The 57,671-nt window shown below is 50.0% G+C and carries 27 protein-coding genes and 1 pseudogene (1 of these 28 running past the window's edge); 16 read left to right on the top strand and 12 right to left on the bottom strand.

Translation table 11 applies throughout. The annotated features are described in order from the left end of the window. On the top strand, positions 1–233 hold the final stretch of the coding sequence (locus H6F86_RS15005; protein ID WP_190449419.1) for an N-acetylmuramoyl-L-alanine amidase. Its footprint begins 1,555 nt before the window's first position; 233 of the gene's 1,788 nt are visible here — the last part of the coding sequence; its start codon lies off the left edge, out of view; its stop codon occupies positions 231–233. A 28-nt stretch (positions 234–261) separates the two neighbouring features. On the opposite strand, the gene H6F86_RS15000 is transcribed toward H6F86_RS15005, so the two are convergent. Further along, entirely contained in the window at positions 262–2,190 is a 1,929-nt protein-coding gene (locus H6F86_RS15000) for a DUF3685 domain-containing protein (RefSeq protein ID WP_190449418.1), read from the bottom strand. A gap of 264 nt (positions 2,191–2,454) precedes the next feature. Beyond that, complete coding sequence (locus tag H6F86_RS14995) at positions 2,455–4,452, bottom strand: hypothetical protein (protein WP_190449417.1); 1,998 nt, start codon at positions 4,450–4,452, stop codon at positions 2,455–2,457. Between the two features lie 667 nt (positions 4,453–5,119). On the opposite strand from H6F86_RS14995, the gene H6F86_RS14990 reads away from it, so the two are divergent. Beyond that, positions 5,120–8,251 carry a PAS domain S-box protein gene (locus H6F86_RS14990; RefSeq protein ID WP_190449416.1) on the top strand — a complete coding sequence of 1,044 codons (3,132 nt, stop codon included), beginning with the start codon at positions 5,120–5,122 and terminating at the stop codon, positions 8,249–8,251. Between the two features lie 5 nt (positions 8,252–8,256). Continuing rightward, complete coding sequence (locus H6F86_RS14985) at positions 8,257–9,417, top strand: ATP-binding protein (protein ID WP_190449415.1); 1,161 nt, start codon at positions 8,257–8,259, stop codon at positions 9,415–9,417. Here H6F86_RS14985 and H6F86_RS14980 read toward each other — a convergent pair. Beyond that, positions 9,384–10,994, bottom strand: coding sequence for an ATP-binding protein (locus H6F86_RS14980; protein ID WP_190449414.1), 1,611 nt, complete (start codon positions 10,992–10,994; stop codon positions 9,384–9,386). The genes H6F86_RS14985 and H6F86_RS14980 overlap by 34 nt on opposite strands. A gap of 268 nt (positions 10,995–11,262) precedes the next feature. After that, positions 11,263–13,281 carry a sodium:proton antiporter gene (locus tag H6F86_RS14975; RefSeq protein ID WP_190449413.1) on the bottom strand — a complete coding sequence of 673 codons (2,019 nt, stop codon included), beginning with the start codon at positions 13,279–13,281 and terminating at the stop codon, positions 11,263–11,265. Positions 13,282–13,832: 551 nt separating this feature from the next. Here H6F86_RS14975 and fbp point away from each other — a divergent pair. The 4 genes from fbp to opcA all read left to right on the top strand — a co-directional run bounded on the left by fbp (position 13,833) and on the right by opcA (position 19,254). Further along, complete coding sequence (fbp, locus tag H6F86_RS14970) at positions 13,833–14,885, top strand: class 1 fructose-bisphosphatase (RefSeq protein WP_190449412.1); 1,053 nt, start codon at positions 13,833–13,835, stop codon at positions 14,883–14,885. Between the two features lie 87 nt (positions 14,886–14,972). Then, on the top strand, positions 14,973–16,118 hold the full coding sequence (gene tal, locus H6F86_RS14965; RefSeq protein WP_190449411.1) for a transaldolase: 1,146 nt from the start codon (positions 14,973–14,975) through the stop codon (positions 16,116–16,118). A 105-nt stretch (positions 16,119–16,223) separates the two neighbouring features. Then, on the top strand, positions 16,224–17,753 hold the full coding sequence (zwf, locus tag H6F86_RS14960) for a glucose-6-phosphate dehydrogenase (protein WP_190449410.1): 1,530 nt from the start codon (positions 16,224–16,226) through the stop codon (positions 17,751–17,753). Between the two features lie 169 nt (positions 17,754–17,922). Next, positions 17,923–19,254, top strand: coding sequence for a glucose-6-phosphate dehydrogenase assembly protein OpcA (gene opcA, locus H6F86_RS14955; protein WP_190449409.1), 1,332 nt, complete (start codon positions 17,923–17,925; stop codon positions 19,252–19,254). Positions 19,255–19,400: 146 nt separating this feature from the next. Here the strand turns inward: opcA and H6F86_RS14950 are convergent, their stop codons facing one another. Continuing rightward, complete coding sequence (locus H6F86_RS14950; protein WP_347240412.1) at positions 19,401–22,442, bottom strand: UPF0182 family protein; 3,042 nt, start codon at positions 22,440–22,442, stop codon at positions 19,401–19,403. 96 nt (positions 22,443–22,538) lie between these two features. Further along, the gene (locus H6F86_RS14945; RefSeq protein WP_190449408.1) at positions 22,539–22,982 is read right to left on the bottom strand and encodes a hypothetical protein; all 444 of its coding nucleotides are present in this window, start codon (positions 22,980–22,982) and stop codon (positions 22,539–22,541) included. Between the two features lie 1,209 nt (positions 22,983–24,191). Between H6F86_RS14945 and H6F86_RS14940 the strand changes: the two genes are divergently transcribed. Beyond that, complete coding sequence (locus tag H6F86_RS14940; RefSeq protein ID WP_347240417.1) at positions 24,192–25,739, top strand: ammonium transporter; 1,548 nt, start codon at positions 24,192–24,194, stop codon at positions 25,737–25,739. 199 nt (positions 25,740–25,938) lie between these two features. On the opposite strand, the gene H6F86_RS14935 is transcribed toward H6F86_RS14940, so the two are convergent. After that, positions 25,939–26,085 carry a LuxR C-terminal-related transcriptional regulator gene (locus tag H6F86_RS14935; RefSeq protein WP_347240410.1) on the bottom strand — a complete coding sequence of 49 codons (147 nt, stop codon included), beginning with the start codon at positions 26,083–26,085 and terminating at the stop codon, positions 25,939–25,941. Positions 26,086–26,234: 149 nt separating this feature from the next. On the opposite strand from H6F86_RS14935, the pseudogene H6F86_RS33160 reads away from it, so the two are divergent. Both H6F86_RS33160 and H6F86_RS33155 read left to right on the top strand, forming a co-directional pair. Then, a pseudogene (locus H6F86_RS33160) lies at positions 26,235–26,717 on the top strand (hypothetical protein). Between the two features lie 193 nt (positions 26,718–26,910). Next, positions 26,911–27,129, top strand: coding sequence for a hypothetical protein (locus H6F86_RS33155; RefSeq protein WP_347240408.1), 219 nt, complete (start codon positions 26,911–26,913; stop codon positions 27,127–27,129). A 155-nt stretch (positions 27,130–27,284) separates the two neighbouring features. Here H6F86_RS33155 and H6F86_RS14925 read toward each other — a convergent pair whose 3' ends face one another. Beyond that, entirely contained in the window at positions 27,285–27,542 is a 258-nt protein-coding gene (locus H6F86_RS14925; RefSeq protein ID WP_190449406.1) for a hypothetical protein, read from the bottom strand. Positions 27,543–27,659: 117 nt separating this feature from the next. Between H6F86_RS14925 and H6F86_RS14920 the strand changes: the two genes are divergently transcribed. After that, positions 27,660–30,785 (top strand): response regulator, encoded by a 3,126-nt coding sequence (locus tag H6F86_RS14920; RefSeq protein WP_190449405.1) that lies wholly within the window; start codon positions 27,660–27,662, stop codon positions 30,783–30,785. A gap of 100 nt (positions 30,786–30,885) precedes the next feature. Continuing rightward, on the top strand, positions 30,886–31,287 hold the full coding sequence (locus H6F86_RS14915) for a response regulator (RefSeq protein WP_190449404.1): 402 nt from the start codon (positions 30,886–30,888) through the stop codon (positions 31,285–31,287). 151 nt (positions 31,288–31,438) lie between these two features. Here the strand turns inward: H6F86_RS14915 and H6F86_RS14910 are convergent, their stop codons facing one another. From H6F86_RS14910 to H6F86_RS14900, 3 genes are all read right to left on the bottom strand, one after another. Next, positions 31,439–36,925 carry an ATP-binding sensor histidine kinase gene (locus H6F86_RS14910; protein WP_190449403.1) on the bottom strand — a complete coding sequence of 1,829 codons (5,487 nt, stop codon included), beginning with the start codon at positions 36,923–36,925 and terminating at the stop codon, positions 31,439–31,441. A 205-nt stretch (positions 36,926–37,130) separates the two neighbouring features. Continuing rightward, entirely contained in the window at positions 37,131–37,913 is a 783-nt protein-coding gene (locus H6F86_RS14905) for an ABC transporter permease (protein WP_347240405.1), read from the bottom strand. Further along, a complete protein-coding gene (locus H6F86_RS14900) occupies positions 37,910–38,887 on the bottom strand; it encodes an ABC transporter ATP-binding protein (RefSeq protein WP_190449401.1) in 978 nt (325 codons plus the stop codon). The genes H6F86_RS14905 and H6F86_RS14900 overlap by 4 nt, the downstream gene beginning before the upstream one ends. A 202-nt stretch (positions 38,888–39,089) precedes the next feature. Between H6F86_RS14900 and H6F86_RS14895 the strand changes: the two genes are divergently transcribed. Both H6F86_RS14895 and H6F86_RS14890 read left to right on the top strand, forming a co-directional pair. After that, positions 39,090–47,789 carry a non-ribosomal peptide synthetase gene (locus tag H6F86_RS14895; protein WP_190449400.1) on the top strand — a complete coding sequence of 2,900 codons (8,700 nt, stop codon included), beginning with the start codon at positions 39,090–39,092 and terminating at the stop codon, positions 47,787–47,789. 80 nt (positions 47,790–47,869) lie between these two features. Next, positions 47,870–52,657 carry a non-ribosomal peptide synthetase gene (locus tag H6F86_RS14890; protein ID WP_190449399.1) on the top strand — a complete coding sequence of 1,596 codons (4,788 nt, stop codon included), beginning with the start codon at positions 47,870–47,872 and terminating at the stop codon, positions 52,655–52,657. Positions 52,658–53,106: 449 nt separating this feature from the next. Here the strand turns inward: H6F86_RS14890 and H6F86_RS14885 are convergent, their stop codons facing one another. Next, positions 53,107–54,480, bottom strand: coding sequence for a cytochrome P450 (locus H6F86_RS14885; protein WP_190449398.1), 1,374 nt, complete (start codon positions 54,478–54,480; stop codon positions 53,107–53,109). Positions 54,481–54,771: 291 nt separating this feature from the next. Here H6F86_RS14885 and H6F86_RS14880 point away from each other — a divergent pair, with 291 nt between their 5' ends. Together H6F86_RS14880 and H6F86_RS14875 are read left to right on the top strand one after the other, a co-directional pair. Continuing rightward, on the top strand, positions 54,772–55,077 hold the full coding sequence (locus tag H6F86_RS14880) for a transposase family protein (RefSeq protein ID WP_190449397.1): 306 nt from the start codon (positions 54,772–54,774) through the stop codon (positions 55,075–55,077). 320 nt (positions 55,078–55,397) lie between these two features. Further along, a partial coding sequence (locus tag H6F86_RS14875) for a PAS domain S-box protein (protein ID WP_190449396.1) occupies positions 55,398–57,671 on the top strand: 2,274 nt, incomplete at its 3' end.

Raw genomic sequence — 57,671 nt, 5'->3', positions numbered from 1 at the left:
GTCTGGCAGTGTTTTTGCACAATCACCTGACTAAAACCTTGAAGCGATCGTCCTATGGCGTGTTTTGGAATAATTTGGCGCTGACTCGTCCCGCAACAACTCCAGCGGTGCTGCTAGAACTCGGTTTTATGATCAACCCAGATGAGTTTGAGTGGATCACCAATCCAAGAGAGCAACAACGACTGGCAACGGCGATCGCCGATGGTGTCACACTATGGCTACAGAAACCGTAGGCGGACAGCCATCAGCTATCAGCCCAAATTACCGCCAGCGTTCGCTGTTGCGGTTGGGCTTTGTATCCTGCAGGGCGTTGCCAATCCCTTTGATCATGCCGCGCCCAATGAGACCAATGCCGCGCCCAATGACTTCAGTCAGCACATAGACCACACCTCTACCTAAAAACGAAATCGCAATGCGTAGTCGAGGCGCGATCGCATCGCGGGCTTCAAGCGCTAAGGTCACGAGAAACGGTAGACCAGCTAGTTGCGCTAACTCGTCGCTACGCGGTGCATAAATGGCGGTTTTACTAATACCGTTGTCTGTCAAGACAAGCAAATTGAACTGGCTTTCAAAAATAGCTGTTGGTTCTGCAAATAGGCGATCGGTCCGATATTTCCAGGATAAGTCATTGCGAAAACGTTCAACATCACGACTGGAAAGCAGCCGTTTGTCATAAAACGTTTGCTTGATCGCTACAAGATCACCAAAGCGATTAAGTAACGGCTGCATCACTGCATTGGCAATTTGCAGCATTACATTTTGTAGCAGCAGTTCCATACGTGCCATTGCTTCTACAGTGCCAGCCGCGTAGTTTGCATCATCGATCGTAAGTGGCGTTTGAAACAGTAAGTGAGCTAAAAACTCTGGAAACAGCGGCATTTTGTCGAGAATTGCAGTCTGCACAATATCTAGATCTTGCAGCAAAACAGTGACGACATCGATCGGCTGTGTCCCCATCTGCACCGTATAGTATTTGCCAAAAAAATCAATTACCGTTGCTTGCCAGATATCTTGCAAAATAACGCGGTGCCTTATTTCAAGCTGTTCTGGCGGCAGGTTTGAAAGACGCAATGCTTCCAGGCTGGCTTGCAGCGATCGCAGCACGGTATAAAGCAATTCGCGCTTTTTTTCGTCTTTCAAAACATCAATTTCCAGAGCCGTAGCAGTAAGGTTTGGTAACCTGTTTTGTAGCTTGGCAACTGTTGCCTGAAACAGGGCTGCCATTGGTGATTGAATGTCGTTGACGATCGTCTCCGCGAGTGCAGTAGAACGCTCGTCTGCTAAGGGTTCGGAAGGGTTGGCTATGGCTTGGCTACGGCGGTCGGGCGGTAGCGATCGACTTGCGTCAGTTGGCGGTGGCACTTGTGAGCCGAGTTCTGGTGCTGACTCATCTGATGTCTTTAACAACCGCTTGACCAGCCAACGAGCCGTACGCAGTTCACGTCGTTGCCCTTCTAAAACCAACTGATCCAGGACTGACCGATTAGCTGTTTGCAACTGGTCATCCAGTTCGGCGATCGCCCGCTCAATTTGCCGCACGCCTGACTCCCGCAAGTTGCGCCGCCAGACCGTCAGCAGATTTTGGCTTCCTGAGATTGCCGGGAGCGTGTTTTGGGGAGCGCGATCAGTGAGTGGTCGAGCCGTTTGCGCTGTTAGTGAAGTGGTATTCGGAGCTGGTGTATTGAGAGACTGGGCGATTGCCTGGATGCCTTCTGTCCAGTAAGGTTGCCCAGACGCGACTTGACGGATGGCTGTCACCAGTTCCGTCACGCTCGTTCCTTTCAAGCAGTAGCCACCCGCACCCGACTGAAACGCAGTCGCTAACCGCGTCAGTTCTAGCGTTGCTCCTAACAAGAGCAAAGGTGTATCGGCATACTGCGTCCTAAGCTGCTGACACAGTGCCAGCCCAAGACCCTGGCTGGCTGTTGTCTGCCCCAGGTCAAGGTTAAGGATGATTAAATCGAGCGATCGTGCGGGGGCAACAGAGCGATCGGCTGTCTCCATTTCATCCGGCAACTCTCGCAGCAGTTGCAGCGCCCTTGCAGGCGAATCTGCCTCTAGTACAACCTGCAAATCGTCAAACGACTGTAGACAGGCAGCTAGCCCCAACCGAAACACTGGATCATCCTCAATCAGCATGAGCCTGCACACACGGTTCTGCTGACGATCGGCATCGCGTGAATGGCTCATACGGTCGCCCACCCTGCGGTAAAGAGCAAACAGCAAACAGCAGAAGACAAAGAATCCGCTCCAACAAGGATACTGTATAAGTTCAGTGGGCAGTCGTCAGTGATTCAAAAGGCAGCGGGACTAAAGGCAGAAGGCAGAGGACAAAAGGACTAGCTGCGCTAGACGTTACCATCCTCTTTCCGCTTGACCCTTTCCCTTCTCCACCTCTTGTCCCCCTCACCTCATTACTCTTTTACTCTTCCACTTGTTCACCCTTCTACACTCCTACGGCGGCGGTAGATCTTGCGAGTCGGGCGCTTCAACTGGAGAGTTATAGCCTGAAGAGGGGCGACTAGGTTCTGGTAATGAGGATGGCTCATCGCGGCGGGAGCGACGTTCCCTTAGGATGGTGTCGCGTTGGTCAGACCAGCGAGCGATCGCGCTTTGGGCATCGTCATACAAAGCTCGTCCGTAGCTAATTTCAGAGGCAAGGCTGATGGCTCGGGTGAGACGACCTCGGTCGGCTAGCGCTCTCGCTTCATCAAGCAGGGATTGGTCTTCGGCAATTTGAATCTGAGCAATCCAGTCGTTGGCAGCGGCTTGCGCGTCTTTGTAAAGCGCTCGATCGGCGCGAATTTTGTTGGCTGTTTGGATGGCTTCTGTCAACTTGTTCTGCTTTGCCAGTGCTCGTGCCTGGTTCAGAATGGGTTGGTCTTCAAGGGTTTGAATCTGGCGCGTCCATTTAGCGATCAAGTTTTGAGCTTCTAACCGTAGCGCTCGTCCCGGTGCAACTTGCCGTGCTTGAGCGATCGCGGCATTAAGCTTCGGCAGTGTGCCCGCCGCTGCTAACTGCTGCGCCTGAGTGACGTAAGGGCGATCTTCAAGCTGCTGAATTTCTTTGCGCCACTGAGCGATGAGCGTTTGAGCATAGAGCCGCCGAGGACGACCAGGCGTAATGGGTTGTACTAATGCGATCGCGCTCTGGAGCGTTGGAAGCTGCTTTAACCTGCCAACTGTCTGGGCCAGTTGAAGCTGGAGCAAATCTTGCGTCTGCTGCTCTAGCCGAGGTATAAGGACTTTCGTTTGGGCAGCAAGGGGGCTATCTGCCCGAATTTGCCGTACTTGAGAGAGTGGTAGCCAAAGCTGCCAGAACTGCTCCAATAGGGGCGTGGTCATCAGGTTACTGGTTGCTAACGGCTGGGCACGACCAATCCAGAGCAGATCGCGAGCAACGGGCGGCAACGGCAAACTAAAGGGCAATGACTGAGCACTGACGATCGCCCCTGCCATATCAGCCTGCCCTAACTGGGCTGTCAGGCGATTAAGTAAAAACTGTCCCCAGGTCTGAATATCCAACTGAGCAGCGCTACGGGCATAGCTGGCAGGAAGACGCTCTGCTAGGGCAATCGCCTTGCCAATCACGACTACATCTTCGGGTGCACTGGCTGCGATTTGGCGCGCTTGCTGCAATTGCTGGTAGGTCGTGCGTTCGGTGACCAACTGCTGACGCAAGCGATTAAGATTTTGTCGCGCATACTCGTCATCTAGCCGGGTCAAAGCCTGCATCTGTAGCGTCGCTGTTTGCCAGTCTTGTTGCTTCAAAGCCCTTTGAATCGCAGCATTGATCGTCTGCCCAAGATTTTGCGCTTTTTGCCAGCCCAGCAGTGCTGTTTGCGCATCGGCATGAAGGGGGCTGCTAGCCGGAATTTTTTTTGCCAGGGCGATCGCCCCTGCCAGATCGCCTTGACCCGCTTTGGTGTCTGCGATCGCTAGCAACGACTTTGACCATTCTGTAACATCACGGTTGGCGCGATGGCGGAGGGGATGATCAGGCGACCAGTTTTTGACCAGTGCCAGTCCTGCCAGCAGGGCTTCTACCTTGCCCGATCGCGAGGCTTGCTCAGCGCAGTAAAGCTGCTCACTATCAGAAGCAGGCGATGGCATTGTTTGGCAATTGGGCACAGGTGGCAGTGTCGTCAGCCACAAAAAGGCTGCCACACCCGTGCCACCACAAAACGCCAAAAGACATAGCCAAACGAGCGGTGCTGCCAAAAACCGTAAGCCTTTGGTGACCTGAGCCGGGAAGCGAGGGCGACGCAACGGCTGCACGACGTTTGTGCCACGTTGTTTCCTGGCGGTGCGATCGCGCTCCTTGCTCGCTGCCGTTGGTGCTGGTTTAGCAACCGTGTCAGCAGTCTGCTTTTCCACTTTGGACTTGCCTGCTTTTTGAAGACGAAATTTAACGGCTTGTACCCGCGATCGCTTGACTGTTTTTCCTGCCATAACACCAGCTTCCGCACTCTAAAAATCTAGCGGTTAGCTCAGCACCCCTACTAGAACCAACGCGATCCCACATCTTAAGACAGCCAGAAGCAAATGGTCACACTGAAGTCAGATAGGCGGATGGTTTGCAGCTACCAGCTTTTAGCCATTTGCCGTTGCTTTAGTGTCTCTACTGACTGTTTATCAAGTGACCGTTCATCGAGAACATAGCTATCAAACCTGTAAGCAGCTTGCCGCTCTCTTACAGGTTGAGTGAACGATGTTGATGGGAGCGATGCCACTGTAGACCGTGCCGATATTGTATTAGCTACAACTTGTTTTGCGGCGATCAGGCAAAAAACTTCTGCAAATTTGCCACAATTGAAGCGATCGCTAGCTGATGCAAAAATCTGTCACATAGCAAAAGGATGAAGGATACGGAAGCTTCAGGGTTTATATCTGTTCTAACGTTCTCTTCGACTACTAGACCATCCTCCTGACGATCGCAATCAACGTGTCAGCATCAGCATCGTCAGTCAGCAAAATTCTCTGGCTAACCACTGGCTGCCTTTGGCTAAGCGCTGACGTTGAAGTTCTGCCCCCTCTACCGTCTTAACTCCTGCTGCGCTTGTAGAGCGAACTGCCTTTTCTGCCCCTGACCGCTTACAAACGCCTGAGGATGGCTGATATGCCTAAGTCTGTTTCATCAGTTGACAGTAGCCCTATGCAGGCAACCCTGAGCCAACTAGCACTAGCGCTGGATCGTATTGAAGAAGCCGTTGTCTGGACAGACGCACATGGGCGAATTCAGTGGTGTAATGCAGCCTTTGAGCAGCTTGTTGGTGCCACCAGTGCTTTAGCCGGACAACCGCTCGTGCAGGTGTTGCCTCTGACGGTCAAGAGTGAGCGGCTCTCTTCAGCGTTGCATCCAGTAAGCCACTGTCTAGCAACCAACCAGGAGCTAAACGGGCAGTATGGCTTTTCTCGGCACGATCGCAGCTTTAGGCTGACCCTTACCGTTACCCCCTTACCAGATGTAGAGGGTGAGGAATTTGGTGAGACTGACTCTGGTGAAACTGGTAGCAGCAAAGGCGTGATGGTGGTGATCCGCGACATCATGATGCAGCTTCTCCTCCACCGATCGCTGCAAAAAACGGCTCTGGAGCTAGAGGAAGCGGTTCGTAGCCGCACTGCCGAGTTAAGCAGAATCAACCGGCGGATGATCAATATTCTCGAAAGCATAACTGATGGTTTTTACACCCTGGATGAAAACTGGTGCTTTACTTACCTCAATCATCAGGCGGAACAGATCTTGCAACGATCGCGAGTAGACTTGCTGGGCAAAAACATTTGGGCAAGCTTTCCTCAAGCTGTAAACACCATCCTCGACAGCAAATATCACCAGGCTGTAACCGAGCAGTGCAGTGTTACCTTTGAGGTCTTTTATCCGCCGCTTAATGCCTGGTTTGAAACGCGCGCTTACCCGATCGCTCAAGGACTGGCAGTGTACTTTCGAGACTTCAGCGATCGTCAACGCCTGGAGTCTGAGCGTCAACAAGCCGAAGCTGCCCTGCGTAAGAGCGAGCTATGGTTTCGTAATGTGTTTAACACCACAGCCGTTGGTATGGTGGTGATGTCACCTGAGGGTGTGATGTTGCAGGCAAATGCCGCTTACTGCCGCATGATCGGCTATACCCGCACTGAACTTTTAACCAAAACCTGTCAGCAGATTGTTTATCCCGATGATTTTGAGCAGGGGCAGGTGCAACTGCAACAACTCCTGGCGGGAGACGTGACTGCGTACCACCAAGAGCGGCGCTACTTCCATAAGCACGGGCACATTGTCTGGGGCTTACTGAGCGTCTCAGCCGTACGCGATGAGCAGCAGCAAGTCCTCTACGTGGTGTATCAGATCCAGGACATTACGGATCGCAAGCAAGCCGAAGCCGACTTACGTGAGAGCGAGCAACGCTTTCGGAGTGTGTTTAACACGACTGCGGTTGGTATGGTCGTTGCTTCCCTTGACGGTGCCTTTATGCAGGTCAACGCTGCGTACTGTCAAATGCTGGGCTATACCGAGGCAGAACTGCTGACGCGGACGTTTCACGCCGTTGCTCACCCTGATGACTTGGGTCATAACATAGCGCAAACCAAAAAAGTGCTGACAGGAGAGCTTTCGGCTTACCACATAGAAAAGCGCTACTTGCATAAAAAAGGGCACATTGTCTGGGGTTTGATGTGCCTTTCGCTGGTGTGCGAAGCACAGCAACCCTTGTATTTTGTTGTCCAGGTGCAGGATATTACCGATCGCAAACAGGCAGAACTGGCGCTCCAGACACTCAATCAAGAGCTAGAAGAACGGGTGCAAAGCCGTACTGCTCAACTTGAGGTGTCGAATCAACAGTTGCAGGCTGAGATCGCTGGGCATAAGCAAACTGAAGCTGCATTGCGTAAGAGTGAAGAGTGGTTCCGCACTATGTTTGACAATGCGCCGATCGCCATCAGCCTTGCCGATGTCTACACCTACCACGTTTTGAAGATTAATCAAGCTCATCATGCCCTGTTCGGTTACAGCGATGCGGATCTTGCAACCATGACGTATATGGAGTACACCCACCCGGATGACGTTGCCCTGTGCCTCGACCTGATTCAACAGCTGCTAGACGGCTCGATTCCCCGGTTCCAAATCGAAAAGCGGTTTTGTAAAAAGGATGGGACTTGGATCTGGGCAAATTTGACAGTCACCCTCCTACGAAATCCCGATGGTAGCCTCTACAGCATGGGCATGATTGAAGACATTACGGCGCGTAAGCAAACCGAAGCCGCACTACAATTGACGCAATTCTCGATCGATCGAGCGGCTGACCCAGTCTGGTGGGTGCAACCAGACGGTTCCATCTATTACGTCAATGATTCTGCCTGTCGGGATTTAGGCTATCCCCGTGAGGCAATCATTGGCAAGCAGGTATCTGACTTTAATCCAGATTGGTCAATTCAAGACTGGCAACAGCACTGGCGCGACGTTAAAAAACAGGGTTCCTTAACGTTTGAGACACGACTTCAAGGCAAAGATGGAATGCCTTTTCCGATCGAAGCAACAGCTAATTATGTTGCCATGAACAACAAGGAATACTACTGTTCGTTTGTGCGAAATATTACGGCTCAAAAACAAGCTGAAGAGCAGCTAAAGGCATCTTTAAAAGAAAAAGAAATTTTGTTAAAAGAGATTCATCATCGTGTCAAAAATAATTTGCAAACAGTTTATAGCCTATTGAGTTTGCAAGCCAACGCGCTCCAAGATCCTCAGCTAGTCTCACCATTTAAAGATAGCCAGTATCGAGTGAAAGCGATGGCGTTGATTCACGAAAAGCTTTATCAATCCGAGAATTTAGCTAACATTAATTTCAATGAGTATGTGCAGCGTTTGGTTGCAGATCTGGTGCGGTCTTATAGCACTAATCCTGCGATTCATGTCGCGATCGAGATTGCTCAGTGTGAGCTGGCAGTAGATATCGTCTTGCCGTGCGGCTTGATGATCAATGAATTAATTTCTAATGCACTGAAGTATGCGTTTCCATGCGATCGCGGCGGCACGATTCAAATTAGCTTTGCTGCACCAACCCCCCAGCAGTATCGGCTAGTCATTGCTGACGATGGGGTGGGTCTTCCAGAAGACATTGTGTTTTCTCACGATATATCTAGTTTAAACACACTTGGTCTTCAGCTTGTCCATGCGTTTGTGCGTCAGTTGCAAGGCACCATCACGCTCGATTGCACTGGCGGTAGCCGCTTTGAAATTTTGTTCCCCCCCGCAGGCTAACAAAGATGAGTGCCAAAATTCTTGTTGTTGAAGATGAACCCATCATCGCGCTAGACCTTCAGCAACAGCTAACCAAACTGGGGTATACAGTGGTGGCGATCGCCGACTGTGCTGAGCAAGCGCTGGCAGCCGCAGCACGCTATCAGCCGCATCTTGCACTAATGGATATTCGCATTCGAGGCGACAAAGATGGCATTGAAACAGCCGCCCTTCTAAATGAACGGCACAGCATACCGATCGTTTTTCTCACTGCCCACGCAGATGCTGCTACCATCCAGCAAGTGAAAGCGGTACAACCGTATGGTTACATTGTTAAACCGTTTGAAATTCATAATCTCTCAACTGCCATTGAAATTGCACTGACCAAGCATGAGGCAGAAAAAGTTACGCAGGCGGCGCTTGAAAAAGAGAAAGAACTCAATCGCTTGAAGTCTAATTTTATTGAGGTTGTTTCTCACGAATTTCGTAACCCTTTAAGTGCAATCCTGTTAGCGCTGGATCTGTTAGAGCGTCACGATAGACAGTTAACGATCGAAAAAAAACAGGTCTACTTACAGCGAGCCAGAGTTGCGGTTAGTCGTATGATGCAACTATTAGAAGAAGTGCTAGTGTCGAGTCAGATCGATGCAGGCAAGCTCACGTATAACCCAGAACCGCTGCTGGTAGAAGCGTTTTGCCGTCAATTAGTTGCCGATTTCCAGCTTGCTATTGATACTAAAGCTGCTCCCAAGCACACTATCACTTTCACGCAGATTAGTAATGCGGTCGATCACCCAACGCTCTACAACCTGGATGAAAAACTGCTGCACCATATTTTGACCAACCTACTTTCAAACGCGATTAAATACTCTCCTCACGGCGGCAGCGTCACTTTCAAGCTGATCCATGAAGCCGAGTCAATTACGTTTCAAATTCGTGATTGCGGTATTGGTATTCCCAAAGGCGACTGTGACCAACTGTTCAATCGCTTTTATCGCGCCAGCAATGCCAAAACTATTCCCGGTACTGGGCTAGGGCTGTCGATCGCCAAACAATGCGTCGATGCTCACTACGGCAACATTACAGTCCAAAGCGCTATCGGCATCGGGACAACGTTTACTGTCACCCTTCCCCTTTCGGTAGATGGAACCCCTCACCCTGAGGGTGGCAACGGTTGTTTGGGATGAATGGGCAGGAGTACGGTAAAGGTAGACCCTTCGCCCGGTTTGCTTTTTACCGAAATAGAGCCACCACAATGAACTAGGAGTTGCTGAACGATCGTCAAACCCAAGCCAGCCCCGCTCGTCTCTTCTAAGGATGCCTGCCGAACGCGGTAGAAGCGATCGAAGATTTTGGGCAGATCGTTAGGAGCCATGCCAATGCCTGTATCGCGCACTTCCAGGTTGACATAACTACCCTGTTTTTTAGCGCGTACCCATACATTTCCCCCAGTAGGTGTAAATTTAATGCCGTTATGCAGCAAATTGATCACAATTTGCTTGAGCCAGTTAGCCATGCAAGCGATCGATGGTAGGTCTTCTGGCACTGTGTATGCTAACCGCACACCCTTTTCTTCTGCCAGTGGTTGATAAGTGCTAACTACACCGGGAACGATGTCTGCCATGCGGATCGACTCAAGCGCAGTAGGGCTAACAGCCTGGTCAAGCTGCACTAAATCGAGCAGGCTAGTAATCAAGGAACTCTGGCGATCGCACTCTTTTTCAATAAGTTCCATGTAGCGCTGACGCTGTGGTGGCTTTAAGCTAGGCGAATTGAGCAGCGTGAGAGCCGTTTTGATTGTAGTCAGCGGTGTTCGCAGTTCTTGCCCCACCGTGTTGATAAAATCTGCTTTCGCTCGCAGTGCGTTGCTCAATTCCTCTTTTTGGATTTGGAGTATTTCTACCAGATCTGCTTGCCGTCGGTAGGCGGCATTGCGTTGCCAAACCTCTTCCTGCCGCTGCACCTGCTTCATAAACAACTGCCCCAGCGTGGCTGGATTACTTGGAGTGATAGCCATTTCACCCGTTAGCTTCTGCCATTGTGCAACCGCATCAGCCAGTGCCAGCTTAGGCTGTATCTCGCCTCCGCTAGCAGAGGCGATCGATGATGTAGGAACAGTCATAGTTTCTGCGTGCGCCAAGCCACCAATTACCTGTGCAATTAAGCCTGCGTCAAACGACGAGAGTACCAGTAGATGCTGTCGTCGCTCCTGACTATCGCCGATCGCACCAGCAGCCATTGCCTCTGCCAACCCGACACCAGCTTCTATAGCGTTAACAGGTGCTTTTGCAGGCTGGGCAGAGCGTGGACGGTGCGCGAGAATGCAGCCCTGAAAGTTTTCTGCCCATACCAGCAGAAAGTACTCTCGTCGAAGTTGGCTTTCGGGTGCCAGCAACAGTTCCTGCCATGCAGCGGGTGGAGTCTCTGCCACACCCGCTAAAAGTGAATCAGGGTCAGCAGCAGGATCGGCGATCGCGCTGACTAAAGTATCGTCTGTGCCTTCTTCTCGCGGGTTCTTAAAGACGTATAGTGCTTTAGCCACGCCTGCTAAGGCGCTGTACTGTGCCAGTTCCGTTTGCCAGACTGCGCCCCTAGGTAGCTTTGCCCACACAACGGCTGGCAGTTCGCGATCGATCAGAAGTTCTAGTACGGCGCTGAAGGCGGCTTTGAGCGTGGTCGGGCTAACTTGAAGGAGTGGGAGCGCCGGATCAGTAGCAAGCGCTAACTCGTACAGCGATTGGTCGGGGGCTGGGGATGGTGACATGGGTTGCAGATAGAAACAGAGTGGCAAACTTTAGCGCCTCAACTCTGATCAAACGATGACCAGGGCAATTTCAGAGCAAGCGGTAATCAAAGCAAGCGACAATTTATTGTAGAGAAACGCAGTGATTCTGCTCATTCTTTTGTTGTTATGCCCTCAACACTACTTAAATACGGGGAGAGCGCCGATCTGGTCATCGCTCTTGCCTACTGCTTCATCAACACACACGTTGAACGCAATTGTATCAACTCTCAACCCAAGTGCAACTGCGTTACTCTGGTTTAGCTCGCTCCAGCGCTGCTTCTACTAGGGGTGCATCAGGTGGCAGTGTATTGGATGGCAGAACGCTCACGGTTGCTAAGGCTTCCTGCTGCGGCGGTATTTCAGTAGCGATGCTGCTAGCGGTGACGGAAATACTCTCAACTTCGGGCAGTGTTTCAAGCATGAGGCGGGGCTGGCTAGAACCAGACAGTAGCTTCAGCAGCTTTGGCTTGGGGTCATGTAGTAGGTAAATGAGGCGATCGTCCGTCTGCAAAACTTCTTCAGCCGGAACAATCTGTAAGCAACCCTGCCGTTCGAGGAGCAATGGTAACAGCGTGCCACCCATGATGAGCGATCGTAAATATGCCTGTTGTACCTCCGTGTCTGTCTCCCGCAGGACGGTCTCACCCAACTTCACGGCACCATCGCTAATGTACTCATTCCAGGTTCTCAGCATAGTATGTGGTGCAAATGCCTGCTGAATCTTCGGTTCGCTAGTTACACCAGTCCCCGTACTAATCTGTGGATCGCGGGGAAAGACTGCCAGCACGCGAGGCGGACGAAATTCTTCAGCCGCTTGACACGCAATCACGAGATTCACTGCGCCATTGTTCGTCATGGCGAGAAAGGTGCCAACCTGACCCAGACCCGCTTCTTCCAGTACTTCGGCATCCAGGGCACTGCTAATAAAAATGCGTCGCTGCTCTCGTTCTGCTTGTTGTCTTGCTTCCGGTGCGGTGTCAATTAAGGTAACTGGTTCATCCCGTTCATCAAAAAGGCGAGCAATTAGCAAACTGAGTGGATTACAGCCGACGATCACGGCTCCAGTGACTTCGCTTGAGGTGATTTGCAGCAGATTGGCAGCCCACTGAGCAGTCAGCGCCTGCACAAAAACGGTCAGAATAATGGTCAGAAAGACTAGCGCTTTGATCGAGTCGCCGCCATTAATACCATTTTGGGTCAGCGAAAGGGCAAAGAGTGACGCGATCGAGGCTGAGACGATGCCTCTAGGCGCAATCCAGCTGACAAACATTTTTTGTCGCCAGTTTAAGCCGCTCTTCCAGGTGCAACACCAGACATTCAACGGACGCACGATGAACATCAGGCTCAGGACAGTGATCACCCCACCCCAGCCCAAGGCGATGACACCGGCGATCGACAGATCGGCTGCCAGGAGAATGAATAATACTGACACAGCCAAAATAGTGAGTTGACCCTTAAACCGCTTCAGCAGCCGCTCTTCTGGCACCGACGACGCTCTCAAGACAATGCCTGCCGCCACCGTTGCCATTAACCCCGCCTCACTTTGAATGCTTTGTGCTAACCCAAACAGTCCCCACAAGCCTGCCAGCACTAAAAGCGCCTTTAAATCGTCAGACAGGAACCGTGACTGTTTAAGGATGAAGCCGAGTAGCCAGCCTCCCACAATGCCGAGGCTGCTACCCGTGCCTAACCGTAGCATCAGCCCACTTGCCACACTAAGCGGATCGGCATTGCCGTTCAGCAGAATGTTTAGCACTACCACTGCTAAAATCGCGCCGACCGGATCGATGAGCACGCCCTCGCCTTCAAGCAACGCCGAAACCCGTCGATCGACCTTTACCTGCCGCAGCAAGGGGTTAATGACGGTGGGACCCGTGACCACAACCAGCGACCCATAAAGAAACGCGATCGCCCAGGGAAATTCGCTTAAATAGTGCGCCGTTATACCGGCACCTATCAGTGTTATCAGTGTTCCAATGGTGACCAGATTCCGCAAACTGCCAGAAACCCTTCCCAGATCTCGCAACTCTAGATTGAAGCCGCCTTCAAACAAAATCACTGCCACTAAAAGCGAGACAATTACATCCAGCCCCACGCCGAGGCGATCGGGATACAGTAGCCCCAAGGCACTTGGACCCAGCAAGATGCCAAACAGCAGTAAAAAAACAATGCCAGGAAGCTTGAGAAACTCCGCCAGCACCTGCGCCCCAATGCCCGCAATGACGGTCAGAATGATTTGCAGCGTGATATCTAGCGATGATTCCATAAAGGCGATGGCGACAGACGATCGAGCAAGGCTAAAACGAGCAACGCTAAAGCCTCATTGTACTGGTGTGTGTTATTGCCAAGAGTGTCACGATCGCGCCCAAAATGCTTGTCCAGCGCTAGAAAAGGGCGATCTAGATAACTGCTTCTAGATTCAAAATCATGCTCAGATAATTGGAAAGAAGCGATCGCTCATCAATTTGACAAACCTGACACTCAATCGCAATCAAATTGCTGACCCTAGCTCACTACAATCACTTACTAAATGCCAGAGCCCCGATCGTGCTGACAATACGATGGTCACGAGGCAATGGTCAGGTCAGTTGGCTTTCTCAGATCAGAGTTTAGCTGCCATTTTTAAGCTCACGCTGCAAGCTAAGTGCTGCACGCTACAAAGCATGTGCGCTGCACTACCAGAACTGCGATCGCTTTCTGTAGTTGTTCTAAAGGAAGTGCCATTCTTCTCATGCCTTCCTAAGATAGAAGGTGGAACCACGATGCATACTAAGGCAGAGTTGTTCCGACCAAGCTCGGCTATCAGGAGGTTAACCAATGGTCGAAGCCCACGAATCGCTAGATTATGAGTACGCGCTCGATCACGACTGCACAACCCTGTCACGTCACGTTTTTCAGCAACTTCAGAGTTTTTCCGCTGATGCACAGGATTTAAGTGCGCTCATGAGTCGCATTGCGCTGGCAGGCAAACTCATTGCCCGTCGTCTCAGCCGTGCAGGATTGATGGAAGGTGCCCTAGGCTTTACGGGCAGCGAGAATGTGCAGGGCGAGTCTGTGAAGAAGATGGATGTCTACGCTAACGAGGTGTTTATCTCCGTCTTTAAGCAAAGCGGCTTGGTGTGCCGTCTGGCATCCGAAGAGATGGAGAAGCCGTACTACATTCCTGAAAACTGTCCGTTAGGACGCTATACGCTGCTTTACGATCCGATCGACGGCTCCTCCAATGTCGATATCAACATTAACGTTGGCTCCATTTTTGCCGTTTGCCAGCAGGAAGGAGAAGACCTCGACGGTACCGCAAGTGATCTGCTGCAGAGTGGACGCAAGCTGCTTGCAGCAGGCTACATTCTCTATGGTCCCAGCACGATGCTAATTTACTCGATCGGTAAAGGGGTTCATGCGTTCACCCTTGATCCCAGCCTGGGCGAGTTTATACTGTCTAGCGAGAATATTCGGATGCCCGATCACGGTCCCATTTATAGCGCAAATGAGGGCAACTTCTGGCAATGGGATGAGTCAATTCGTGATTACATTCGTTACGTTCATCGTCATGAGGGTTATACCGCTCGCTATAGCGGTGCGTTGGTAGGAGACTTCCATCGCATTCTGTTCCAGGGTGGTGTCTTTCTCTATCCCGGTACAGTCAAAAAGCCAGAGGGCAAGCTGCGGCTGCTTTATGAGACAGCTCCACTGGCATTTTTGGCAGAGCAAGCAGGCGGCAGAGCCAGCACTGGCACTCAGGACATTCTGGATGCAGTGCCTGACAAACTCCATGCCCGAACACCACTCATCATTGGCAGTAAAGAGGATGTGGCGTTAGTGGAGTCGTTTATTCACGAGCGATCGCGACAAGCGATCGCCGCTCATTGACGAAAGAGTTGTTGGTTTTTGGTTGTTAGTTGTTAGACCAGAATTTGACGCTGATCACTAGGAACTTTGATATTAGGAGTAGAGACGATGACAACGAATCATCTGTTAGAGATTAAAGAGTTGGGTCAGAGCATCTGGATGGATAATCTGGCGCGGGATCTCATCAAATCTGGCGACCTGAAGAAGCTAATTGAAACCCGTGGACTGCGGGGCATTACTTCTAATCCCGCTATTTTTGAGAAGGCAATTGCGGGTAACGCCATGTATGATGCCGACATCGAAGCCGGGATCAACGCGAAGAAGCCACTGCTGGAGATCTATGAGTCTCTAGTTTTTGAAGACATTCGCAATGCCTGCGATATTCTCAAACCGATTTACGATGAATCGGGTGGGTTAGACGGCTATGTCAGTATTGAAGTACCACCCGACATCGCACACGATACCGAGAAAACGATTTCGGAAGCCCGTCGCTACTACGCCGCGATCGGCAAAGAAAACGTCATGATCAAGATCCCCGGCACCTCGAAAGGGATTCCAGCCGTGGAGCAGGTGATCAGCGAAGGGATCAACGTTAACGTTACGCTGCTATTCTCCGTCAACAGCTACGTGGAAACCTTCTGGGCATACATCCGGGGGTTAGAAAAGCGTGTAGAGAAAGGCGAGGACATCAGCAAGATTGCGTCTGTTGCTAGCTTCTTCCTGAGCCGCATTGATTCCAACATTGATGAAAAAATCGACGCAAAGCTGAAGCAAGGGGCATCTGAACCCGGTAGCCGTGAGCGCCTGTTGACAATTAAAGGAAAAGTAGCGATTGCTAACGCAAAGATTGCTTACCAGGAGTATAAGAAGATCATCCAGAGCGATCGCTGGCAAGCCCTTAGCGCCAAAGGCGCAAACGTGCAACGCCTCCTCTGGGCAAGCACAGGCACCAAAAACCCTGACTACAGTGATGTGATGTACGTCGATGAACTGATTGGTTCTGATACAGTCAACACGTTGCCACCAGCTACGATCGAAGCCTGCGCCGATCACTGTAATGTCGCTGACCGTATCGAAACTGACATTGAGGAAGCGTATAACCTGATCGAAAGCCTCAAAGATCCTGATATCAACATCAACCTTGATGAAGTCATGGACGAACTCCTTGTTGATGGCATCGATAAGTTTGTCAAACCTTTCCAGTCGTTGATGAAGTCCCTCGAAGACAAAGTGAATCGACTGGCAACTGTATAGTTGTTGGTTTTTGGTTGTTAGTTGTTAGGGTTTCTGTCTAACAACTAACAACTACCAACCCCTCCTTAAGTCAACTTCTCAACTCCAACTTACCTGCGCTCATTTATGGTTACTCTGCTCGAAAATCCCCTTCGCATTGGTCTCCAACAAGACCGCATTCCCGAACCGCAGATTCTGATCATCTTTGGTGCCTCTGGTGATCTCACCCAGCGCAAGCTCGTACCCGCCATCTACCAAATGAAGCGAGAGCGGCGGTTACCTCCAGAGCTGACGATCGTTGGGGTCGCTCGTCGCGATTGGAGCCATGACTATTTCCGTGAGCATCTGCGCGAAGGGGTTGAGGAATTTGGGGGCGGGTTGGGTTCGCAGTCAATCTGGGATGACTTTGCCAAAGGTTTGTTTTATCAGCCCGGCGATATTGACAACCAGGACGATTACCAAAAGCTCAAAACCTTTCTGGCAGAACTTGACCAACAGCGTGGCACACGCGGCAACCGTGTCTTTTACCTCTCCGTTGCGCCCAAATTCTTTGCCGAAGCCATTCAGCAGCTTGGTGCAGCCGGGATGATTGAAGACCCTAAAAAGCAGCGCCTTGTCATCGAAAAACCCTTTGGTCGCGATTTGAATTCGGCTCAGACGCTCAACCGGGTGGTTCAAAAAGTCTGTGATGAGCAGCAGGTTTACCGCATCGACCACTACCTGGGCAAGGAGACGGTACAAAACCTCATGGTGTTCCGCTTCGCAAACGCTATTTTTGAGCCGCTGTGGAACCGCCAATTTGTTGATCACATTCAAATCACAGTTGCAGAAACCGTTGGGCTAGAGGGTCGTGCAGGCTACTACGAAACGGCTGGTGCGCTGCGCGACATGGTGCAAAACCACCTGATGCAGTTGTTTTGTCTGACTGCAATGGAAGCACCCAACTCGTTAGAGGCAAACAGCATTCGCAACGAAAAGGTGAAAGTGCTGCAAGCTACCCACCTGGCTGATCTGGAGACGCTCGGTAATTCTGCCGTTCGGGGTCAGTACACAGAAGGCTGGATGAAGGGTAAACAAGTACCAGCGTATCGGCAAGAAGAAGGGGCAGCCGCCGAGTCTACTACGCCTACCTATGCGGCACTCAAGCTGACGATCGATAACTGGCGCTGGAAAGGCGTACCGTTCTACCTGCGGACGGGCAAACGTATGCCTAAAAAGATCTCCGAAATTGCCATTCAGTTTAAAGAAGTGCCGTTTTTGATGTTTCAGTCGGCAGCAAAGCAAGCAAATCCGAATGTCCTCACGATGCGAATTCAGCCGAATGAGGGGATTGCGCTTCGTTTTGAGGTGAAAACGCCTGGAACCTCGCTGCGAACGCGATCGGTTGATATGGATTTTCGCTACGACACTGCGTTTGGACAGGCAAATACTGATGCCTACAGCCGTTTGCTTGTGGACTGTATGCTCGGCGACCAAACCCTCTTCACTCGTGGCGATGAGGTTGAAGCCTCCTGGCGCATTCTGACTCCCCTTCTCAATGTCTGGGATGCTCCCGCTCCGCCCGAAAGTATTCCTCTCTACGAAGCTGGTACCTGGGGACCCGTTGAATCAGAACTGTTGCTTAATGCCGATGGGCGAAACTGGAGACGACTTTAAAGAAGGGATGAGGGATGAAGGCTAAAGGATGAAGGCTGAAAGCTTTAAATTTCGAGTTTTGAGTTGAGAGAACAGACATGAGGAACCGTTCTAAGTTCAACCCTCTGCCTCCTGCCCTCTGCCTTCTGCCTTTCTCTAACCACTAATAATTAATCACCAACCACTGACTATGACGACTACTCCACTTGTTGCCCTACAAAGACCCAAAGACATTTCTCTCGACGAAATCGAGGCAGAGCTAAGTGCGATCTGGCATAGCCAGAGTGCTGATTCGCTGAATCAGGGTCCTACCAGAGCCTCGACTTTCAGTATGGTGATCTATGAGCCAGAGGAGTTTCAGCAACTGTTGGCAGCGTTGGGGTTTTATGAAGGTCCGATTGATGGCATTCATGGACCAATGACCAAAGCGGCAGTGCAGGATGCTCAAAAATCCTACGGACGCTCCATTACAGGACGGGTTGATCCTGGCACACTTGCCAAACTGCGAGAGGAGTTTGCTAAAAACCCGATCGATCGCATCAAATTTGACAACCCCAATACACGGGGCTTTAGCATTAGCGATGCGATCGCTGTGCAAAATCCCGGTCGCATTATTACCCTGTGTCCTATTTTGGGCGAAGATCAGGGCGTAACGGCTCAAGTATCTGCTTACTGCCCGGTGCAGCAAGGCAGTAGTAATCACCTCATTTGCTGTGAGTACATCACCTTACGAGGCACCAAAGCTGCTTTAGAACGAGTCGGGGGGTTAGTCGCGTCGCTAATGATGCCAGACCTGCCCAAATTTGTCTGGTGGAAGGCAACCCCCAACCCCGATCAAGTCCTTTTCAAAACGCTTGCCGACTCGTGCAACTGCTTGATTTTGGATTCCTGTTACTTTAGTGATCCAGAATCGGAGTTTCTCAAGATTCACGAGTTGATTGATGAAGGCACCTACATTGCTGATCTAAACTGGCATCGCCTGCAACCCTGGCAGGAACTCATGGCAGCCGCGTTTGATCCGCCTGAGCGCCGCGCTTCTTTGATCGAAGCAGACCAGCTTGCGATCGACTACGAAAAAGGCAACGCAGCCCAGGCGCTCCTGTATCTGGGATGGATCGCTAGTCGGCTTGATTGGCAACCGATCGCCTTTGAAGAGACGGGCGGTGACTATGACCTCAAACACGTCACCTTCAAAGGAGCCAATCAGCGCGAGATCACCGCAGAGCTAGCCGCGATTCCCACAGCCGATTGGGGCGAAATTCTGGGTGATCTGGTGGGTATTCGTATTACGTCTACCAATCTGCAAGCAGACTGCTGCACAATCCTCTGTTCCGAAACTACAGGCTGTATGCGGATGGAAGCGGGCGGTAGTGCCCAAGCGTGCCAAACAGAAGTTGTTTCATCACTGTCTGATCAAAAGGCTGAGTTTCTGTTGAGTCAGCAATTGCAGCGCTGGGGACATGATGTACTGTACGAAGAAAGTTTGGCAGTCGTTGCCAAAATTCTTAAGCTGCGTGGGTAAGCAGCTAGGTGTAGTTATTGGTAAGACGCATTTCGACTTCGCTCAATGCTCTCAGTCCTGTGTATGAGCAGGTTGAGCGCAGTCGAAACCCGCTTTCTAATCGCTTCAGGGTCAGTTTGAAAGGTCTGTTGGGACGCTGCTTAAGACTACTGAACCGCAGGTTCTTCTACAGGACGAACGATCGTTGAGTCTGGAGTAACCTGGGGTCTAAAGATGGCTTGCAGCGATTCTTCTAGGGTGGGAGCCATTACAATCCGGTTTTCGTAGGCAACAATGACTCGTACCAGGGTTGGCAGACTATTTTGAGCGGCTTCCAGATACAAGGGTTCTACATACAGCAGCGATTGTTCGATCGGCACAATGAGTAAATTGCCCTGAATTGCCTGTGAACCCTGGCGATTCCAGAGGGAAATTTGTTGCGAAATCACTGGGTCCTGGTTAATACGCGCCTCGATTTGCTCAGTCCCATAAACCAGGCGTTCTTTTGGAAAGGTATATAACAATAATTTGCCGTAGTTCTCCCCGTCCGATCGCGCAGCTAACCAAGCAATCAAGTTGGTACGTTGGCGCGGCGTGTAAGGCAGCAGCAGAATGAACTCTTCAAACGGCACACCCGGCAAACTGGTAATGAGGTAATAAGGTTCAACGGGACGAGCTTTGTTACCATAAACTTCATTGGGAATCTGCCACTGGTCTTCCCGGTTGTAAAACACCTGTGGATCAGTCATGTGATAAACCAGTAGCCGCTCTGATTGCAGCTTAAAAAAGTCCACCGGGTAGCGAAGATGGCTCTGCAAACTTGCGGGCATCGCCGTGAGTGGTTTGAAGAGACTGGGAAAGATGCTTGACCAAGTGGTAATGATTGGGTCAGTGGGATCAGCAACATAAAAAGTTACAGAGCCGTGATAGGCATCGATGACGGCTTTGACAGAGTTGCGGATGTAGTTAATGCCTTCGCTCCCTAAGTCAGAGTAGGGATAGCGATCGCTCGTCGTATAAGCATCCACAATCCAGTAAAGATAATTTTGATCCGTCGCCCCAGCTTCAGAAGCGTCGGCTGTTACCAGATAGGGATCGCTGTCATAGCGTAGAAAGGGAGCGATCGCCTGAACCCGATGTTTGATGTTACGCCGGAACAATACCTTCGTTTCGGACAAAAAGTTGCGGGTAAACAAGATTCGCCAGTCGCGCAGATAACCAGCAAATAAGCCCTGCCGCCACCAGGAACCAATGTTGATGCCACCCCGACCACTGTAGACAGTGTAGGCATTGTCGCTGCCGCTGGGATAATCTAACTCCCGCGTTAGCGTTTGAGTCATAACGTAGGTGTTGGCAATTTCACCGTAATAAATGCGGGGTTGACCAATGGGAATACTGGCACGAACCGCAGGGCTAGAGGTTGTTAGTGCTTCCGCTTTGCCCCCCGTAATATCCTTCACAAAATACTCCGGCAGACCGCCAGCCCCAACAGTATTCACTGGGCTAAGGGTAAAGCCATAACCGTGTGTGTAAATGAGATGACGGTTGACCCAGGTCTGTGCTTCTTGAGGAACGGCGCTGTAGTCAAGTTCCCGTGCAGCGATGAGCACCTGCCGTTGTTCTGTTGGAGCCTTACCAGCATCGGGGATTGGGCGATCGCGGGGCGTTGTAGGCGGACGAGCAGGCACATCAGTTTGCAGGGTGTAGCGATCGATATCTGCGGCAGGAAAACGGTAGTAGGGACGAATCTGTTGCAATTGACGATTCGTTTCCAGCAGCGGTCGTTGATCCCACAAGCGAATGTTGCGAATGGTCAGCTCATTGGCAGCTAGGTCTGCCTCGGTCAGGTTTCCCTGGGGGTCAAAGTTCTCAGCGTCGATTACTTCCAAGCCAAACGCCTGACGGGTGAGCGCGATCGTGCGTTCAATAAAGGGACGCTCACGCGCCAGTTCATTCGGCTGCACAATCAAATACTGCACGGCTTCAGGCACAACGACCCCGGCAACAACCAGCAAGCCCAGCAAACCTAAGCCTACGTTCAGCCCGAACCAATGGGGTAACCTGCGAGACGACTTAGGTTGCCAGAGAACGGTACGCCACAATAGATAGAGCGCGATCGCCAGAGCGCTCAGACTCAGCCCCGTATAGATGGGAAGTTGCGCCACCACATCGGTATAACTTGCACCAAATGCCACGCCACGGGGCGAATACAACAATTCATACCGACTCAACCAATAGCTCAACGCAATGGCACCCAGCAAACCGCTGCCAACCCCACATAGGTGCCGCTGCTGCATGGACGAAAACCCAGCAAAGTAACCTTGACTCAAGCTGCCGCCTGACAACAAGTAAGTCAGTGTGACCGCAAGAAAGGTATACAGAAACAGCCCAAACAGCCACAGTTCAATTAATTCCCATAGCGGTAGGGCAAAGATGTAAAAACTAATATCCCGCCCAAACAGCGGTTCTGATGTGTTGAATGCAGTAGGATGCCAGGCTTGCAAAACGATCGCCCACTGTTTTGACAACAACCACCCAAGCAACAGAGTGAAGATGACCGCGAGCGCCCCCAAACAAAAGCGAGGATAAAGGAGCAGCACGATCGCCAATCCCAATACTCCACCTAGCAGCCAGCTTTGACCAAGCAACGGGGCGATCGTCTGCCAGAGATGGCTGGGGTTAAGGCGAGACGCAAAGGTGCTAGAAAGCGTGGCACCATCCTGCCAGTAGTGGATGGCAAGCTGACCGTAATACAGCAGCAACAACCCCACCAACACGCTAAGCCCCAAGACAAGGGGCAGGAGCGATCGCAGCCCTAAAGCAGCACTTGACGGAAAAGATGATGGGGAGACGCGCGATCGCAGGACATAAGGAGCAAAAAGCGACGGTTTGTGTGCCTCACTTCTAAGCCCATCACCGTCACGAGCTGTCGGCGCAGGAGCAGTCCGTAATCGCTGGGCTAAGACCAGATTACCCAGCAAGTAAACGGCTGTGAACCCCGTCACCACGACTAAAAGAACCAGTTGCACCTGAGATTTGAGTAGGAAGACAGAAAGGTAAGCGACCTCCTGAAACCAGAGGAACTCGGCTCCTAAACGGCAAACTAAATCAAGTAGTAGCCCTATTCCCAGGAGAACAGTAACCAGTTGAAAGAGGCGTTTCCAGTTCACAGGCATAACCAGCCACAACAGCGGCAGCAATCGCTCCAAGAGCAAGTTCTCAGAATCATTCTCATCCTTACAGCTTTGCAAGCTAATCAGCGATGATGCTGATCTAAAGATCGGTTCTGAAGACAAACGTTGGGCTTAAATGATGCTACTAACCGACCATCCTAGAGTTAACCCTAGCAAGGCAGTGATCATCAAGAGCCAAAATGATTTAACCACACTGAAGCCGCCGGAGCTTAACTCTAATCTGGTTAACGTTTCGGCTGCAAGAATAGTAACCAGCTTCAGAAAAATGTGGATCCATAACAGCATGACAGACAGTAACGCCGCTGCAACAACTAGCAATATAAAAGCGCTGGTATCTGACCGTAACCAATGCGAAAACCACTGTTTAGACTGAAACTGGGGAAAGGTAAAAACCATTGTTACTAAAAAGACTCCAGCGATCGCTAGTGTCCAGTTAACCCAGATAAAGGGAAATTCTGCCAGGAACATCCCTACCGTACTGTAGGCAGAAAACAGCAGGATTAGCGCAGCCCATGGAAAGGTTTTTGTTAATGATCTTGAAGAAGAAAGTAGCATAGTATGATTTCCTTAAAGAATGGGAATTAAATAAGTTCGATATTTGGTACGGGCGGGTTTTGTTGTCAAAGCCATTGCAGGATGCCGTTTGGTCTGCTAAGCCGCCCGTATAGTTTGCGGCTTGATTAAATTCACGATCCTAAGCAAGTTTTTCAGCGTCTTCAAGTGAAGGATGCCCCAGAAGGAGCGGTGAAACCTCCCACTTAAGAAAAGTCTTTAACGATGCTTTAGCTAATTTCAAACATTTAATAACAGTCTTTCTAGCGAACGTTGAGAATGGGGAGTTGCAATAAACTCTTTCCCTTCTTTCCTTTTTGCCTATTTATTAGTTGGAGCAAGTCAATTTCGATCGAGGCAAAATTTTTGTTTGTTAGCAGCATATTGATGGTTTCTCTCGCCACACCAGTTTCGGTTCCCATTGCTATGTCAATATGCACTTGTTCTAAGCAGGGGTATCATGCACTCCTCCTGTCATGGTGCCAATTGCGTCTCTTGACTGCAATCCTTCCATCGGGCATCGCTTTTGTGCAAACGCGGCTCTGGCAAAGTCGGGCAAAGGTTGAATCCAACAAACACTTGCAACGATTTAGAGTTACTCATCTCAGCTCATTGCTGCTCAATAACCAATGAGTTAACTGCCTCGCAATATGACCCGTGCGATCGTGCCTCTTTTGACAACGGTTGAGAATAGCTCCCAGAGGACTTTGGAGGTAAATGATTTTGCTGTCACTGCTCTGATGCAGTATTGCCAGTATTGAACTGCGACCCAAACGGAGTGCTATCTCAAAGAGGCAACCATTTGTTGATCTGAGTTTGCTCTGGTGCCGCTTTACACCCCATAAATTTCTCTCTTGAGAGATAGTTGCTGCAAACGCTTAATGTGATTTGCGATACAGAATTACGGTTAGCAGAATTGATGAAATGTACCCATCAGTTGTTCCTCAAGAATCTGCACTTCGGTTAAGGGGAGTATTCAAGGGGGTTCAGCGTCGGTAGATTTTCTCCTCGCTAGTGAAGCTCATGAGTCCAGGGTAAACCAGGCATCTATGGGTACTTATCCGATTGGGGTTTGCTTGAGCTATCTTCACCACCAATTCCTGTTTTCATTCAGTTCAACCAAGGAAGCTTAGAAGCATGTATAAACTTTTGCCTAAGTCGCGATCGAGGCAAAGAAGGCGTAGGTTGCCTTTCAATTTAAAAACCCTCCGGATCCATCGCGAATGGCTGTCGCCTGAGTGGTATAGCAAACGGCTTTCTCCAAGCTGGCAAGCCTGTATTCCTTTGGCATTGCTTATTGTCGTCGGCTGGAGTGTTGCTGCCTCTGCTCAAGCGCCGACGCCGCCGACAGTGGAAAGTGTCGCTGAAAGTGTTGGCGGCTTGAAAGTTGGACTTGACACCATGTGGGTTATGGTGGCTGCCATGCTGGTATTTTTCATGAACGCTGGTTTCTGTATGTTGGAAACTGGTTTTTGCCGTCAGAAAAATGCAGTGAACGTGCTGGCAAAGAACCTCATTGTGTTTGCCTTCTCCAGCATTGCCTTCTGGGTTGTAGGCTGGGGTCTCATGTTTGGCAACGGCAACCCCTTCTTTGGCACAGAGGGTTTACTTTTTCTGTCTGGTGCTGACAACAGCCCTCTGACGGGTGATGCTTACCAGGGTGCCTATAAGTCCATTGCTTGGGCGGGAGTACCACTGCTAGCTAAGTTTTTCTTTCAGCTTGTCTTCGCTGGCACGGCTGCCACAATCGTCTCTGGGGCAGTAGCAGAGCGGATCAAGTTTATTGACTTTCTAATTTTCAGCGTGCTGCTGGTTGGTATTGCTTACCCCATCACAGGGCACATGGTCTGGGGCGGTGGTTTACTAGCTACCTCTGGATTCTGGGATTTTGCAGGCTCTACAGTCGTTCACTCAGTAGGCGGTTGGGCTGCTTTGATGGGCGCGGCGCTGCTTGGTCCCCGGATTGGCAAGTACAACAGCGATGGTTCGTCAAATGCGTTTCCTGGACACAATTTGTCGATCGCCACGTTGGGCTGCTTGATTCTTTGGCTCGGTTGGTTTGGGTTCAACCCTGGCTCGACAATGAGTGTTAATCCTTTGATTGCACACATTGCCATGACCACAAACCTTGGGGCAGCGTTTGGTGGCGCAGCAGCAACCATTACGGCATGGATTGTCTTGGGTAAGCCCGATCTATCCATGGTGATCAACGGTATTCTGGCAGGTTTGGTTGCCGTTACTGCTAGTTGTGCTTTCATTCCAGTTTGGGCTGCGGCTGTCATCGGAGCGATCGGCGGTGTTATCGTTGTCTACGCTGTCTTATTGCTTGACAAGCTCAAGATTGATGATCCAGTTGGAGCTATTCCTGTGCACCTGGTTAATGGTCTTTGGGGTACGCTAGCCGTTGGTCTTTTTGCCACTGGTCCTGGTGTCACGAAATTTGGCACCGAGCTATACGCAGAAGGGTTCGGTCCTAAAGCGGGTCTATTCTTAGGCGGTGGCATTGCACAGCTTTGGACTCAATTCATTGGTGCAGCTTTAGTTGGTCTCATCACAGTTGTGTTGTCAACCCTCTTCTGGGTCGCGCTAAAGTCAACTTTGGGCATCCGAGTTTCGCCAGAGGAAGAAGTGCTAGGTTTGGACATTGGCGAACATGGCATGGAAGCCTATGCTGGCTTCATCAAAGATCCAACTGACGTTCATGCTGGTGAACCTGCTGCTGTACAGTCTACAAGGGGTGTTGCTGGTTCTCCTTACTAGCGTCACAGCTAGTACGTCACAGCCAACGTGTTTTGTCCGTGTTGTAAACGGTAGAAGGCTAAGGTTGGATGGGTGAGTAACTAATCTTCTGGGCACAGTATCAAAGCTTGTCAAATACCGATGCCACTGCACTCTTGGAAGCAATTTCAAGGATGCGGTGGTATCAGTGTTTGGGTTTCTTCAAGGCATTCATGGGAACCTAAAATGCTCGAAGTCCTGGGTAAGATAGTAACTGCTGGTTAATGAAATGCTTTTGAATAGCGATAACCGTGGCTTGGGTGCGATCGCGCACATCTAGCTTTTGCAAAATGGCATGAACATAAACTCGTACTGTTGCAGGTGGCAATATGCGCGGCAGACCATTGGGTAACTGTTAGGTTGATTATGTTCGTACCAGAGAAGTTCTAATGAGTTTGGTACGCGAGGCAGGTAGAGCGATTTGGTCTACCCTGATAAACGCCGGAGGAGGGCAATCGGTGGCAAGAAGGCATTGATGTGGTGATTGGTTTACTCGAAACCCATAATCGGCAGGAGACGGCACAACGGGCAGACGGGTTGGAAGTGCTGCCCCGGTAACAAATTAACTGCTCTGGAACGCTTTTGTCTGAGATGGATACGGAGGCAATTGTTGCTCGTCACCCACAACTGGTTCTAATTGATGAACTGGCGCATACCAATGTCCCTGGCTCTCAGCGAGAAAAACGCTATCAGGATGTGGAAGTTGTTTTGGCAGCAGGAATTGATGTTTATTCAACGGTCAACATTTAACATCTAGAGAGCCTGAATGATCTCGTTGCTCGGATTACAGGTGTTGTGGTACGAGAGCGAATTCCCAATCGTCTGTTGGAAGCTGCCGATCAGGTAGTACTCATTGATGTCACACCAGAGACGTTAGAAGAACGGTTGAAGGACGGTAAAATTTATGCCCTTGAAAAGTTGATCAGTCCTTGCAAAGCTTTTTCCAACAGCGTAATTTGATTGCCTTGAGAAAATTGGCACTGCGAGAAGTTGCTGACAACATTGAAAAAGAGGCACTTGAACGCGCCTCAAATGGAACAAAGCTTGATGCTTCTTATTGCAACATTTATGAACGAGTTTTAGTCTGCGTTTCAACCTATTCAAATGCGATTCAACTGATTTGACGGGGTGCTCGGACTGCCAAGTATATGATATGCCCGCCCCTTTTTATTGCCTGTTTGTCGCTAGCTTCGATCGCTTCCTCACTAAAGTAGAGAGGTTGCATATTGAAACGTATAAAAGACTCTGTAAAGAGTTTGGTGGCAAGTTTATTCGAGTGAGAAACGATGACAAAGCAATGGCAATCGCAGCGGTTGCTAGAAACTATCACATTAGTCAAATTGTGATTGGTGAAAGCCAACGCTCACGATAGAAGTTAGTGCTGCATGGCTCACTCACCCATAAGCTGCTGCGATTGCTCAAAAACATTGACGTTCACATCATTGCAACGGATAAAACAGATTGAATGCCGCTGTATACTCGATCGCTGCGATACTTTAAGTAGCGCGTGCACGCGCTACGGTACAGTTAAGTAATAGTCATGCACGGATGCCGTAGCCAGCTTTCCCTTAACTGCAAGCTGCGGGCAATCCTTACCAGTGGCATCTTTTGCCGCCGCCAATCAATAATGGGTTGTGTATCACTGATGCGCTGTGGCTTCGGGTGTTTCACAAGCTGTCGGCTACAATCAAAGTGCTTGCTGTTCTGATGGCGATGACGGGTGGTGCCGTCTTGATTGATGCCGTTTGAGCTAAAAACCGGGCACCTTAACAGCAGTATTGTCATCGAGCCACACGTTAAGTAATCACGCTACTGCCTTCCCTTTCACTCTTTTTTCTACAACCTGGATTAAATGGGATAACCCAAAACCTTCCTTTCCCCACTCCCGCAAAAGACACACAAATGTCAGCACTCCAGTTTCTCCTGCTCGAAGACAAGCTACAGGATACAAAAGCTATCCAAAGTATGCTGACGGACGGCGGGATTAACCATGAGCTGCTGCGGGTAGACACTCGTGCCGACTTTGTAACAGCGCTTAAAAACCAGGTGTTTGACTTGATTCTGGCGGCTTATGCCCTGCCTGGGTTTGATGGCATTACGGCACTAGAAATTGCCAATAATCTATGTCCTGATGTGCCCTTTATTTTCGTCTCTGCCAGTTTGGGCGAGGAAGTGGCGATCGAAACCCTCAAACGCGGAGCAACCGATTATGTGCTTAAACAACGGCTGGGGCGGTTGGTGCTCTGCGTGCAGCGAGCCTTGCAGGAAGCCCAGGAACGACGCGAACGCAAACAGGCAGAACAGATGCTGGTCGAGCAGAAACAACTGCTGGAACTCATTGCCTCAGGGCAACCTTTAGAGGTCTGTCTTGCAGCGGTATGTGCCTCTGTGTCTCGGCTGAGTCCCCGCACGTACGCCTGCTTCTTGCAGCCGGATGTCCAACAAGATTTGTGCGAGGCTCACGGTACTCTAGCGTGTCATTGTACACCTGTGCTGGGCGCAGACGGTCTACCTCTCGGTTCGCTGATGCTAGCGTTTGATGAGGCGCGGCTGCCAACCCCCTGGGAAAATCAATTGGCAAACTTTGGCACTCAAATTGCCAGCATTGCGTTTGAGCGCGATCGCGCCAGTCTTGCTGTGCGCCAGAACGAAGCCCGCTTTCGCACAGTGGCTGCTAACTTGCCGAATGCGGCTGTCTTTATTGTGGATCACGAGTTGCGCTATCTGCTGGCAGAGGGCAAAGCGCTCCAAGAGGCAGGCCTGACGGCTGGAGCCTTTGTGGGTAAAACACTTTGGGAAGCCCTCGACCCTATCCTCGCTAAGCGGTATGAACCCTCCTACCGCCAGGCTCTTGGTGGCGAATCATTCACCGTGGAGCATTATAGCCACGATCGCTATTACGTCTCACATGGTGCACCGTTACGCAACAATCGGGGTGAAATTGACGCAGCGCTAGTAGTCTCCTACGATATCAGCGATCGCAAGCAAACCGAAGCTGACCTGCGCGAGAGTGAAGCCCGCTTTCGGTTAGTGGTTGACAGTGCCAAAGAATATGCCATTTTCACCCTCGATCTCAATGGCATGATTACAAGCTGGAACGCTGGTGCTGAACGCCTAGTAGGGTATCAAGAAGCCGAAATCATTGGTTGTCACGGCAGCATTATTTTCACGCCAGAAGACATTGAACAGGGAAAAGCCGACCTGGAAATGAAAACTGCCCTGGCGGAAGGACAGGCAATCAATGAACGCTGGCATGTGCGAAAAGACGGCAGCCGCTTTTGGGGCAGTGGCTTAATGATGCCCTTGCAATCGGAAACAGGCGATCTGCAAGGGTTGGTTAAAATCATGCAGGACAAAACGGCACAACGGCAAGCAGACGAACGCTTCCGGTTGCTTTATAACACTACCAGCGATTTACTCGCGACCGAGCAACCGCTCATGCTGATGCACAACCTGTTTAGCAAACTCTCAGCCCAGCTAGATTTGCATTGCTACTACAGCTACCTGGTTGAGGAAAAAGACAACCGCCCTATGCTGCATTTGAGGAGCTATGGAGGAATTGCTGATGCAGAGGCGTACTCGATCGAGTGGATTGAGTTTGGTCAGTACCTCTGTGGACAGGTCGCCCAAGAGCGGCAGCAAATTGTCCTCAATCAAGCGCAAATTGCCACTCATCCTAATGCCAAGTTGCTTTACTCAGGCGGCTTTACCGCTTATGCAGGGCAACCCTTGATTGTACAGGGACAGTTACTAGGGACCCTTTCTTTTGCGAGCCGCACTCGCATTAGCTTTACCCCTGAAGAACTCGACCTGTTGCAATCTACTTGCGACCAAATGGCGATCGCCCTTGAACGAGCCAATTTAATCCAGTCGATTCAACAACAGGCAGAGGAACTACAACGAGCCAACCAGGTTAAGGATGAATTTTTAGCTGTGCTGTCGCACGAACTGCGATCGCCCCTCAACCCCATTCTAGGCTGGGCACGGATGTTGCAATCAGGCAAGCTCGATGCTGCCCGCCAAGCCGACGCACTGGCAACGATTGAACGCAATGCTCTACTGCAATCACAACTGATTGAAGACTTGCTTGACATTTCCCGCATTATGCAAGGCAAGTTGTTGTTAACAGTGGCTCCTGTCAATTTGACCTACGTGATTGCGGCGGCGGTTGAGACCGTGCGCTTGACAGCAGAAGCGAAGAACATTCGGATCACGCTTGACATTGCCAGCCCGCTTGCACCTGTCTCTGGCGATAGTGCCCGCTTACAGCAAGTAGTCTGGAACTTGCTGACCAATGCAACCAAGTTCACACCCAACGGTGGGCAGGTGACGGTTGAACTACGGCAACTGGGTGAAGTCGCTCAACTGCGGGTGATGGATACAGGTAAGGGCATTCATGCCAGCTTTCTGCCCCATGTCTTTGAGTATTTTCGGCAAGAAGACGGTTCTACCACTCGCCGCTTTGGTGGGTTAGGGCTGGGACTGGCCATCGTCCGTCAAATTGTGGAAATGCACGGCGGTACTGTAACGGCAGAAAGCCAGGGTGAAAATCAAGGTGCCACCTTCATCGTGCAATTACCAGTCATGCAGCAGGCAGTGTCGATCGTCTCTGAGCAAGCCCGTGACCAAACAGAGACAGAAACACCGTTAGAAAACCTGCAAATTTTACTTGTGGATGACGACCCTGATACCCGTCAGTTTCAAGCCTTTCTGCTGCAACAAAAGGGGGCAATCGTAACAGCGGTTGATTCTGGTTTAGCAGCGTTACAAGCGCTGGAGCAATTTATACCAGATGTGCTCGTCAGTGATGTCGGTATGCCAGACATTGATGGCTATATGCTGATCCAGCAGATTCGCTTACGCCCAGCCGCTCAGGGTGGCACCGTGCCAGCAATCGCGCTGACAGCCTATGCCGCTGAAGTAGATCGGCAAAAAGCACTACAAGCAGGGTTTCAAACTCACGTTACAAAGCCTGTAGAGCCAGCGATCTTGGTAGAGGCGATCGCTAGTCTCCTTAAGCACAAGTAATCTTAAAGAGGGATAGCTCTACCGTTAGAGTCTGTAAGCCGTTTCTATGAAGATAATCGAGTGAGTTCTTCAGCAACTTCACTAAGTAAAGCTTCACGCCATGCAGGGTAACCCGTCTGAAAGACCGCCTAAAGCCGATCGCATTCTGGTGGTGGATGATCTTCCCGATAACTGCTTTCTCCTGCAAACTATGTTGAAGAGCGAAGGGTATCAGGTGGAAGTAGCTGATAGCGGTCCTGCGGCACTGCATAAAATTACAACTTGTCCGCCAGATCTGGTACTGCTGGACGTGATGATGCCTGGCATGGATGGCTTTGAAGTGACTCGTCAGCTACGGCATGATCCTGCGCTGCCGTTTATCCCAGTGCTTCTGGTGACAGGTCACAGCGACCCCGAACCTGCTGATGGTTTTGATGCCGGAGCGGATGATTTTGTTCGCAAACCCATTGATTTCGATCTGCTGCTGAACCGGATACGAGCCATCCTACAGCCTGTGTCTTGAGGAACGTGCCAATGCTGGAAAGTGCAAGCTGCTGCTGTCAAACCGCTTAACCGCTTCTATGCCTCAGCTTAGCCTTTCTTCTTGTGAAACAATGAACAACAATGCGTAAGCTAATTCTTCTCCTGGTAAGCTTTCGCAAGCGATACACATTCTAGAAGAACTTAGGTCTCTGCTGAACAGGAATTTCAACGATAAACTCTGCACCTTGCCCTGGAGTTGACTTACATCTGAGATGACCACTATGCTTGTTAGCGACAATTTGATAACTAATGGACAGCCCCATACCTGTACCAGCACCGACAGGCTTTGTGGTGAAAAACGGGTCAAATAATCTGCTACGCACGTCCTCACTCATTCCAGGTCCATTGTCAATAATGCGGATTCTTACCCAATCGTTATTGAGTGTTTCTGTACAAATTCGGACAACACCGAAAATGGGCTGAGGCTGCTCGGACTTCTGTAATAGTTTATGAGTCTGCTGCTGGTTGTAGATCTCTAGGGCGTCGATCGCATTACTGAGAATGTTCATGATCACTTGATTGAGCTGTCCGACGTAGCACTCAACGAGGGGTAAGTTACCGTACTCTTTCACAACTTCAATGCTAGAGCTTCCTTTGCGTTGGAGTCGGTGCTGTAGTAGGAGTAAGGTGCTTTCAATCCCTTCATGAATATTGACTGACTTCATGTCAGACTCATCCAAACGCGAGAAATTTCGGAGTGATAAAACAATTTGACGAATACGATCAGCCCCAACATGCATCGAATTCAGAATTTTAGGAAGATCTTGAATAAGAAACTCTAAATCCATTTCCTCTGCTAACTTTTGAAGCTCAGGAGTCGCATGAGGATATTGCTGCCGATAACGCTGAATCAGGTCTAGCAAATCATGCGTATAGCGACTCGCATGATCCAAATTGCCATGAATAAAGTTAACTGGGTTATTAATTTCATGAGCAACACCCGCTACTAACTGACCCAAGCTCGACATCTTTTCTGTTTGAATCAACTGAATCTGTGTCTGCTTCAGCTCATCTAAGGTTGATTCAAGCTGTCCGTTTTTCACTTGCAATTCCAATGTCCGTTGCTCTACTTTTTGCTCTAGTGTGCGGCTGTGGTCTGCTAGCTGCACGTTGGCTTGCTGCAAATCTTGAGTCACTACTTCTAAATTGCTATACAGTAGTGCATTCTCTAATGAGATTGCGGCTTGCGAGGAAAGCAATTTCAAAACTTCTAACCGTTCAGGCGTAAAAGCTCCTGTAGTTAAGTTGTTTTCAAGGTAAAGCAAACCAATCAGCTTGCCTTTGTTAACAATGGGGGTACATAGAATTGACTTCGAGCGTGTTTTAGAAATATAGGGGTCACGTGCGAACTTTTCTTCTTGTGTTGCATCGCTAAGCACCAGCGTTTCTTGGGTTCTTGCCACATAATTAATGACTGTTATCGGTAGCTGCTGGTTGGTAGAAACAAGCTGTGGTTGCCACAGTGTAATGCCATCTTTTTCCACACTTCCAGTTGCCTCCACCATGAGCTGACCCGCTCGTTCCAGAATCAGGCAACTTGCTTGAGCACCTGCATTTTCCATCACAATTGTTAGCAATTTATCCAGCAGTTTACTAAGCACGATTTCGCCTGCGATCGCTTGCGATGCTTTTACAATCGTCGTTAAATCTAAAGCACTCAAGCCACCTGTAATTACGGTCGAAGCGGTTTTAGAAGTGGTCAGCCTGATCGTTGGTGAATCAAAGGTGGGTCGAGCTGCCAGGTTAGAATATTTTTTCTCTAGGGCTTTCACTTTAGCGATCGCGCCCCAACGAGCATAGCTGTGATATGCCTTTGTGAGATAGAGATGGGCAATTTCTTCTCGTCCCTGCGAACGATAGAAATTTTCTGCCGCCTCGTTCGCGATCGCCTCTTCGTGAAGATAGCCCTGTTCTTTTGCCGCTTTGATAGCGCAATCGTAGCCGCTCATCGCCTCTAGCGCTTGACCTAAAACCCTCGCTTTTTCTGCTTCTACCAACTCATACTTGTGCTGATAGTTTGCTGGGGCGTGAAAAGCCCATTGTTTAAGTTGAATCTGATTGCTATTAACTTTTTCCAGATATTGTGCCTTTTCCTCTGTGCCTACACTCTCGTAAACGGCTAGAAGTGATAGCGAGTAGTAGAAGTTATACTCAACAAACTGCATAAAACCTACCATGTTGCCGTGGTAGGGTGCTGCTTTCTGAGCATAGGCAAGTGCCTGGTCATAATTTTTGAGAATATAAAGCAGAATCGTTTTTGCAAGATAGGTAAGAAAAAGCAGTGTACCCATTTTCGTTTCGATAAAAATGGGCACCATTTCTAATTCGTTAAAGCTTTTACCGACTAGACAAGTGCGATCATTCACTTCATCAAGCAGATTTAAAACAAGCTGCCGGATAATCTGAGTAAAGTAAATTTGATACTCCTGCTTGAGGCTCAGCAGCAACTCGATATACTTTGCTTGCTTTTGATTAACCTCACCTAACGGTTCTCCAACGAAAAATAGATAGTTACAGTAGGATGTGGAGTTGTAGCAGGCATACTCTATATCACCCGTGTTTAGCCCTGCCTGTATTCCTGCCAATAAAGGATTAATAGTAGTTTGTGCAGGCTCTTTCCAATGTCTGATAAAGACGTTAAAAATGTTGATTACTTTTGCCTCTAACTCTTTAGCATGAAACTGCTCCTGCAATTTCAAACCTAGTTGACCAAAGCGGTATCCCTCTTCAATGCGGCTTAAACCGCCACAGAGAATTAGTCCGTACAAGGAATAACCCATTGCCGCAGAGGACGAATTGCCGTGACGCATCGCCAGGCTAACTAGCGTAAACGACATTGCTGGAATCAGGTCTGGTTTAGCATTGAGGCAAGGAGTTAACAGCGTAATCAAAATCTCCATTGCTGCTAGTTTATAAGGATCAGTCATCTCTGGCAGATGAATTAAATCCTCAACTACGATTTCCTTTGGTGCTTCTTGAGTTAAACTTTCACCTAACATCTCCAACACTTGTAAAGAAGTGGCGATCGCGTTCAACATTTGATTCCGAGCAATGTTGAAATAAATCTTGGTCTGATATACCTTGACTTTCTGCAATAGATCTTGAGTATGTTCTAGAACGACTTCAGCAAGCTGCTCTGCTCGTTCAAAGTGGGTATTCAAGTACTCAACTTCAACCGTCTCGATGTATAGAGCAGAAGTTAGCTCATACTGGTTCTGCCAACTATCATCTGCTAATAAAGCTAAACCTGTGATGAGATACTTTAGCGCGGGTTCATAAGCCGTTGCTGCTTTTGCTTTGCGACCAGCCAGCAAATTCAATGCTGCTAATTCGATTCTTTCAGCTTGATGATTCATCAAGTCAATGCCGATGTTTAGCTGATTGACCAGATCGAAAATTTTTTCTTCTCGCTCTGCTGGTTTTATAGATTTCAGCAGCAATCGCCCCACTTTTAAGTGCGTTTCCTTTTTACGTTCCTCAGGAATCAAAAAATAGGCGGCTTGCTGCACGCGATCATGGAGAAATTGGTAGCTGATATCTAGTTCATCTTCTCCAGTGGAAAGGTCAGACTTTGAAGGATCAATAAGCGCTAATTTGTAGGTATCGCTGAGCGGTAAGACTAGCCCAGTCTGTAAGGCTTCCCATAATTCTGCTGCTGTCGTAGATAACGCTTTTTCGTTAACGATCGCCAGCAAATTGAGGTTAAACGTGCTGCCAATACAAGCCGCCAACTTTAGTACGTTTTGCGTCACATCGGGTAGCTTCTGTAACTTACTAACCATCAGCTCCACAACATTGTCTGTAATTTTCACCTGCTGAATTTGCTCAAGCGTCCACTGCCAATCTCCAGAGTTCACATTATAAGACAGCAATTTTTCTTGATACAGCGAGGAGAGCATCTGAGTTAAAAAGAAAGGATTCCCCTCAGTTTTGCGAAGCAAAAGTTTAGCAAGCGGTCTAGACTTAGCTGTATTGCAGTGCAACGTATCAGCTACTAATTGATTCACATTTTTAACGGCTAACGGAGCTAAGGTAATTGTATTAACAACTGTCCCTGCGTTCTGAATTTCTTCTAATGCCAGCATTAAGGGATGCGTTGCATTCACCTCATTATCACGATAGGCTCCAATTAACAGTAAGCACTGCTGTTCTGAAGCCGTCATTAGCAGTTGCAGCAGTTTGAGAGAAGCAGAATCAGCCCACTGCAAATCATCAAGAAAGAGAACCAGAGGGTGCTCTTTTTGAACAAAGATACTCAGAAACTGTTGAAAAACTAGATTGAAGCGATTTTGAGTTTCAGATGAACCTAATTGAGGTACTGCTGGTTGTGCTCCAATGATTAGCTCAACCTCAGGAATGACATCAATGATCACCTGACCATTTGGGCTAAGAGCCGTGATTAGCTGATCTCTCCAAACCTGAACTTGAGTTTCACTTTCTGTAAGGATTTGACGAATTAATGCTTGAAATGCCTGAATTAGAGATGTATAAGGAATGTTTCGCTTAAACTGATCAAATTTTCCGGCAATAAAATAGCCGCGCTGGCGCACAACTGGCTTATGAATTTCATTGACTAAAGCCGATTTGCCAATGCCAGAATAGCCCGCCACTAGCATGAGTTCACTACGTGAGGGAGTGGGGAGAGATTCCTGCCCACTCCCGACACTTGCTACGCGATCGAAAGCAGCGAGTAGAACCGCAACTTCTTGCTCCCGACCATAGAGCTTCTGTGGAATTTGGAACTTAGCAGAAATGTCTTGTAAACCGAGTGTAAAGTCTTCAACGACACCTATAGTCTCTAGCTGCTTCAGACAAGTCTCCAAGTCTACCTTAATGCCGTAAGCGCTCTGGTAGCGATCTTCAGCCGTTTTTGCTAACAGCTTCATAACGATCGCGGAAAGAATTTTGGGAATTTGTGGGCTAAGCCCATGAGGTGGAAGAGCATTTTTGGCAATGTGGCAGTGCACTAGTTCCATTGCGTCGGTTGCGACATAGGGAAGCTGCCCTGTAAGCATTTCGTAGAATGTAACTCCTAGCGAATAGAAGTCTGTGCGATAGTCAAGGGAACGGTTCATGCGCCCAGTTTGCTCCGGCGACATGTAAGCCAGCGTTCCTTCTAGTAAATTGAGATCATTAATGGTTTGGTTTTCTCTAGATAGGCGAGAAGCGATCGAAAAATCTGTAATCTTGACCTGTCCTGTAGCAGGATTAATAATAATATTTTGCGGCTTAATATCTTTGTGAATAATGTTTTTCTGGTGTAGTTCTCCCAGTGTTTCTGCTAGTTGGATGGCGATCGACAAAAAATCTTTTATAGCGAGCGTTCTGGCAGACAGAAATACTCTTAAAGACTCACCATCAAAATCCTCAAGAATTAATGCTTCTCCTGCGCCAAACTTATCTAAAGCATACGGCTGGACAATACCTTTGATATTGAGGTCTTTTGAAAGCTCATATTCATGCCGTAGTCTAGCAATTTCTCTATGTGTCGGATCATCAGATCTTAAGGTTTTAATGACAACAGGTTTGCCGCTCTCTTTCGCTTGACCACGATAAATAACAGTGTTGACATTCTCATAAACTTTGCTTGTAATACTGTAATTTGAGCTGTTCATCATAATCGTGCCAATTGATATAGGTTTGTATGTAACGTGAAACACTGCAATTAGTAGGGCTCTGTCTTGCAAGCATCCCACTATTACAGCGTTTTACGTTTTTATTGTCTGATACGTCTTGCTCGGGCAACTTCGACAAAATTACTGAACTCTATTGCCCAAGGTGCTAGTTTAGATAGTGTTTCAAGCAAGCCTTTGTGTCAAAAAATTAACGAAATAACTGAGGATAAATTCGTCGCCAAGCTAAAATACCAAAGACTATCGTACACAGAAACATCCATAGCAATTCCAACAGCCAAAAACTGGGTAAACCCAGTGACCACCGCAACAGATCTGTAAAGGCAGAAAGCGGGAAAAGTCCGGTAATAGTCTTCAACAGAGGTGGGAGAGTATTGCGAGGGAAATAAGTACCGCAAAATGTGAACATCGGGATAATGAGCAGAAAGACAGGGATATTCACCTGATCCATCGTTTTAACGCAACCGGCTGTAAACAGTCCGATCGCGGCAAACAACAGGCTACCTAAAAAAATAAGTGGTAGTGACAGGAGTAGATGCCAAAACGAGTAGAGTCCCCATACAACGGCTACCATTCCTGTCATGAAACCGACTACTGTGCCACGAGTTGCTGCCCATAACCAATCGCCCAAAAACACTTCTGTAAAGGTTAGGGGCGCGGTCAACATTGCCTGCCAAATCTTTTCAAAGCGTAACCGAATGAAGGTGCCATAAGACCCTTCAAAGAAGGATGGGTAGAGTGCCCCTGCGGCGATCATACCGGGAGCGAGAAAGGCGAGATAACTAATGGTTTGCCCTTCATAGGTAACGTTTCCGATAAGTGGAGTTAAACCGATGCCGAATGAAACTAGGTACACGATCGGCTCAAGAATTGGCGGCAAAAAGTTGACAATCCAGGTATTTTGAAACACCTTTACGTGCCGCCGCCAGACAGAATAAACACCCCAAAGCGTAACGGTTGAACGAATTTTCACTGTAAAGACCGACCTGTAAGCCGGAGAAAGACATCTTCTAAATTGGCGTGGCGGCGAGTCAAGCTGGTTGGCTGTGTACTGACCAGTTGTTGCCATAGTTCATCGGGTTCACGAGGCAACGTTAATAGGTAACTGCTGCCAAAGGGACGACACCACACGCCCGTTTGTGTTGCAAGTTGTTGCAGCAGCGGTTCAGCAACTCCAGCGATTTCCACGACTTCCGACCCAATAATGCGCTCAATCAATGCTGCTGGTGTGCCTTGATCAACAACCTGACCTTGCTGTAGCAGCAGCAGCCGATCGCACAAGCGCTGCACTTCATCCATATAGTGGGTTGTCAACAGCACTCCGCAGCCGTCTTGCTTCAATTGACTCACTAGCTTCCAAAATTCCTGTCGTGCATCGGGGTCAAGCCCGGTGGTGGGTTCATCCAAAAACACAATGCGGGGTCTGTTGATTAACGCTCTTGCCAAAACGGCGCGGCGCTTCAAGCCGCCAGAAAGCTCATCAGGCGTGTACTTACCGTACTCTTGTAGCCCCACTTGAGCCAGCAATTCTCCAGCCCGCAGACGCGCCGCTTGCCCCGTGATGCGGTAGTAATTGGCGAAAAAGACGAGATTCTCAAAGACCGTTAGTTCAGGGTCAAGGTTGTCTTCCTGGGTAACAATGCCCATGTGAGAACGCGCTTGCTGCCCTTGAGTTTGCACCTGCCAGCCGTCGAGCTGCACGAAGCCGCGATCGGGAATTACCGCACCGTAAAGCATTCCGATCGTGGTGGTTTTGCCAGCACCATTGGGTCCTAGAAAGCCCAAAATTTCTCCAGCTTCCAGCGTGAAGGAGACATCTTGTACAACTGGGCGATTGCCGTAGGACTTGCACAGATTATGAGCAACCAGTGCTGTCGGCGATAGATGCCCTGCGATCGGTTCATGGTCAACCTTCGCTCGACGGTGATTTAGGAAGAGTTGACGCATAAGCATTACACCAGACACCTAGAGAGACGTTGCCACATTGTTCTGTAGAATGCCCACGTTGCAAAGGAAAGCTCAGCTTTGCTCCAAAATCTTGTTTTATTGCAACTCTTTCTATCAATCTGGCTTTGTAGGTCAGTCCTTATGTTTATAGGGAACACTACGGTGGCTTAATTTATCGACCTGTTCTAATCATAAAAACTGCATGACCAGTAACATCAGGGAAGCATTGATTCACAGCCTGTTTGAAGCCCAAGTACAGCGATCGCCCTCCGCAATTGCAGTTACATGCGAACAAGGGCAGCTAACGTATCAAGCGTTAAACGCCCGCGCTAATCAGCTTGCTCGGCATCTTCAAACGCTGGGGGTTGGTCCTGATGTGCTGGTAGGTTTGTGTGTCGATCGCTCTCTGGAAATGCTGGTGGGCATCCTTGCCATTCTTAAAGCGGGTGGCGCTTACGTGCCGCTAGACCCGGCATATCCTAAAGAGCGGCTTGCCTGGATGTTGGAAGATTCTCAAGTATCCGTGCTGCTGGCTCAAACGGGAACGCTGTCATCGTTGCCTGATCATCACCTTCATGTGCTTTGCCTTGATGCCGATTGGGAGACGATCGCTCACTATGACGTGGAGAATTTAGCATCACAAGCAACGGCAGCAAATCTGGCATACATCATCTATACATCAGGTTCAACGGGAAAACCCAAAGGGGTGATGATTGAGCATCGATCACTGGTGAACTACACGCAAGCCGTGATTGATGCTTATGAAATGACTGATCGAGATCGGGTTCTGCAATTTGCGTCGATTAGCTTTGATGCCAGTGCCGAAGAAATCTACCCATGTCTCTGCATTGGGGCAACTCTGGTGCTGCGATCTGAGTTCATGTTGGCATCGGTTTCCACCTTTCTACAAGCCTGTGAAACCTGGAAGCTGTCAGTCCTCAGTTTGCCAACCGCTTACTGGCATGAAGTCACGGCTCGCTTAGACGATCGGCTAACCATGCCTGCGAATCTCCGCCTTGTCATTATTGGTGGAGAGAAGGCGTTATCCACACGCTTGGCACTGTGGCAACAACAGGTTGCGAAACGAATTCGTCTGTTAAACACTTATGGTCCAACCGAATCCACTATTATTGCCACGCTGTATGATTTGTCTGAGGTCGCGATTGATCCAACTGCTGAGTTGCCGATTGGGAAAGCGATCGCCAATATTCAAACTTATGTACTTGATCAATATTTACAGTCTGTTCCCCCAGGTGATCCTGGCGAACTCTGCATCGGTGGAGCTGGTCTTGCGCGAGGTTATTTAAATCGTCCTGATTTAACGGCTGAAAAGTTTATTCCCAATCCCTTCTTAAATTGTGGGGGATGTTTCCCCACTCCCCACTCCCCACTCCCCACTCCCATTTTCTACAGAACTGGCGATCTCGTCCGTCAGCTTCCCGATGGCAACTTAGAGTATCTGGGGCGAATTGATGATCAGGTTAAAATTCGAGGCTTTCGGATCGAATTGGGAGAGCTAGAGGCACTGTTAAGACAACATCCTCAGGTAGAAACGGCTGTGGTCATGGCGCGGGAGGATATTCCGGGTGATAAACAGTTAGTGGCATATGTTGTGCCTAAGGCAGGAAGTTGTGAGCCGTTGATGCTTCAGCTTCGCGTTTTTATGCAGGAGAAACTGCCTGCTTATATGGTGCCTGCTGCTTTTGTTCCGTTAGAAACATTGCCGCTGACAGTGAATGGCAAGATCGATCGCCGTGCGTTGCCCGCACCCAATCCCACCACGATTGAATCCACCAAATATATTCCTCCCAATACCACGACTGAAACTCAGTTGGTGAGCATTTGGGCAGAGGTGTTGAAGCTAGAGCGGGTTAGCATTACCGATAACTTCTTTGAACTGGGCGGACATTCTCTGTTGGGAACGCAGGTTGTGTCGCGCATTCGAGATGTCTTTCAGATGGAATTACCGCTGCGACATTTATTCAATGCGCCCACGATCGCTGCACTCGCCGAGCATTTAGACGCTATGGGAATAGAGCGATCGCACGTTAACACCATCCATCCCCTTTCCCGCACCGAAAACCTACCGCTTTCCTTTGCCCAACAGCGATTGTGGTTTCTGGATCAATTGGTGCCGAATAGCGCGTTTTACAATATTCCACAAGCATTACGATTAAATGGATCGCTGAATTTGGCAGCGCTTGAGCAAAGTTTAAGTGAAATTGTTCAGCGTCATGAATCCTTAAGAACAACATTTGTTGCCTCAGAAGGGCAACCGTTTCAGGTCATTGCGCCAACGCTAAGAGTGCCGTTATGCGTGATGGATTTGCGATCGCTGCCGCAACACGAACGGAAAGCCATCGCCCAGAACCACGTCATTGAAGCCGCACAACAACCATTCGATCTGGCTCAAGGAGCGCTGTTTCGTTGTCATCTCTGGCAGGTAGACGAGGCAGAATACATCCTTCTGCTGACGATGCATCACATTATTTCTGATGGATGGTCGATTGGGGTGTTGATTCAAGAGTTGGCAGCACTTTATGAGGCGTATGCGCTCGATCGATCCTCGACCTTACCTAAACTCGCAATTCAATATGCTGATTTTGCCCAGTGGCAGCGGCAGTGGATGCAACATCACGGGTTGGATCAACTTGCCTATTGGAAACAGCAGCTTGCAGGTGCTCCTGCGGTGATGGAATTGCCCACTGACTATCCGCGTCCCTCAGTGCAGACGTTTCGGGGCGGTGTTCAGTCGTTTCTCTTACCTGCTGCGCTTAACCAATCGATCGAGCAGTTGAGTCGGCAGATGGGTGTCACGCCCTTTATGACGCTTCTGGCTGCGTTTCAACTCTTGCTGTATCGCTACACGCGGCAACCGGATGTAGTGGTGGGTTCGCCGATCGCCAATCGTCATCGGGCAGAAGTGGAAGCGCTGATTGGCTTCTTCATCAATACATTAGTGCTGCGGACTGATCTATCGGGCAATCCCACAGTTCTAGACTTGCTGAAGCGAGTGCGGGAAGTTGCATTAGAAGCTTACGCTCATCAAGATTTGCCCTTTGAGCAATTGGTTGACGCACTTCAGCCCGCTAGAAATCTGAGTCATACGCCCTTGTTTCAAGTGATGTTTGTCTTGCAAAACGCACCGACCCCATCACTCGAATTAGCCGACGTAACGCTGCATCCCCTTCAGCTTGAGAATGGGGCACGGTTAGATTTGACGATTGCAGTGGAAAATGCGGAACAGGGATTGGCACAGTTTGATTTAACGTTGTCACTGGAATACACCGAACACGGACTGCTGGGCATTTGGGAGTACAATGCTGAACTGTTTCATGCCGACACGATCGCTCGAATGGCAGACCATTATCAAACCCTGTTGGAAGGAATGGTTGCTTATCCTGAACGCCGCTTGTCGGAATTGCCAATTCTTACTACAACTGAACAGACATTATTGGCAGCATGGAACAAGGCTAACGCTGCTTACACCACAGATTTGTGTATTCATGAGCAATTTGAAGCACAGGTCAAACAGTCTCCACACGCGATTGCTGTGGTGTTCCATCAAACGCAATTGACGTATCAAGAGCTGAACGATCACGCCAATCAGTTAGCACATTACCTCCAGCAGTTGGGCGTTAAACCAGAAAGTCTGGTTGGTTTGTGTGTGGAACGATCGCCTGAGATGATTGTGGGTTTGCTTGGTATCCTCAAAGCGGGCAGAGCGTATGTGCCGCTTGATCCAACTTATCCCGAAGAGCGAATCGCCGCGATGGTGAACGATTCTCAAGTTGAAGTGTTGCTAACCCAGGCAAAGTGGTTGGCGACATTGCCAGAAGCCAACACACCTATTGTTTGCCTTGATCGAGATTGGACAACCATTGCTCAACAACCGTGTGGAAACCTCATTCATCACGTACAACCCAACCATCTTGCTTATGTGATTTACACCTCTGGGTCTACAGGCAAGCCCAAAGGAGTGATGATTGAGCACCGATCGCTCGTTAACTTCACCCAAGCTGCGATCGCAACCTATGAAATAACAGCCCGCGATCGCGTGTTGCAATTTGCTTCCATCAGTTTCGATACGGCGGCTGAAGAGATCTATCCCTGCTTGACGACGGGTGGAACGCTGGTGCTGCGTACCGATGAGATGTTCGGTTCAGTAGCAACCTTTCTCCACCAGTGTCAGGCGTTGAACCTGACTGTGTTGGATCTGCCAACTGCCTACTGGCATCAGCTCACCACGCAGTTGGCATCAGCCCGGCTCAAATTGCCAGAATCTCTGCGGTTGGTCATTATTGGCGGCGAAGCGGCACTTCCGGCACAAGTTACAACCTGGAATGCCTATGTTGGTGATTATCCCAAGCTGATGAATACCTATGGACCAACTGAAACTACGATCGTAGCGACAGCGGCTTCCCTCTCGCATCTTTCCATTACTGACAAAACAACTATTCCCATCGGTCGCCCTTTATCTAATGTTCAAGTCTATGTGTTGGATCAGGACTTGCAACCCGTGCCAATCGGCGTTCCTGGTGAACTTCACATTGGGGGTGCAGGCTTAGCGCGAGGCTATCTCAACCGTCCAGAATTGACTACAGAGAAGTTTATTCCCAATCCATTCTTAGAGCCTGGAAACGCATCTTCCACTCCCCACTCCCCACTCCCCACTCCCCGACTTTACAAAACAGGTGATCTTGTTCGGTTCCGTCCCGATGGCAATCTAGAGTACTTTGGTCGCCTTGATCAGCAGGTAAAAGTGCGTGGCTTTCGGGTGGAGTTGGGTGAAATTGAATCCGCCTTGGGACAACACCCTGACGTGCAAGAAGCGGTTGTCCTTGCCAGTGATGATGCTCAAGGCAATAAGCGACTGGTTGCCTATGTCGTTTCCAATCTTATTCCCGATCGTGTGCCGATGCAGATTCCCTGCCGGGTAGAAAGTGGCGATCGCACCCTGGAGCTATGCACAGAAGACCTCTCTGTAGGAGGGATCTGTTTTGTGGATGCACCTGACGATTGGCAGCACGGACAGCCTGTGCAGCTATGCCTTCAGTTGCCAAGCACCTCAGAACCTATGTTTTTAGAAGGGCTGATTGCCTGGAACCGAGAGCAGCGATTGGGCATTCAATTGAACTTAACTTCAGACCAGCAGGCGTTGCTGCAACAAGCCGTACATCACTTGCTAGAAGCACAAGGCTTTTTAAGAACGCTACAGCGAACGTTAACTGCAAATGTGCGGCAATTTTTGCAGGCAAAGCTGCCGGACTACATGATTCCATCTGCCTATATGTTGGTTATGGCGTTGCCCATGACGCCCAATGGCAAAATCGATCGCAAAGCGCTACCGGCTTTTAACCAAACAACGGCAGCCGAAACAGGCTTTGTAACACCCCGTACAGCCGTTGAAGAAGTGATGGCAGGGATTTGGGCAGAAGTTTTGGGGTTAGAGCAGGTCAGCACTCACGCCAATTTCTTTGAGTTGGGTGGTCACTCGCTGCTGGGCGTGCAGATTATCTCTCGGTTACGCACGATCTTTCAGGTCGATCTGCCCCTACGCAGTTTGTTTGAAACGCCCACGATCGCCAGCCTTACTCAATATCTGGAAACAGAAAGCACGCGCAATGACCAACAAACGGCTCCCCCATTGCTCCCAGTCCAGCGTGATCGATCGCTGCCTCTATCGTTTTCGCAGGAGATGATGTGGGTCCTGGCACAACTCCAGCCTGACGTGCCTTACTACAACCATACGTTTACTCTGCGCTGGTCTGGGTCACTCAATCAGATAGCGCTAGAGCAAGCGCTGCAAGAAATTGTGCGACGACACGAAATTTGGCGCACGACTTATACAAGCGTGGACGGATTACCCATTCAAGTGGTGCAGGCAGCAACAAAATTCACGATGCATCGCATTGATCTACAAGATTTACCAGAGGCAGAGCGAGAGTCAGAAGCCATTCGGCAGGTGACAGAAGAGGTTCAGCGTCCTTTTGATCTCGGCTCAGATTTACTGCTGCGATCGACCCTGGTGCAAGACACCGAAACCGACTATCAGCTTTTCATCACGCTGCATCACATCAGTTACGACGGGCTTTCTCTTTATATCTTTCTACAAGAATTAGACACCCTCTACGCAGCGTTTCATGCTGGCAAACCCTCTCCCCTGCCTGAACTACCGATTCAATATGCAGATTATGCTGTCTGGCAACGACGCTGGTTACAGCCAGACGTTCTGGAACCTCATTTGGCGTACTGGAAACAGCAACTTGCCGATCTGCCCACATTGCAGTTGCCCACCGATTACCCATCACTTGCGAACCCGACCTTTGCTGGAGGCAGCCACAGCCTCGCGTTCTCTAAGGCATTAACTGACAAGCTGAAAGCGCTCTGTCGTAAAGAGAGCGTGACGCTGTTTATTACCTTGCAGGCAGCGTTTCAAACGTTACTCGCTCGTTATACCGGGCAAACCGATATTCCGGTTGGCTTTATTACGGCAGGGCGCGATCGCCCAGAGCTAGAGAACGTGTTGGGCTTCTTTGCCAATTTCCTGGTGTTGCGCTCGGATCTGTCTGGTAACCCCACTTTTCGAGAACTTTTGGTGAGGGTGCGCGAAGTTGCCCTGGCTGCTTACACCCATCAACATGTTCCTTTCCAGAAGCTAGTCGAAGTGGCGCGATCGGATCGACGCTTGGGGCAAAATCCTCTCTATCAAGTGATGTTGCTTCTCGATCCCCCCTTGTCAGATGACACGGCTGGTTGGACAGTGCAGTACCCCAGCCCAGTAGATAATGGCACCGTGACCTGCGATTTGTTGATCACGCTCAGCGAAGGGGCAGACGGGCTGACTGGTCAACTGTCATACAGCACAGAATTGTTTAGCGCCGAGACGATCGCCCGAATGGCCGGACACTTTCAAACCTTGCTAGAAGGCATTGTGACCAACCCGGATGAGACGCTTGCAGCCTTACCGTTGCTCACGATCGACGAACAACAACAGTTACAAACCTGGAACCAAACCCAGGTTGATTATCCGCTCGACATTTGTCTGCATCAGTGGGTCGAAGCCCAGGTCGAACTTACTCCAGACACGATCGCCGTCAGCTTTGAAGGACAACAGCTTACTTACCAGGAATTGAATGAACGGGCAAACCAACTCGCTCACTACCTACAAACTCTCGGTGTGCAACCCGATGTCCTGGTCGGTATCTGTGTCGATCGCTCCCTAGAGATGGTCATCGGACTCCTCGCCATCCTTAAAGCCGGTGGAGCCTATGTCCCCTTCGACCCCAGCTATCCATCCGAGCGACTGGCGTTCATGCTCGACGATGCTCAAGTGCCGCTTTTACTGACGCAAGCGCATCTGGTCGATCGGCTCCCGCCCCATTCCGCTCAAACCCTTTGTCTCGACACCGACTGGCAGCAAATTAATCAAGGCTCCAAGCACAATCCTGAGAGCAACGTGACCGCTGATCATCTCGCCTATGTCATTTACACCTCGGGTTCCACGGGCAAACCCAAAGGAGCGATGAATACCCATCGGGGCATCTGCAACCGCTTGCTGTGGATGCAGGATGAATATCAGTTAGATGGGAATGATCGCGTCCTCCAGAAAACGCCCTTCAGCTTTGATGTCTCGGTGTGGGAATTCTTCTGGACGTTGATAAGTGGTGCGCGTCTAGTCGTGGCTCGACCAGAGGGACACAAAGACCCTGCCTATCTGGTGCAATTGATTGCCGGACAGCAAGTTACCACTCTGCACTTTGTCCCCTCCATGCTGCGAGTCTTCCTCGAAGAACCTGATGTGGCTCGCTGTGGCTCGTTACGCCACGTCATCTGTAGTGGTGAAGCGCTGCCAGTGGACCTCCAAACCCGCTTCTTTGAGCGCTGCCAGGCGCAGTTGCACAACCTGTATGGTCCTACCGAAGCGGCTGTTGATGTCACTTTCTGGCACTGTCAACCCGAAGACCAGCAGCGCTCCGTACCCATCGGCAGACCGATCGCCAACACCGAGATGCACATCTTGGATGCCCAGCTGCAACCGGTGCCCATTGGCATTACGGGTGAACTCTATATCGGTGGCGTTAATGTTGCCAGAGGCTACCTCAACCGTCCTGCACTTACAGCAGAGCGCTTTCTTCCTGATCCCTTCTTCAAACCTGGGAAAAAGCACCCCACTCCCCCCTCCCCACTCCCGACTCCCCACCTCTACAAAACTGGAGATCTTGCCCGCTACCGTCCCGATGGTGCCATTGACTATCTCGGTCGCATTGACCATCAAGTGAAGTTGCGCGGCTTTCGCATTGAACTCGGTGAAATTGAAACCGTCCTCGCACAACATCCAACAGTGCAAACGGCGATCGTCATTGATCGCGAAGCAGCTTTAGGCGACAAACAGCTTGTTGCCTACGTGGTTGCCCTGCCGGGACAGACGATCGTGCCCCACGACTTGCAAGCCTTTCTCCATCAACAACTGCCGGAATACATGGTTCCTACTGCCGTTGTCACGCTGAATGCACTGCCAGTCAACGCGAATGGGAAGCTTGATCGCAAGGCGTTACCAGCACCGGAACAGATGCCATCTGAACATCCGTTTGTTGGACCACAAACGCTGACGGATAAAGCATTAGCGAGCATCTGGCAGGACGTTTTGGGCTTGGAGCAAATCAGCATCCACGACAACTTTCTGGAACTCGGCGGACATTCGCTGCTGGCAACGCAGGTCGTCTCGCGATCGCGCAGCCTCTTTCAGGTCGATGTCTCGCTGCGCCACTTGTTTGAATCTCCGACTATCGCTGCATTTGCCACGGTCATTGAACAGCTTCAAAGCAGTGATTCCCCCGTGCCAACGATCGGCGCAATTTCTCGGAGTACCCGACGAGTCAAACGGTCTTCCTTGCAATAAATGTCTTAGTGGGCATTTAGTGAATGCGCTTGGTGGGCGATCGCAAACAATTAACGTTTTAGGTGGTATGGAGCATGGGCATGGTAGTTGACGTGAACAGCAATTCTCACATTGAAGCTTTGGAAGACGATTCATTGGAAGATGACGTTCTCATCTTTCCGATGTCGTTTGCTCAACAACGATTGTGGTTTTTAGATCAACTGATTCCTGATAGTGCGCTGTACAACTTGCCGCTGGTAGTACGGCTACAGGGAACGCTGGATGTCGCAGCGCTGGAAAAGAGCTTTGACGAGATCGTGCAGCGACACGAAAGCCTGCGAACAACCTTTGCCACAGTCGATGGTGAACCTGTACAAGTCATTGCGCCGATCGTGCCCTGGCAGCTTCCAATGATTGAGTTACAGCACTTGTCGGAGGACGATCGTCAAACAGAAGTACAACGCCTCGCTGCCGCAGATGCACAACAGCCATTCGACCTTAGCACTGGACCGTTGATGCGAACAACTCTGGTGCGCCTGGCTTCCGCCGAGCATGTGCTGTTGCTGACCATGCACCACATTGTTTCTGATCTGTGGTCGTTCAACGTGCTGTTTCAGGAATTGTCTACCCTTTATGCGGCGTTTTCTCAAGGCAAACCCTCACCGCTGCCAGAACTCTCGATTCAATACGCAGACTTTGCTCAATGGCAATGCGACTGGCTTCAGGGAGACGTGCAGAACAAGCTACTCAAGTACTGGACGCAACAGCTTGGCGGCAATTTGCCCATTCTGGAACTGCCGACCGATCGCCCTCGCCCCGCAATTCAAACCTTTCGGGGTGCAACCCATTCCTTCGTGATTGGCGATCGCCCACTCGCTGCCTTAAAAATCGTGGCACAGCGGGAAGGGGCAACCCTGTTTATGACCCTTCTAGCGGCGTTCAAAACATTGCTGTATCGCTATACGGGACAAGACGATATTTTGGTCGGTTCACCCATTGCCAACCGCGATCGGGTTGAAATTGAAAATCTCATCGGCTTCTTTGTGAATACCCTTGTGCTTCGCACCAGTCTTGCGGGTAATCCCAGTTTTCAAACGCTGCTGAAGCGCATCCAGCAAGTCACCTTAAACGCCTATGAGCATCAGAGCTTGCCCTTCGAGCAATTAGTAGAAGCGCTGCATCCACAACGGAGTCTGAGCCAAAATCCGCTGTTTCAGGTAATGTTCGTCTTTCAAAATACGTCGGTTTCAACCCTAACGTCTGATTTGACGCTCAGTTTTGACCCGATTGAAAGCCCTACATCCAAATTTGATTTGACCTTTGCTGTTGAGGAAGACGCCAACACTCTCAACATTGAGATTGAGTACAGCACAGATTTATTTGATGCCGCGACAATCGATCGTATGGCTGGACATTTTCAAACCCTGATTGAAGGGATTATTGCCAATCCCAATCAATTGCTCTCTGAACTGCCCCTGCTCACCCTTGCTGAACAACAACAGTTGCAAACCTGGAACCAAACCCAGGTCGATTATCCTTTGGATCGTTGTCTGCATCAGTGGGTCGAAGCTCAGGTCGAACGCACTCCAGATGCAATCGCCGTTAGCTTTGAAGGACAACACCTCACCTATCAGGCATTGAATCAACGGGCAAACCAACTTGCTCACTACCTACAAACTCTCGGTGTGCAACCCGATGTCCTCGTCGGCATCTGCGTTGATCGCTCCTTGGAGATGGTCATCGGACTCCTCGGCATCCTCAAAGCCGGTGGAGCGTATGTCCCCTTCGACCCCAGCTACCCATCCGAGCGACTGGCGTTCATGCTCGATGATGCTCAAGTGCCGCTTTTACTGACGCAGGCTCATCTAGTCGATCGGCTCCCGCCCCATCAAGCACAGATGCTTTGCCTCGACATCGATTGGCACCAGGTGGCTCAAAGCTTAACTGAGAATCCCGAAAGTGGCGTGACGGCTGACCATCTTGCTTATGTTATCTACACCTCCGGTTCCACGGGCAAACCCAAAGGTGCGATGAACACCCATCGGGGCATCTGCAACCGCTTGCTGTGGATGCAGGCGGAGTATCAGTTAACGGAGGGCGATCGCGTCCTGCAAAAAACGCCCTTCAGCTTTGATGTCTCGGTGTGGGAATTCTTCTGGACGCTGATGAGCGGTGCTTGCTTAGTCGTAGCGCGACCAGAGGGACACAAAGACCCTGCTTATCTCGTGCAGCTCATTGCCGAACAGCAAATCACCACTCTGCACTTTGTCCCTTCCATGCTGCGAGTGTTTCTTGAAGAACCAGCGGTTGAACGCTGTCACACGATGCGGCAAGTGATGTGCAGTGGCGAAGCGCTTCCGTTGGACTTACAAACCCGCTTCTTTGAGCGCTGCCACGCTCAGTTGCACAACCTGTATGGACCCACTGAAGCGGCTGTTGATGTCACTTTCTGGCACTGTCAACCCGAAGACCAGCAGCGCTCCGTACCCATCGGCAGACCGATCGCTAACACTCAGATGCATATCTTGGATGCCCAGCTGCAACTGGTGCCCATTGGCATTACGGGTGAACTCTACATTGGAGGAGTAAACGTGGCTAGAGGTTACCTCAACCGTCCCGCACTCACCGCAGAGCGCTTTCTTCCCGATCCCTTCTTCAAACTTGGGAAAAACCTCCCCACACCCCACACCCCACTCCCTACTCCCCACCTCTACAAAACTGGAGACCTTGCCCGCTACCGTCCCGATGGTGCCATTGACTATCTCGGTCGCATTGACCATCAAGTGAAGTTGCGCGGCTTTCGCATTGAACTCGGTGAAATTGAAGCCGTCCTCGCACAACATCCCGATATTCAAGAAGCGGTTGTTGTCGTTCAAGAATCCTTTGGAACCAAACGTCTGATTGCTTATCTAGTGACCACACTCCTACCCGATCGCATTCCGGTGCAACTGAAGTGTCTGGCAATTGTGAATGAGCTTCCCCCCGTCAGCGTGAACACAACAGATTTATCCTTTGATGGCACCTGTTTGATGGGCATTACGGCAGATGGAAAACCCGGTCACGCGGTTCAGTTACGACTTCAGCTACCCGGAACGACGGAGGAACAACAGTTAGAGGGAACGATCGCGTGGCAGCAAGGCAACCAAGCTGGAATCAAGTTCAATCTCACCCCAGATCAGCAATGCTTACTGCGACACAGTGTTGAATTCCTTTTTGAAGCTCAAGGTTTTCTCAAAACGCTACAGCGCCGTGTGACGCGCAACTTACGAGATTTCTTGAACCAAAAATTACCGGATTATATGGTGCCTGATCGCTTTGTGCTGCTGCAATCGATGCCGCTTAATGCCAACGGTAAAATAGACCGTCGTGCCCTGCCAACACCCGAGTACGATCGCAATGAGGCAGAAGTCGCGCTCGCGCCACCTCAAACCTTGATAGAGCAGCAGTTAGCCGCCCTCTGGAGCAAGCTTCTCGGCATTGAGCAGGTGAGCATTCAGGACAACTTCTTTGAGTCAGGGGGCAACTCCCTGCTAGCTGCTCAGTTGATTGCTGCGATTCGAGAAACCTTTCAGGTGAAGCTGCCTGTGCGGTGTATGTTTGAGCAGCCGACGATCGTAGGGTTAGCTCAACTGATTGAAACTGTCGATCGGGAAGGACTCATATCTATTACACAGACGCTTACCTTGAAGTCTGAAGCCGTCTTGCCTCCTGAGATTTCACCTGGCAGAGCGCAGGCATTTGAGATGGATCAGATCTCGCATCCCAAACACATTTTCCTTACAGGTGCAACAGGTTTTTTAGGCGCGTTTTTGCTAAAAGAGTTACTGCAACAGACTGAAGCTCATATCTATTGTCTCGTTCGGGCTGCTGATAATTCTGAAGGGTTGAGCCGCTTACAAACCACGTTGAAGAAATACCAACTATGGCAGCCAGGATTCAATCATTCCCGCATCATTCCCATTTTAGGAAATCTTGCCCAGCCATTACTTGGTCTTGCGCCTCAAGAGTTTGCTCGATTAGCAGCCCAGATTGATACGATTTATCACAATGGCGCAGATGTCAATTTCTTTAAGTCCTACCAACAGCTCAAAGCAGCGAACGTGTTAGGAACCCAAGAAGTTCTCAGGCTAGCCTGCCAAACTAAAGTTAAGCCAGTTCATCACATTTCTACCATTTCAATTTTTGGCAGTACTTACAGTGACGCAACCATTATTCGAGAAGATGAATCGATCGACGGTCATGAAAGCCATCTCGATCTGGGCTATTCTCAAAGTAAGTGGGTTGCCGAAAAGCTAGTGTGGATGGCTCAATCAAGAGGGTTGCCTGTAACGGTGTTTCGAGCAGGCGCGATCGCAGGATCAAGTCAAACCGCACTCAGCAACAGCAAAGATTTTGAATTCAGTTTCATTCGGGGCTGTATTCAGATGGGAGTGTTCCCTGATTTGGGCACTGAACAACAGTCATTTGTGCCTGTCGATTATGTCAGTCAGGCGATCGTTCATTTGTCCAAACAGCCGCAGTTACTCAAAAAAGCCTTCCATCTGGTACATCCCAGCCCAATTCGTAAAGTAGAGTTTTTTGAGCAAATCCAGGCAGATGGATATCCCCTCAAAAAGCTTCCATATACTCAATGGCGAGAAACCCTTTTGCAGCAAGAACAAACCTCGCAAGACAACGCCCTTATCCCGTTCTTACCTCTGTACAAAGAGGAAAGTGACCAGGATCGCTCTACCTTGTCAATCTCTGATTATAGTGATCCAACGTTTGATTGCCAAAACACCTTAAACGGTTTAGCCAAGACAACTATTAACTGTTTGTCCATCAGCCAGTTGTTAAAGATCTATCTGCCTACCGTAACGACTCAGACAAAATTTGCTGAATCCCAATGAGCCTGGATTACTTGCCATCTGTCGGTCTTGGTCCAGTCCTCGTTTGACTTCAGGGTTGCCTATTCAATCACTTGCTACTTAGTAAAGACAAACTGGAGAAGCCTCAGTTGGCAAGAGGAGTTGCTCTGCTAAGTAGGCATTCACAGATGCACCATTGACATGAAAGGCTAGAAGCGCTTGAGGGGCGATCGCTCAGAAGGTAGCAGCGTTGGGTTGGCAACCAGAACAACTGGAGCAATTCATTCAGGCGTTGTTTGAGCCGCCAGGCAAGGCCTTGGCAAGAGGCGACTGGTCACTCTTGCTGTTTGAGTTGCAAAGCCAGTTGCCAGGTAAGCATTAGCGCCAGTGGTTTAAACAGTTCCACTGGCACATCCAGGCAGAAAGTGACGGTTTTCATGTGTATAAGCAGCAGGAACGCTAGACAGCGGCTCTCATGATTAGCTGAGCCGTTACTGCCCCTCAACCGCTCTGGGCTTGACCTTTGTACGCTTCGTTACCTGGATGAGGATGCCTGCTTGCGGGCGAAGGGTCATAGAGGGCAGCGGTGTCAGTCGTTGATCCGGCAACAGTCTGAACTGGTATTTTTGGGCAAAGGTGGCAAGTAACAAAACCGCTTCCATCAGGGCAAAACTCCGACCAATACAAACGCGGGGTCCTTCGCCAAAGGGAAAGTAGACGCCCTTCGGTAACTGCTTTTCCAGGTCATGCTCCCACCGTTCGGGCTGAAATTGTAGTGGGTTGGTGAAATAACGCGCACTCCGATGCATCACCCAGGGGCTAAAGATGAGAATGTACCGCGCTGGAATGTGATAGCCAGCCAACTCACAGTCTTGAATGGGAGCACGTGCCAGCGAAAAGAGGGGCGGATACAACCGCAGCGCTTCTTTAATAATCTGCTCGGTGTAGCGTAGCTGAGGCAGGTCTGCCAGAGTGGGGGTGCGATCGCCCAACACCACTTGCAACTCGCTAACCAACTTACTTTCAACAGCGGGGTGCTGTGCCAACAACATCCAGGTCCAGGACAACGCATTGGCTGTCGTTTCATGCCCTGCCAGCATCAATGTGGTCAGCTCATCACGCAACTGGCGATCACTCATCCGGTTGCCGTCCTCATCTTGAGCTTGCAGGAGCAGGGACAATAGATCGCCTGGATCGTTGCCACTCTGACGGCGTTCCTGGATCAGCGCAGCAATGGCTTGATCCATCGTCTGGAGTGCTTGCTTGTAGCGACGATTGATGGGCGTCGGCAAGCCCGTGAGGGGCAGAAACGCTTGTTTACGGCGACTAAAAAACCACTCCATCGCCACTTCTAACGTCTGAGCAATGGTTTGTGCAGCTACGCCTGTCATGTCCACATTAAACAAGGTCTTGGTGACAATGTTTAACGTCAACTGCATCATGTCTTGATGCACATCACGCACTTCGCCCTCTTGCCAGGTCTGCACCATGCGTTCAGCGTAGAGCACCATCGTCTCGCCATAGGCAGCGATGCGCTGTTGATGGAACATGGGTTGCATGAGCCGACGCTGACGTGCCCAAAACGCACCTTCGCTGGTGAGCAGTCCCTCGCCCACCAGACTACGCACCGCTTGCCAGGCGGGTGTGCGTTTAGTGAACAGTTCCGGTTGCTTCAGAACTTGCTCAATATGCTCTGCCTGGGTCAGCAGACAGGCGGAAGAGAAGAGAAACCGTAAAGGCACAATTTCCCCATAGTCGGCGGCACAAGCAGTCAAAAAGCTGAGGGGATCTTTGGCAAAGTCAAACGTATTGCCGAAGAACAGTGAGCCTTTCGGGCGAGAGAGTTGGTGTAGACCTTTGCTCATGGCAGTAGGGAAGCTTGAAGTTGTGATTCTTGCACTTTACCGTCACTGTAAGCGAACTGCTTTCCCGCTGCTAGCTGCTCTTGAAAGACTGACTGCTTAGCATAGCAGCAGAAACAAGCCAGCGTAGCAGCTGATCAATGACAGCCGACAGCAAGTCTAGCGAGCGTTGCTGTCCTCTAAGGTCTCCAACTGCTTCTGGAGCAAACCTTAGGCAAGAAGATGGTATTACCAGAGCGCAAGCCGGATAGCATCGAAGCTTTTTTTGAGCGCTTTCTAGAAGTCAAGTGAGTCATGACCGATGAGGCAGAACGACCGATTCAGTGCACGCAAGACCCGCAAGCCCAAAAAGTGAATGACTCAGGGAAGAAGAGACGACATACCCGTAAACATCTCGCCGCTGTCGATGAGAACAAACGAGTCTTGATTTTGAGCCAAGTCTGTAAGGGTAAGTTGCATGATAAACGCTTCTATGATGAAGATGATATTACAGGTAATATCCCGACTGACATTCCAACTGAAGTGGCTTTAGGCTTTCTCGGCTTGCAAAAGGAGTATGACATGCAGAATAAAGTCCCATCCTACGAGCACTATCTGTAGCGGGTATTGAAGGAATTGGTATAACGCTGTTTTTTGCTGTGCTTGCACAGCAAAAAACAGCGCGAACTCAACCCAGAAGCACTTCTAGACGGTGGTTTTAGTTCCTTTGTTACGGAAACGCCAGAGTTTGCTCAATGTAAAGCGGTATACCAATTGATCGCAGGGGAATACTTAGCTTACTATGTCACTTTTGTTGCTTAGGATGGTTGTTTGGGAGACGAGTACAATAGCAGAGCTACATCAATGCAAAGGCGTTCTGCACTAGTTATCGACTCCCGCTGTCATCCTGTGTCGCACGCCTTATACTGAGACTCTGCTATATGTGTTCCCGTACCGTTAACGTGCTTTTAGTTGAGGATGATGAAGAGGACTACCTCATCACCCGCAGTTTGCTCTCTCAAATTAAGCAGGTAACGTTTGCTCTCGATTGGGTAGCCACCTATGAAGCGGCTTTGGAGAGCATTGCCAACCATCAACATGATGTTTATCTAGTGGACTACCGTCTGGGACCGCATGACGGGCTAGAATTCTTGCAAGCCGCTCTAGCAAATGGTTGCAGAGCGCCAATCATTCTCTTGACGGGGCAGTCGAATGAAGACATCGATTTGGCGGCGATGAAGGCAGGCGCGGCAGACTATTTGGTGAAAGGTCAGATTGATGCTTCACTCCTAGAACGATCGATTCGTTATGCGATTGAACGCAACCGCACCTTAGAAGCGTTGCACAAGAGTGAAGCACAACTGGATGGCATTTTAGGATCGCTTAAAGACGTGGTCTGGTCTGCGACTGCGCCTAACTTTGAGATGCTCTATATGAGCACTGCGGTGCATACCCTTTATGGGCGATCGTCCGGTGAATTTGCGGCTAATCCCAACCTCTGGTTTGAAGTGGTGCATCCCGACGATCGCCCTTGGGTCGAGCACGAATCGCAAGCGCTCTTACACAGCGGTTCTAAAGATCTGGAATATCGCATCCTACAGCCTGATGGCACGCTTCGTTGGGTGCGCGATCGCGCTTATCTAGTCTGCGATGCAGGTTGGAAGACAACACGCATCAATGGCATCATCACGGACATCACTGAGAGAAAACAGGCAGAGGTCGCCCTGAAGCAGGCTATGCATAAAAATAGTCAGCTTGCGGCGGCAATCTCTCATATTGGCACAGGTGTGACGCTGAGTGATCCAACATTACCCGACAACCCGGTCATCTTTGTGAACCCTGGCTTTACAGCCATCACGGGTTATACAGCCGAATCAGCTCTGGGAAAAAACTGTCGCTTTCTACAAGGTCCAGAGACAGACCCTAGCACGACCAATAAACTACGACAGGCGATCGCCCAACGCCAGTCCTTTACAGGCACGCTGCTCAACTATCGTCAGGATGGCACTCCGTTTTGGAACGAGTTGACGCTTAACCCAGTCTTTGGTGACGACGGCACGCTGATCAACTTCGTGGGCTTGCAAACGGATGTCACTGCCCGCAAACAGGCTGAAGCAGCCCTCGAGCGCCTGCGTCGCCAGAACGAGTTAGTCTTAAACTCGGCTGGAGAAGGCATTTATGGTCTGGATTTAGAGGGAAAGCTCACCTTTATCAACCCGGTCGCCGCTCAAATGCTGGGTTGGGACGCTGACGCACTGATTGGCAAACTTATCCCTGGTTTTGTGCATTCGTCGCAGCCGAAGGGAACGCTGCACTGGCAACCAGGTTCGATCGATTCAGCCGCTGACCAATGTTTTCTCCATCACGTTAGAGAGGAAGTGTTCTGGCGCAAGGATGGCACCAGCTTTTTGGTGGAATATATCAGCACACCGATTTTAGAGCATGGGGCATTAATTGGAACGGTCGTGACCTTTCAGGACATTACGTATCGGCGACAGGCAGAAGCGGCGCTGCGGGAGAGCGAGGAGCGCTATGCCATTGCGGTGCAAGGTGCCAAAGATGGACTGTGGGATTGGAACTTGAAAACCAATCAGGTATATTTTTCGCCCCGATGGAAGTCAATGTTGGGCTGCGAAGAAGACCAGATCGGCAGTAGTCTAGATGACTGGTTTAACCGGATTCATCCAGAAGATTTTGAGCACGTGCAAGCGGCGTTGCTGGCTCACTTCGCGGCTCAGACGCCTGACTTTGAAAGTGAGCACCGGATGCTGCACCAGGATGATACTTACCGATGGGTACTCTGTCGTGGGTTAGCAGTACACGACGACGATGGTAAAGCAGTGCGCATTGCAGGTTCCTTGACGGATATCACCAGCCGCAAGCGGACCGAAAAGCAACTGCTCCACGATGCACTGCATGATGCACTAACCGATCTGGCAAACCGCGCCCTGTTTATGGATCGATTAGAACGGGCGATCGAACGGGGCAAACGCCATGAGCAGTACTTGTTCGCCGTCCTTTTTCTGGATCTAGATCGCTTCAAGCGCGTGAACGACAGCCTGGGTCACGTGATTGGTAATCAGCTTTTGATTGCGATCGCGCGGCGGCTACAACTCTGTGTGCGGTTAGAAGACACGGTAGCCCGTTTGGGCGGCGACGAGTTTGTTATTTTGCTAGAGGGCATTGAGAGTGCGAGTGATGCGACACGGGTAGCA

It is taken from the genome of Phormidium sp. FACHB-592 (assembly GCF_014695795.1).
Lineage (GTDB): Bacteria > Cyanobacteriota > Cyanobacteriia > Leptolyngbyales > Leptolyngbyaceae > Stenomitos.
The sequence above is the reverse complement of the archived record's forward strand: the minus strand, read 5'-3'. Positions and strand labels throughout refer to the sequence as shown.

What these genes read in the sequence shown, in the direction of transcription:
- H6F86_RS15000 (WP_190449418.1), bottom strand. Translation starts at nt 2,190, where the DNA reads ATGAGCCATTCACGCGATGCCGATCGTCAGCAGAACCGTGTGTGCAGG.
- H6F86_RS14995 (WP_190449417.1), bottom strand. Translation starts at nt 4,452, where the DNA reads ATGGCAGGAAAAACAGTCAAGCGATCGCGGGTACAAGCCGTTAAATTT.
- H6F86_RS14990 (WP_190449416.1), top strand. Translation starts at nt 5,120, where the DNA reads ATGCCTAAGTCTGTTTCATCAGTTGACAGTAGCCCTATGCAGGCAACC.
- H6F86_RS14985 (WP_190449415.1), top strand. Translation starts at nt 8,257, where the DNA reads ATGAGTGCCAAAATTCTTGTTGTTGAAGATGAACCCATCATCGCGCTA.
- H6F86_RS14980 (WP_190449414.1), bottom strand. Translation starts at nt 10,994, where the DNA reads ATGTCACCATCCCCAGCCCCCGACCAATCGCTGTACGAGTTAGCGCTT.
- H6F86_RS14975 (WP_190449413.1), bottom strand. Translation starts at nt 13,281, where the DNA reads ATGGAATCATCGCTAGATATCACGCTGCAAATCATTCTGACCGTCATT.
- fbp (WP_190449412.1), top strand. Translation starts at nt 13,833, where the DNA reads ATGGTCGAAGCCCACGAATCGCTAGATTATGAGTACGCGCTCGATCAC.
- tal (WP_190449411.1), top strand. Translation starts at nt 14,973, where the DNA reads ATGACAACGAATCATCTGTTAGAGATTAAAGAGTTGGGTCAGAGCATC.
- zwf (WP_190449410.1), top strand. Translation starts at nt 16,224, where the DNA reads ATGGTTACTCTGCTCGAAAATCCCCTTCGCATTGGTCTCCAACAAGAC.
- opcA (WP_190449409.1), top strand. Translation starts at nt 17,923, where the DNA reads ATGACGACTACTCCACTTGTTGCCCTACAAAGACCCAAAGACATTTCT.
- H6F86_RS14945 (WP_190449408.1), bottom strand. Translation starts at nt 22,982, where the DNA reads ATGCTACTTTCTTCTTCAAGATCATTAACAAAAACCTTTCCATGGGCT.
- H6F86_RS33155 (WP_347240408.1), top strand. Translation starts at nt 26,911, where the DNA reads ATGCCCGCCCCTTTTTATTGCCTGTTTGTCGCTAGCTTCGATCGCTTC.
- H6F86_RS14925 (WP_190449406.1), bottom strand. Translation starts at nt 27,542, where the DNA reads ATGACAATACTGCTGTTAAGGTGCCCGGTTTTTAGCTCAAACGGCATC.
- H6F86_RS14920 (WP_190449405.1), top strand. Translation starts at nt 27,660, where the DNA reads ATGTCAGCACTCCAGTTTCTCCTGCTCGAAGACAAGCTACAGGATACA.
- H6F86_RS14915 (WP_190449404.1), top strand. Translation starts at nt 30,886, where the DNA reads ATGCAGGGTAACCCGTCTGAAAGACCGCCTAAAGCCGATCGCATTCTG.
- H6F86_RS14910 (WP_190449403.1), bottom strand. Translation starts at nt 36,925, where the DNA reads ATGATGAACAGCTCAAATTACAGTATTACAAGCAAAGTTTATGAGAAT.
- H6F86_RS14900 (WP_190449401.1), bottom strand. Translation starts at nt 38,887, where the DNA reads ATGCGTCAACTCTTCCTAAATCACCGTCGAGCGAAGGTTGACCATGAA.
- H6F86_RS14895 (WP_190449400.1), top strand. Translation starts at nt 39,090, where the DNA reads ATGACCAGTAACATCAGGGAAGCATTGATTCACAGCCTGTTTGAAGCC.
- H6F86_RS14890 (WP_190449399.1), top strand. Translation starts at nt 47,870, where the DNA reads ATGGTAGTTGACGTGAACAGCAATTCTCACATTGAAGCTTTGGAAGAC.
- H6F86_RS14885 (WP_190449398.1), bottom strand. Translation starts at nt 54,480, where the DNA reads ATGAGCAAAGGTCTACACCAACTCTCTCGCCCGAAAGGCTCACTGTTC.
- H6F86_RS14880 (WP_190449397.1), top strand. Translation starts at nt 54,772, where the DNA reads ATGACCGATGAGGCAGAACGACCGATTCAGTGCACGCAAGACCCGCAA.